We start from the raw sequence: 57,671 nt of genomic DNA on the forward strand, positions 1-57,671 counted from the left end.
TCAACTTAGCGCATGATAAGGCCGCACTGCTGATGGTACAAGGGGTGAGCAACTTGAACAACGGTGCGGCCATCAGCACTTTTCAAATTCCAGAACAGAACAAAGAGTAGTTTATGACTTCAACACCAAAAATTGTGCCATTAAATAAAGAACAGCACGCAGCAACAAAAATTAATAATAACAATGCCTTTTCTCATATCGACGGTGAGCACTTAGTGCCGGTTGTAGTGCACGAGTTTGTCGTAGCAGGTGCAGAGTTTCCTATTGTATTTGTAAAGAACAACGATAATTTTCAACCGGTTGCGATGCTCGGTTTAGCTGTAAAACAAAACCTGTTCCTGCAGGACAATCAATGGCAAGCCCTTTATGTGCCGCGTGCCGTTCGCAACTATCCGTTGATGCTGGTACAGGAAAAGCAAGACAGCGAGCGTTTGCTGTTAGCTCTGGACGAGAATTCAGAGCGCGTGGGTGAAAACGAGGGCCATGCGCTGTTTAATGAAGATGGCAGTGAAAGTGAGTTTTTAGCGCATCGCAAAAAACTGATGTCTGAATATGTTGATATGGGCGTAATTACCCGTAACTTCATTGCTAAGTTGCAAAGCCTGGATTTAATCACCGAGCAAACGTTGACCTTGAATATTAACGGTGAAGAGCGCCGGATTAACGGTATTCACCTGATTGATGAGAAAAAGCTTAATGAGCTAAGTGATGAAGTGTTTCTAGACCTGCGTAAGAGTGGTTATTTGACTGCTATCTATGCTCAGCTGATGTCATTGCAGCACACGCAAAAGCTGGTCAAAAAAGTAGCTGAAGCCAGTTAATCACTGAGCAACATGGTAACGGTTATCTGCCGTTACCATGTTCATTTCCCATCTCCTGCCAGAAAAATTTCATAATTCAGTTGATTTGATTAAAAAATGTTCATAGTATAGAAAATGACAACGTTGTCATGATGACGTTGTGCGGTTTTCATGTGACCGCCGGGATGCAGGCTCTGGCTGATGTCTGCGGATATCTCCCTATTTCAGGCCGCAGGGTAGTTGTTGTGGCCTGAAGCAGTCGACAAGGATGTTGCTTTTATTTGCCAATCTTTAGGGTGTTTTGCCAGCTAACCCCGGTTAGCTGGCTTTTTTGTCTCAAGGCGTTAACGGCAGTTTGACCGTACGGCTGACGGTATTGCCTTGGCGGCTTCGCGCCAAAAAGCTTTGTTCTGCAAGCTTTGCAGTGTTACAGGCATGCCAGCTATTACCGTTGTCTGTTGAACATTCAATGGTCAAATGCGGCAAGGCTGTATTAAATTGCCAGCCAGCTTTGCCAAGTTGCGCACCCGGCGGTGGCAGGTAGAAGCTGCTACCTGCGTCATTTAGCCGGGCTAATTCAACATTACTTAACCGGGCAGCAAAGCTTTGCCAGTCTCTGAGTTTCCCGGCGTTATCGCCGGTATCTTCCCAGGCGGCTTTGTGCCAGGCGCGCTCCGCCAGCGCCAGCATACGCGGGTAAATCATCTGTTCCAGCTGTTGTTCGGTGCGTATGGTTTCACTCCATACCTGGCCCTGAATACCCAGGATATTTTCCGGTTGTGCTAACTCAGGCAAGGCTCTGCCAACCAAAGCGGGTAAATCGGTAATGCTGGTACCACTGCGGGTTGTGTCAGCATTGGCATACAGGTTATCAGGCATAAAGCCAAACACTTTGTCGATGCCAGCATACCGGGTTGCCCAGTAGTAGCCACGTTCTTGCGGATGTGCCTCGTGCGGGTGGTCAAAATAGAGGTGGGTGGCTGGTGACAATACCACCTGATAGCCATTATTCGCCAGGCGGTAAGCTCTGTCTGCAACTCCCCATTCCCAGATATTGTCCCAAGCGTTGGCAATAATCTGTTTGTTTTTCAGTTTTTTACGTTCAAATGTATTTTGCTGATCATACATCAAACCATCTTCCCAGCCCGCTAACACCAACTTATGTTGCTGCGTAAGCTCTGCCAGCCGGCTGACAAAATAAGGCTTTAAATCCGCCACTGTGCTGATATTGTTGCTGCTTTGTGTAAATAACTGCTGACAAGCGGGAGAGCCCTCCCAGGAACCCTTGGCTACCTCGTCACCGCCCATATGGAAGGTGCTTAGCTTAATGTCGGCTTGCTGATACATCTTCTGCAGCTCGGACAATACTTTTTCGATAAAGGCATAAGTTGAAGGCAGGCAAACATTGGCTGAGTTGTCGTTATAGTTCTGCACGCTGAGATAAACCGACGTATCGTCCGGGTCTGACAACAGATACTGTGTTGCTTCTTCGGCATTTCCCTCAGCCATCAGGCGGTTGTAACGGGCTTTCATGGCGATAATAGCCGCTCTAGCGTGGCCTGGCAGGTCTATCTCGGGAATGACTTCTATATGGCGTGCAGTGGCATAACGCAGTATTTCAATAAAGTCTGCTGTAGTGTAATAGCCATTGCCGCTGCCGGTAGCATCAGGCCCGGTGCCAAGCTGCGTCAGTAAACATTTTTGTTCGGACAGATCAAAGCAACGCGTCGCACCTATGTCGGTAAGTTCGGGTAAGCCGGGGATCTGCAAACGCCAGCCTTCATCTTCGGTTAAATGCAGATGCAATTTGTTTAGCTTGTAGCGGGCCATGTTATCAATAAGGCGCAATGTAACAGCTTTGCCATGGAAGTTACGCGCCATATCGTAGTGCATACCACGCCAGCCAGCTCTTGGCTGGTCGGTGATTTTTCCAGCCGGCAGCGTTAGCCCTTTGCTGCTGTTTTGCAGCAACGCGAGCAGGCTTTGAATAGCATAAAAAGTCCCGCTGCTGTCTTTGCCGTTAAGGCTTATCTGCTGCTCGCTGATGGTCAACTGGTAACCTTCTGCAGCAAGCTCAAGCTCGGGTGTTGTACTCAGCCGGATAAGCTGCTTTGCGCTGGCGTCGTGGCTGGCGAGCCTCAGCTGAATACCTTGCTGCTGCAACTGCTGTTGCAGGTAGTTAGCTTCAGGCTTTAAGGCGTCATCAAACTGTATCTGCCAGTCAGTAGTCAACAACACCCGTTGTGGAAGCAATTCAGCATGTAATGGGGCAGGAATGATACGGGCACTGCTATCACTAGTTGTATCGTCTGATAGCAGGCTGGCATTGCGCTTAAACCGGTTTGACGGCGTCACAACGGCAACCTGCTCACCTTCGGCAAAGTTTCGCTGCAACTGCGCCGGTGAAATCAGTGGCTGCACAAAAGCGCTGAAATCCTCAGTATTGGTGTTTGCGAAAATTTCAGGCGTCAGGCCTTTAGCAGTGATAAAAGCCCGCGGCATAAAGTCACTGTAGCTTACCATCCAGGGCGCTGAGCTAAACGGCAACGATAACTGCTGTGCCGGTGTTAAACCCGCGAAACGTTCCGTAGGGCTGATACGATGTAAATCACCCTGCACATGTTCTATTTTAACGCCATGCAGTTCAATGGTATCGATATGCCGGATCAGGTGAAAATAGACCTGCCAGTCTGACTTACCCGCAGGCAACGCAAACTTTGAACCATTGTGCAGCGTAATGGCCGCATTGAACTGCATTGGTGTTGTAGGTTGCTGCTGTGCCACGGCAAAACTCAACGTACTTTGGCTGGCAAATTGTGCTAGCTGCTGTTGGGTAAATGACGTCGCTGCCGACAGTTGTTGGCAGCTCAGTGCCAGCAATCCAAAAATGTATTGTCGCAAATCTTCTCTCCCCATTTTTGCTAAGCTAGTAAGGCTTAGCGGTTATCAGCTCAGAGCTGTTATTCAAGCGGATGATAATAAACATCTTTATAATAAGTTTTTGCTTGTGTCACTAAACTTTTAGCTCGATTTTTAAACAAGACACTTGTTATTTGTCAGATTTATTATATGCTGGATTCTAAAAATGACAACGCTGTCAATTTGTGTCAGTCTAAACAGACTGAAGCAAATATCAGGATGTTGCAAAGTCGCTGGCGTTACGGGTTATATCGTAAAGAGGTTGAAGAATGAATGGGATGCTGAAGGCCGATACGCCTTTGTATTTGGGAATTGATGGCGGTGGCAGCAAGTGTCGCGCTGTCATTGTATCGTCAGATCAGCGAATTCTGGGCGAGGGGTTATCGGGCCCTGCTAACCCGTTACGCGGTATGAAAATTGCCACGGACTCTATTCTGGCGGCAACTCAGCAGGCCCTTACCTGCGCAGGCCTGGCATTTAATGATATGTCACGACTGGTGGCAGGAGCAGGCCTGGCGGGTGTCAATGTACCACAGTATTATCAGCTGTTTTCAGACTGGCAACACCCGTTCAAACAATTGTATTTGACCAGTGATTTGCACATTGCCTGTATGGGTGCTCATCAGGGGCAGGACGGCGCTGTAATCATTGTAGGTACAGGCTCCTGTGGCCTGGCATCGGTAAATGGCCAGCTGGTTGAAGTCGGCGGCCATGGGTTTCCGTATGGTGATAATGGCAGCGGCGCCTGGTTTGGTATGCAACTGGTACATAAAGTTCTGTTAAGTCTTGACCAGTTGGCCCCTGCTACTGCTATGACTGATCTTTTGATGCAGGAGTTGGCAGCACGCGATACGATGGCGCTGGTCTCACATTTTATGCATGCCACCCCAACCACTTATGCTAAGTATGCTCCGTTGGTGTTTACTGCCGCAGAAGCAGGGGACGCGACGGCTCAGGCATTAATTGAACAGGGCGCTGCCTTTATTACATCGATTGCGCAGCGTTTGCTCAAAGCAGGGCCGCCAAGATTATCGTTTATCGGTGGTTTGGCACATAAGTTATTACCTTATTTGCCGTTGAATATTCAGCAACAGGTTACACCGGCCCAACAAACGCCGGAACTCGGAGCGATTTGGTTTGCGTTACAGCGGGACCAATCGCAATCTATCGCACTATCGTTATAGGTAAAGAAGTAATGAGCAACAGTATTATGGCTCTGGAGGCTGCAGAGGCGCCAAAACGTATTGCAGAGCAATTGGCTGCTAATGCCGCCACGGTAGAGCAGGTGGTGGCGCAAATTCGCCAGCGTGCACCTAAATTTGTCTATATGGTTGGCCGTGGTTCATCTGACCATGCAGGTGTGTTTGCCAAATATCTGATTGAAATTGAAATAGGTCTGCCTGTGGCCGCCGCTGCTCCGTCTATTGCCAGTGTGTATAACAAATCACTGCAGCTAAAAGATGCTCTGGTGCTGGTCATTTCGCAATCCGGCCGCAGCCCGGATATTCTGGCACAGGTAGAGATGGCAAAACGCAGTGGCGCTATGGTGGTGGCACTGGTCAATGATACGACGTCACCTTTGGCTGAGCAGGCGCACTATACGCTGCCGCTGCATGTAGGGGCAGAAAAAGCCGTTGCTGCAACGAAGAGTTATCTGGCGACGTTAAGTGCTATTTTACAGTTGGTATCTGTCTGGTCTGGCAATCAGCCACTGCAGCAGGCAGTGCAGCAATTGCCGCAAAGCCTGGAGCAAGCTATCGAATTGCCGCAGCAACTGAATGCAGCAGCGCTGGAAAAAGTTGCGCATCTGGTTGTGTTAGGCCGTGGGCTTGGTTATGCCATTTCTCGTGAAATCGCACTGAAATTAAAAGAGGTCTGTGGTATTCATGCTGAAGCTTTTTCCAGTGCAGAATTTTTGCACGGGCCTGTGACGCTGGTAAAAAATCAGTTCGCCATTGTTGATGTAACAGTTGAGGATGAAAGCCTGGCTGCACATCGTAATCAGATCGAAGACGTTCGCGGCCGCGGTGCGGCAATAGTGCAGTTACATCACAAAGGTGTAGAGGCGCAAGCCAGAGTTCTGCCACTGCTGATTTTGCAGCGCTTTTATCTGGATGTAGAGGTGGTTGCGCGTAGCCGCGGCATAAACCCGGATGCGCCTCCCGGCCTGAATAAAGTGACAAAAACGGTTTAATGCAATTATACGGTAATAGCAAATGCAGCAGTTAAGTGTCAGCCGGTTATTTGACGGTGAACAATGGTTTGAAAATGTCAGCGTGAGCATAAACAATGGTGTTGTGCACGCCGTCGCTCCAGCCAGCGGTAAGGTGCAGCCTGGGCTGTTAGTGCCTGGTTTTATTGACGTTCAGGTAAATGGTGGCGGTGGGGCGTTATTTAACACCGCACCGAACCGGCAATCGCTACGCACTATGATGCAGGCCCACGCCCGCTTTGGTACCACCGCAATGCTGCCTACTGTGATCACTGACAGCGTCAGTGTGATGCAGCAGGCTGCCGACGCCATAGCGTCAGCCATTGCAGAGAAAGAGCCGGGCATTATTGGTGTGCATTTTGAAGGCCCTCATTTGTCTGTGCCGAAAAAAGGCGTGCATCCACAACAGCACATCCGCGGTTTGAGTGCGGCCGAAATGGCTATTTATGGCCGCGCTGATCTGGGTATTAAGCTGATTACCGTCGCGCCGGAAAATATTACGCCGGCCCAGATCCGTGAATTAACGGCACTTAATGTCATCGTTTGCCTTGGCCATTCTAATGCTGATGCCGCGACAGTGCAGGCGGCTCTGGCTGCGGGCGCCACGGGCTTTACACATTTATACAATGCGATGTCTGCGCTTACATCACGTGAGCCTGGCATGGTTGGGGTAGCACTTAGCGACCCAGACAGTTGGTGTGGCGTTATCTTTGATGGTCATCATATGCACCCGGTTGCGGCAAAAGTGGCGCTGGCAGCTAAACCACGCGGCAAACTGATGATAGTGACAGATGCGATGTCACCGGTAGGAACTGATGACACAGAATTTGATTTCTTTACCGGCAAAGTAATACGTGAAGGCAGTAAGCTGACTAACGAGGCCGGCTCCCTGGCCGGTTCGGTGTTAGATATGGCTGCTGCAGTAAAGTACGCGGTGCAGGTATTGGCCGTTAGTCCGGCTGAAGCGTTGCGGATGGCGTCTTTATATCCGGCGCAATTTCTGTCTTGTCGTAATGGTGGCCGTATTGTCGCCGGTGCGCAGGCTGACTTAGTGCTGCTAGATGATAACTGGCAGGTCCGGCAAAGCTGGATAAAGGGTGAGCCTGTCTTTAACGCAAAATAACAATGATAAAAACAAACGGGGAAGGAAAATGGAAATGACAGCTGAACAAGCCAAAAGTCGCAGCAGTGTGATACCTATGGCAATAGTGGCGATATTGTTTTTCGTGCTGGGTTTTGCCACCTGGCTGAACGGTTCGCTTATGCCGTATTTAAAGCAGATGCTTATGCTGACACCTTTTCAGGCGTCGTTAGTGGTATTTTCCTTCTACATTGCCGTCACCTTTACCGCGCTACCATCGGCATGGATTATCCGTAAAGTGGGTTATAAAAGTGGCATGGCGCTGGGTATGGCAACCATGATGCTGGCTGGTCTGTTGTATATTCCGGCGGCACAAACGCAAACTTTTGCCCTGTTTTTACTGGCTCAACTGGTGATCGGTACCGGCCAGACATTGCTGCAAACAGCGGTTAACCCTTATGTGGTTAAAATTGGCCCGGAAGAAACGGCAGCTGTGCGTATCAGTATCATGGGTATTTTAAACAAAACTGCAGGTGTGGTTGCACCTGTGGTATTTACGGCGCTAATGGCCAATAGCTTTGTTGCTTCGCCGGATACCGCTTTGACGGGAGCACAGATAGATGAAATGGCATCTGCTTTAGTGGTGCCTTATCTGGGGCTGGCAGCGTTTTTAGGGCTGTTGGCACTGGCGGTCAAGTTTTCGCCGTTACCAGAGCTGGAAAAAGAAAGCGCAGACAATAACAATGCAATGCAGATAAAAGCAGCACTGGCAAGACCAAGTCTGGCTTTGGGTGTACTGGCACTATTTGTTTACGTAGCAGTAGAAGTGATCGCTGGCGATACTATAGGTTTATTTGCGTTATCGCTGGGCGTTGAACGTTATACCGTTATGACCTCTTACACTATGGGCTGTATGGTGCTGGGTTATGTACTGGGCATAGTTTTAATTCCGCGGGTACTGTCGCAGCAAACTGCGCTGGCGGTATCTGCCGTGTTAGGTGTAGTGCTGGTGCTGGCAATAGTACTGGGAGATACTTCATCTTATGCTCTGGCAAACAGCCTGCTTGTGCCTTTTGGTGGCACTGCTTTGCCTGACACCTTACTGTACATCGCTGTACTTGGATTAGCTAATGCCATTGTCTGGCCTGCGGTGTGGCCTTTGGCGTTGTCCGGTTTAGGTGCATTAACCAGCACCGGTTCAGCACTGCTCATCATGGGGATTGCCGGCGGTGCTTTTGGGCCCTTGTTCTGGGGGCTGGCCAGTGGCACGGGACTGGGGCAGCAGGGCGCTTATATCGTTATGTTGCCATGTTATCTGTTTATTCTGTTTTATGCGCTTAAAGGCCATAAGATGACAAGCTGGAAATAATGGCAAGCAGCTCACGTTTTTATGCATTAGATGCACTGCGTGGGTTGGCTATAGCGCTGATGATCCTGGTGAATACGCCGGGATCCTGGCAGCACGTTTATAGCCCGCTGCTGCACGCTTCCTGGGATGGTTTCACCTTTGCCGATATTGTCTTTCCGGCATTTCTATTCGTCGTCGGCGCGGCGATGTTTTATGCTCTGCGCCATGCCAGCCTGACACCGGCTACCGTGCAGCGTATTGTTAAGCGCGGCCTGCTACTGGTGGCCATCGGCATTTTGCTGAACTGGTTTCCTTTTACCAAACCGCTTGCTGAACTGCGACTGCCGGGTGTACTGCAGCGTATAGGCTTGTGTTATACGCTGGCAGCGCCGCTGGTGCTGTTGATTAAGGTGCGTTATATACCGCTTCTTAGCATAGCGCTGCTTGTGCTGTACTGGATGTTATTGCTTATTTTTGGCAGCGGGCAGCCTTTTAGTCTGGCGGGTAATGCTGTGTTAAAGCTGGATATGCTGCTGTTTGGGCCGAACCATCTTTATCAGGGTTTTGGTATCTCTTTTGACCCGGAAGGGTTACTCAGCACTTTGCCAGCGGTTGTCTCAGTATTGGTGGGGTACTATGTCGCGACTAACCTTGTTCAGCACAGTGCCAAAGCTGGTGCGCTGTGGCTGGTTAAGTGTGCTACGGTGTTGTTCATTGCCGCCTGGTTATGCAGTATGTTCTGGCCGGTGAATAAAGCCTTATGGAGCGGCAGCTACGTACTGCTTTCCAGCGCTATTATGTTGCTGATACTGGCCGTACTGGTATGGGTTTCAGATGTGCTGGCAAAACGTGCGCTGGTACAGCCGCTTATTACTTACGGCACCAATCCTCTATTTATCTATATTTTGTCGTGGCTGTGGGCGGTCTGTCTGTCACTTATCCCGGCAGGCGATAGCAATTTATACCAGTACAGTTTTGAGCTACTTACTACCGTACTGGCACCAAAGCAGGCTTCGTTATTGTTTGCCGTGCTGCATGTACTGTGGTTTTGGTGGTTATCGCGTGTGCTATATCAGCGTAATATTATTATCCGCCTGTAGTCTGCAGGCAGATAATAATATTTAACGTGTCAGAAACGGTATTCCCAGGTAGCGGCTATGCTACCGCGTTTTATTTCCAGCTCGGGCTGCGGTGATTTATCAAATACCCGGCCTTCAATACTGAGTAAACCGTTGAAAAACGGCTGCCGGTATTCCAGCCGTAACTGCCAGTTCTTTAACGCTGAACTGGCGGCCAGGAACTCACCGCGCAGTACACTGACAGCCCAGCTGTAGCCTTCAAATGTCTGGTACCGGTAACCGGCTGACAATACACGTGCATCGCTGCCATAACCACTGCCTATTACTCTGCCGTAGCGCCGGTAGCCCTGGGGGTAAATATCGCCCTCGTAGGCACAGTGGCCGGCAGTCAATGCATCTTCGCAGCGGATATAAGTATCAGACCATTCAAGATTTAACGTGTGAACAGCGCTGGAGTGACCAAAAAATGTTCTTACGCCATATAACTGCAGCGGTTTGCTCAGGTTGCCGCCGTTGTTATCGTCTGCCAGTTCGGTGTAAAAACTGAACGGGCGATCAAACAAGCTGGTATGAAATGTCAGATCAACCGCTGCCATATTGTCTGAGTTCATCTTGTCGTCAAGCAGCAGCATGTCGGTAAAAGCATCTAAGCCGTTGTCCAATGTATCACCGCCCCACTGGCTGATACGGGACAACCCAAGCTCCAGCTGGGGGTGCGGACGGGCACTGAAGCGGGCACCGAAATACTTGATTTGCCGCGGCAGGCTGTTGTGTTCACCCTGACCAATGAACGTGGTAAAACTCCAGGGCCCTAGCCAGCTGAATAGAGCGCTTTCACTGGGCTGCCAGCTGTGTCGGCTTAGTCTTATTGATGGAATAGGGCGGGCGTTATTACTTACCAGCAAAGCGGTTTGCTGCCCCGGGCCCCACCACATAGGTTGCTGATCCAGCGCCAGCACCCAGTTACCGGTGAGCAGTGCTAAATAGCTGCCGTCGTAAGTCAAATCCTGTTCAGTGCTGCCATTTTCTGTTTGGCGGTAATTAACCTGAGTTTTTGCGGCCCAACCATCACCAAGATACTCTTTGAACAAACTGACAGCACTTTTTTCAACATAGGTTTCGCCAAAGCTTTGAAACAATGACGGATCACTGCTGCCCCTTACCTTCATGCCCGCAATATAATTTTTCTGACTGGCGTTTAGTGCAGAACGTACATGCGCCAGCGCAAATTCTAACTCTGGTGTTGGCTGCTCCTGGGCGGATGCTAAATCTGCGACAATGTTTTTCCACATCAGCGGGTAGGTATTCACCGGGCCGGATATTACGCCGGCATGCGCCAGAGTCTGCAGTGACTGGCGCAAGTAGTTGTCTGTGGTATCAACCCAGGGCGCAGCCGCAGCTGGCACCGTGCAGAGCAAGGCTGCAGCCATTGAAAGTTTTTTTGTCATACGTTCAGTCTGGTTTTAAGCGCTGTTTCTACGTGGACCGGGACAAAGCTGGAAACATCACCACCGTGACGGCAAACCTCTTTGACCAGAGTGGAAGAGATAAAGGTATTTTTTTCTGACGGCGTCATAAAAATGCTGTCCAGCGCGGGGTTAAGTTGCCGGTTCATGCTGGCAAGCTGGAATTCGTACTCAAAATCAGCCACCGCCCTGACACCGCGGATAAGCACCTGGGCGGCGTTATCCTCGGCAAATTTTGCCAATAGGCCGGAAAAACCAATCACGCTAACATTACTGATGCCGGTAAATGCCTGTTGTGCCAGCGCGACGCGCTCTTCCAGCGTAAACAGCGGTTGTTTGCTCGGGTTGGCGGCAACACCCACTATTACGGTGTCAAACATACGGGCGGCGCGCTGCACCAAATCGGCATGGCCGTTGGTCAGTGGGTCAAAAGTGCCTGGGTAAATTGCTTTTATTTTCATTATGTTGTCGGCATTCCTGGGTAAGGGCAAAAGCCTGGTACAAGCTGTGACTAGAGTTTTTAGTCAATTTGGCGTTACTATAGCAAATTAAATTCGCTAACCATAAGCCTGTTTCGCAGATGGAAAAGAAGTTAAGAACCAAAGATAAAATTCTGCAAGCCAGCATAGAATTGTTCAATCAGGTCGGTGAACGTCAGGTTACCACTAACCATATCGCTGCTCATTTAGGCATCAGTCCGGGTAATTTGTATTACCACTTTCGTAATAAAGAAGACATCGTACGGCAGATTTTTAAAGAGTACGCCAAGTTACTGGAAACTAAAATTAAGCCGCCGTCTGATAAAGCAGAGGCTTTGGATACGTTGGCAAATTATCTGGATGCCGTGTTTGAGCTGATGTGGCGGTTTCATTTCTTCTACGCCAATTTGCCGGATATTTTATCGCGGGACCCGGCATTACAGCAGGACTATCAACAGGTACAGCAAGGCGTGCTAATGCGTGTTACTGCAGTGCTTAAAGCCCTGAAACAATCTGATATTATTGATATTGATGACGAAGATATTACTGACCTGGCTCATAGCATTAAGTTGCTGGTTACGTTTTGGATCAGTTATCTGAAAACCCAGGCACCGGATAAAGATATTGATCAGGCCAGTGTTTATAAGGGGGTTTTAAAAGTACTGCTACTGTTCAAACCATACGCCACGGTGCAGGCAAAACCGCGTATTACCCGGCTGCAACAACATTATGAGGCGCTCGCCGGCGACGTTCAGCTGTTGTAGGCTAAACTTGACAGCAGCAGGTCTGAGCAGCGGCGCCAATTGAGCAAAACCCCTGCACAGCACCGATATTAGCTATACAATAGCGCCGTTTTTTCTGTTCTCTCTACCCCGTAACAGGAGGCTTTATGCGCAGCAGCGCTTTTCTGCAACACCTACAACAACAAATAGATGATGTTAAAGCAGAAGGTTTATACAAAGCAGAACGTATTATTACGTCGCAGCAGCAAGCCAGTGTCGATGTTGGCGGCGAGCAGGTACTGAATTTCTGCGCCAATAACTACCTGGGGTTAGCAAACCATGCTGATCTTATCGCCGCCGCGAAACACGGCCTGGACAGCCATGGTTTTGGTGTGGCGTCAGTGCGTTTTATCTGTGGTACTCAGGATATTCACAAGCAGCTGGAGCAGAGCATCAGCGAGTTTCTTGGCACAGAAGATACTATTTTATATTCCTCTTGTTTTGATGCGAACGGCGGCTTATTTGAAACGCTGCTTGGTGCTGAAGACGCCATTATTTCCGATGCATTAAACCATGCGTCCATTATCGATGGCGTGCGGTTGTGCAAAGCAAAACGTTACCGCTATGCCAATAATGATATGGCCGAGCTTGAAGCTCAGCTAAAACAGGCTGAAGCCGATGGTGCACGCTTTAAGCTGATTGCGACCGACGGTGTGTTCTCAATGGACGGTGTTATTGCTGATTTAAAAGCCGTATGCGATTTGGCTGATAAATATGGCGCCATGGTGATGGTAGATGACAGCCACGCAGTCGGCTTTGTCGGTAAACACGGCCGCGGCACACATGAATACTGTGGTGTGATGGACAGAGTGGACATTATTACCGGTACTTTGGGTAAAGCGCTGGGTGGCGCATCAGGCGGTTATACCTCTGGTAAGAAAGAAGTGATTGAATGGCTGCGCCAACGCTCACGGCCTTATTTGTTCTCAAACTCGCTGGCACCGTCGATAGCATCGGCGTCGATCAAAGTACTTCAGATGTTAAAGCAAGGCGACGACTTAAGAGCAAAGTTATGGCAGAACGCCGATTACTTCCGCGAGAAAATGTCAGCCGCCGGTTTTACTCTGACAGGGAAAGACCATGCCATTATCCCGGTGATGCTGGGCGACGCCAAAGTCGCTGCCGAGATGGCCAAACGTATGTTGGCAGAGGGAATTTATGTGGTCGGTTTCTCTTTCCCGGTGGTGCCTAAAGGCCAGGCCCGGATCCGTACCCAGATTTCTGCAGCGCACAGTAAAGAGCAACTGGACAAGGCAATTGATGCCTTTATCCGTATAGGTAAAGACATGGGCGTGATCGCATAAGGGCGGGGCGTAAAGATGAAAGCATTAGCAAAATTAAAAGCAGAACCCGGCATCTGGCAAACCGAAGTCGATAAGCCGGAAGTCGGGCCAAACGATGTGCTTATCCGCATCAGAAAAACCGCTATTTGTGGTACCGATGTGCACATTTATAAATGGGACGAATGGGCACAAAATACTATTCCTCACGGCATGGTAGTAGGCCACGAATATGTCGGTGTGGTCGAGGGTATGGGTTCTGAGGTGCGCGGCTTTAAAGTGGGTGACCGCGTGTCAGGCGAAGGCCATATTACCTGTGGTTACTGCCGCAACTGCCGCGCAGGTCGTGTGCATTTATGCCGCAACACCACCGGGGTTGGTGTTAACCGCCCGGGCGCTTTTGCCGAATATCTGGTGATCCCGGCCTACAATGCGTTTAAATTGCCGGACAATATTCCGGACAACATCGCAGCTATTTTCGACCCCTTCGGTAACGCGGTGCATACTGCGTTGTCGTTCGATTTAGTTGGTGAAGATGTGCTGATAACCGGTGCCGGTCCTATCGGTATTATGGCAGCAGCAGTAGCGCGGCATGTTGGTGCCCGCCATGTGGTTATTACCGACGTAAACCCGTACCGCTTAGAGCTGGCGCTGAAAATGGGGGCCACCCGTGCCGTGGATGTCAGCAAGCAAAACCTTAAAGATGTCATGAAAGAGCTGGGCATGACCGAAGGCTTTGATGTTGGCCTGGAAATGTCAGGCGTACCGGCAGCGTTTCGCAGTATGCTCGACACCATGAACCATGGCGGTAAAATTGCCATGCTCGGCATTCCACCCTCTGATATGGCAATTGACTGGAACAAGGTTATTTTCAAAGGCCTTATCATTAAAGGCATTTACGGCCGTGAAATGTTTGAAACCTGGTACAAAATGGCCAGTTTGATTCAGTCCGGACTTGATTTGTCCCCAATGATCACGCACGAAATGCCAGTGTCACGTTTTCAGGAAGGCTTTGACATTATGTGCTCAGGGCAGTCTGGTAAAGTGGTACTAAACTGGTACTGACAATTAAAACCGCACACTACACCGATGATAAAAAGGCGAACTGAGGTTCGCTTTTTTATTGTCGGTTTTTTTTTCAATCAAGATTGGGCTCTAACACAGGACCCGAACTGAATTGGCCTAATATGCTGATATAAAGCTGAATTTTTTGTTGGATTGGTTTATGCATTACAGATGTTGCAAGTTTTTGCAAAAACACAATCTATAACAATATTCAGAGGTATATCCATGTTGAAGTCCATACTATTTGCTGTTGCGACAGTAGTGTTAAGCAGTTTTGCTTTACCTCAAACCGCACAGGCCACACCTATTATTACGCAAGATTTTCTGTTTGAAGACGGTTCACTGTTGGGCACCTTGTCGGTAGATATTAATAATATTGACGAAGAAGGGAATGTGCTTGAGTGGGAGGTTTTCCAGTTGTTTGGTGTTGATATAGCCTTCGCAGCACTCTTCGTTGCTGAGTTTGACCCGTCAGATTTATTTGCAGGCTTTAGTTTCCTGACCTTTGACGTTTCAGATGTAGGTAACATATTGGCTTTCCAAGGTTTCTGGGATACTGACTTTGGTTATATGGATGTCTTTACTACAGCTGGTGACTTCGTTGTTGACACAAACTTTGTGCTAAGCGCTGCGTCAGTCAATGTACCAGAACCAGGCACTATGTTTTTACTGTTAGCCAGTGTTGGTGGCTTATTACTGCGTCGCCGTGTTTAAGCTGTTAACTCTGTTAAGCGCTAAAGTGTCAGCTTTTTTATCAATAACATTACAGCTGTAAATATTTGTTATCTGTATGCTGTGGTCGTTAAAGCTGGGCTTTGGTCTGGGATAGTTAAAAGAAGGTGTCTGATTTTTATACAGTGACGTAAAAACATACTGCCACTCTTTAGCATTAACCCGGCTGTTATGCTGCTTTGCAGGCAAAAAATACGTGTTGCGAAAGATAAAAATAAACGGAGAACGAGCATGCAACTTACCAAAATTATGACCAGAACCGCCCTTGCGGTAGCGGTCGCAGCGGGCGTAGCGCACGCCCAGCAAATGAATAACCCTTATGAAGTTCAGATAAACCCGGCATTATTAAAACAAGAAGCTGTTGATGCCGGAGTCGCCCCGTATATTGTGCAGGTAAAAGGTAAAACCGGCATCGAAAAAGCACAGGAGTTAGGCGAACTGATGCCAGCGCGTCAGTCTGTTACCCGGGCGCTGAACCGCTATAACTCATCATCGTCAAGGCTGCAAACCTATACCAAAAGCCTGAAGGCGTTACATCAGAATCTGGCGGCGCAAAGCGGTGCTGATAAACTGATCTATTCTTACACCCACACTTTTAACGGCTTTTCAGCCAAGATGACAGCTGCTCAGGCAGAAGCGTTGCGTAATCACCCGAATGTTGCGGGTGTATGGCGTGACGAAGCGCAGCAGATGACGACGTCCAATACGCCAGCGTTTTTAGGCTTAACCAGCTCACCTGATGGCCTGCACACACTGGGTGTTAAAGGTGAAGATGTGGTTATCGGTGTTGTCGATAGCGGTATCTGGCCAGAGCATCCAAGCTTTGCTGATGATGGCTCTTACGCGCCGCTGGCCGGTTGGAACGGCACCTGTGACGTGGGTGAAGACCCGGAATTTAGCTGTAATAACAAATTGATCGGTGCGCGCTATTTCAAGAGCACTTTTGAAAGTGTGTATGAAATTCAGCCTGGTGAATTTATTTCACCCCGTGACGCGGATAACCATGGTACTCACGTATCCTCGACTGCTGGTGGTAATGAAGGCGTTACAGCGGTATTTAATGGCACACCTGTGGCTACTGTATCCGGTATAGCTCCACGCGCGCGTATCGCTATGTATAAGGCCTGTTGGAACAGTGATTACGTAAGCCCTGAAGGCGTAAACGAGCGTGGCTGTTTCTACGGCGACACTATGGCGGCGATTGATCAGGCAGTGGCTGATGGCGTAGACGTCATTAACTATTCGATCGGTGGTGACAGAACCAACCTGACGACTGTATCAGCTGCGGCTAAATTACGTGCTGCTCAGGCAGGTGTATTTGTGTCAGTGTCTGCAGGTAACGATGGCCCGACAGCAAGCACCATCGGTACGCCAGCACCCTGGGTAACTACGGTAGCAGCATCAACTTATGATGGTTTGAGCATCGCTAACGGTATCGAAGTGACTGCTGGCCCACTGCAGGGAACCTATATTGCAGTAGAGGGTGTAACGTCAACTCCTCTTAACCAGACAGGTGATATCAGTGCCGATGTTGTTGTTGCAGAACCATTGCTGGCATGTGCTGAGCTAACAAATGCTGCTGAAATTGCAGGCAAATTTGCGTTAATTCAACGCGGTACCTGTAGTTTTGATATCAAAATTGCAGCAGCAGAAGCAGCTGGCGCGGCTGGCGTGATTGTGTATAACAACTCTGCCGTTGCGCCTATTCCTATGGGCGGAACCGGTAGCTTTGGCATTCCGGCAGTGATGACAACTTTGGCAGCAGGCAGTGCCTTTAATGCTGAAATCACTGGTGGCGGTGTGGTCAATGTTAAAATGAGCCCATCAGTATTCGTTGATGATGTGGTTGAAGTGGGTAATATTATGGCGGGCTTCTCGTCACGCGGCCCCAACCTGTCCACTTTTGACGTGATCAAGCCTGATATCACCGCACCTGGTGTGAAAATTCTGGCGGGTGCGTCTTCTCAGCCTATGTTAGCTCCGCCAGGTAATAGCTTTACCTACCTGCAGGGTACATCAATGTCTAGCCCGCATATTGCAGGTATGGCAGCGTTGGTAAAAGAAGTGCATCCAGACTGGTCTGCAGCTATGGTGAAATCAGCGCTGATGACTACAGCGCGGCAAAATGTCACCAAGGAAAACGGCGTTACGCCGGCCGATCCGTTTGATTTTGGTGCTGGTCATGCAGTGCCTAATAAGGCTACGCAACCAGGTCTGACCTACGATATTGCCAACAACGACTACTTTGCGTTCCTGTGCGGTATCGGCAACAGTAGCTTTGTCGTTAATACCACAGGCTCTACCTGTGCCCAGTTTGAAGCCGCCGGCTACGACACTGACCCAAGCCAGCTGAACCTGCCATCTATGGCGATAGCTGAGTTAACCGGTGCCGAAACGCTGACCCGTGTGGTAACAGATGTTAGTGGCTCTGGCTCGGTATATACCGCAACTGTTGAAGCGCCTGCCGGTGTTGATGTTGAAGTTATTACCAACGACGGTGCTAATCAGATGACGGTGGCTGCCAATGCATCAGTGGCTTATGGTGTGAAATTTACACCTAACGCTAATGCAACCATCGGCCAGTGGGTATTTGGTGCTATTACCTGGTCTAACGGTGTGCATAGTGTACGCAGCCCTATTGCTATTAAAGTAGAATCGCCGCAACTCATAGTGGCACCTGCTGTAATTGGCGGTGAGGTTAAAGCGAAATCTGGTCGTTTAAGCTTCCAGGTTGATATGCGCTACAGTGGCACTACCAGCGCTTCGGTGGTAGGTGTCAGTGCACCGTTTGGTTCAACCCGCACTGTGACTCAAGACCCGGATCGGACCTTTAGTTTTAATGAACCTGGTTTAGGCTTCCATGCCTTCCTGGTGCCTGAAGGGACCCGGGTAGCCCGTTTCAGTTTGAATGAAGCTTTGGCTTCTGTACCGGGTGCTGACCTTGACCTGTATGTTTACCGCTGCATAGCGCTGTCGTGTTCAGCAGTAGGTTCTTCTGCAGCGTCAGGTGGTAATGAGGTAGTGACGCTACGCGACCCTGCTCCGGCAGCAAATGACGCAGCGGGTGACTTCTATCTGGTGTTTGTACATGCGTATGACTTGCTGGGTGCGACAGAGGCTGAATACACTATGCCACTGTGGATTGTTGATGCTCAGGAAAGCACTACCCGCATTGTTGCCAGCCCACGGGCTATTATGGGCCGGTCAAACATTGTTACGGTGATGACGTCTAACCTGACAGCCAGTCCATTGCCTTACCTGGGTGTGGCATCATTTAAAGATGCGGATGGTATTGAACATTCATCAACGTTGATTGAAGTGTTTGCTAATCAGTAACTGATGATATGAAGAAAGCTGTGTGATGCTGCACAGTATGTAAAAAAAATCCGGTGGTTAACCACCGGATTTTTTATTTTCTGCTATCAGGGCTGATAAGTCGCCGTTAATGTTAAGCCACTTACCGCGCTGTAGCCATATACAGAGATATACCAGGTTGCGGCCTGAGGGTTGGTGAAACTGCAGCTTTCAGTATTGCCTGTATTATAAGGCCGGCAATCATAGCTGGTGGTTGTCGGCTGGCTGCCACGTTTTACATATAAGTCAGCATCACCGCTGCCGCCAGACGTATTAACGGTTAGGCTGCTCATGCCTGCCGGCACTGTAACTGTGTAGTGTTTCCAGCTGCGGCGCGCAATGCTGACGTTTGATTCTGTCATTGTTGCCCCCTGGTTAGTACCGCCACCGCTTGCAGCAGTGTAATCAGCCAGTAGTGACACACCGGAATAGGCACTGTAACCGTTTAGCATAATGTAGTAAGTGCCGGCCTGAGGCGCTGTGAAGCTGCAACTTTCATTATTGCCGCTTTTATAAGGCCGGCAATCATAGACTGAGCTGGTTGGCTGACTGCCAGACTTAATATACATGTCGGCATCGCCGCTGCCACCGGACATGGTAATAGTCAGGTTAGAGGCACCTGAAGGAACGGTAAAGGTATAAAGCGTACTGCTACCTGCGGCACCACTGATGCCAGTAGTGGCAACGCCTTTTACCAACTCATTTCCTGCAGGTGGTTGTGGCTCGCTGCCATTGCCGTCACAACCATTCTGAGCAATATAATCGTAAGCCGCTTTAGTGCGAACCAGACCATAACCATATGAGTTGTCGCGTCCTGCCGTGCCTAAATCTTCTGCTGTTGTGGCCAGCACATTTCGGATTTGGGCGTTAGTACACTGTGGATAATGGCTCCACAGTAAGGCAGCTACACCTGCAACGTGCGGAGAAGCCATAGAGGTGCCGCTCATCAGGCCGTAGTTACTGGCACCTGAATTCAGGCTGGCAGTTTGGTTAAGTTTAGTCATTAATGCCTGACCAACAGCCTGAGTTACAGCCAACGCCGGAATGGTGGTACCAGGGTTATCACCCAAAGTGCCGCCGAAATCGCCCGCTTCGTTGTTGTAGATAATTGCTGCCAGGCCACCGCCGGCTTCACAAGACTGTACTTTCTGCACGAAACTGACGTTACCACGCTCGATCAGGCAAATCTTATTGCTGACGCCGGAGCAGGTGCTTTCTGCTAAACCACAACTGGCCAGAGGGGCATTGGCGCTGCCATCTGACGAGTTGGTCATAGGGCTGCTGTCGTAGCTGCTACTACCTACACTTAACGTGGCTTCAAGGCCGGTTCCCTCGGGATATGTCGAGCGTATGTCTACTCCCGGGCCAGACAGCTCTACCTGACTATTACGCTGCGAGAAATCAGCCAGCTGCTTATTTTTGTCAATTGCAGCAACGGATATGACAGAGTTGTAAGATGCAGGATACGACAGAGCAGTGTTACCGTCGTTGCCTGCTGCAGCAATCAGCAATACGCCGGCATCAAAGGCTGCCTGCATCGCATTGGATTCTGTGGTGCTGGAGCCTTCGCCACCCAAACTCATGTTAATTACCGTGGCGCCATTGCTGACACAGGTATTAACAGCATTAGATAGGGTAGAGCTATAACCCCAGCCATCGTCGTTAAACACTTTGATAATATGCAGTTTCACATTGGCGTTAGGCATAACACCGAGCATACCGGTGGCATTGTTAAGTGCCGCTATGGTGCCGGCAACATGAGTACCGTGCGGGCCACCGTTATCATACCAATTACCTGTACCAGAGTTATTGGTACCGGTGATGTTCGCGTTCAGAAAATCTTCATGTGGTAAGTCCAGGCCGGAATCAATCACACATACTTTTTGATTGGATGCAAAATCATCACTGACCTGATTCGCCTGTACCATGGTATAGCCGTATGGTATCTGCTGTGCCATCGGGTAGCGCTTATAGTCCTCTTCAATCAGCTCAATAGCGCTGTCGTGCGCCAAAGTGGCAAGCTCCGCTGCTGATAATTCAACGGCCAAAGCTGATTGGGCGGCAAGCACTTCTTTTACGCTGTTGCCACGTAATTCAAACTGCGCTTTGTAGTGTTGCAGGTTGTTTAATCTGCGCTGCGTCGCGCTGGTGTTAAATGTCCCCGGGCTGGCAAGCTCAAGTTGTTGTTGCTTATATTTCACGATGTAGCGCTTGGCTTCGGCTGTAGCAGCTTGCTGACTTTTAGCCGCAGTAATGACCGGGCTGGCATAACGGCTGGCCTGATCTGCAGCTTGTGCAGTTGCCGTAACAGTCAGTAAAGTCGCTGGCAGGCAAAGTAATGCCAGCTTATTAAGGGTGAACTGAGGTTTTTTCATCTGTTTCTCGAATTATTTATTGTTGTATGTTTCCTGGATGATGACGGCTTACTGCAACCTTGCGGTAACATCTATGACCCTTTTAACTAAATTGTAACTTTGTGTAAATCTGTGAAATGGTGACATTTGTTACAACTTCAGCACAGCAGTCGGTCTTGTCTGGAAAAAAGGTCTTTTTACGATTCGCCAGGACGGAGACATGGCAGCGAAAATAAGCGTTGTCCTGAGGTTATGAAATGCGTACCTGCTTTCTGATATGTCAATTAGGTATAAATTATAATAATTGCTGCTAAGCGGTCGGCGATTGCATCCGCCTGCAGAGTCGCCGACAATAGCGAACTTTGAGTGTCAGCGGGTAGAGCCCTAATGCAGCAGTGGGATGTAATTGTGGTCGGCGCCGGTGCAGCCGGGCTTATGTGTGCAATAGAAGCCGGCAAACGCGGTCGGCGTGTATTGGTGTTGGATAATGGTAAGCGGGTCGGGCGCAAAATTCTGATGTCCGGTGGTGGCCGTTGCAATTTCACTAACATGTATGCCGGGCCGGAAAATTTTCTGTCGCAAAATAAGCACTTCTGTAAGTCTGCCTTGAGCCGCTATACGCAGTGGGATTTTATTGCGTTGGTGCAAAAGCACAGTATTGCGTATCACGAAAAATCACTGGGGCAGCTATTTTGTGACGATAGCGCGAAAGATATCGTCGATATGCTGTTAAAAGAAGCGAAAGATGCCAATGTGCAACTCGCTTTGCAGCAAAATATTACCGCTGTCAGTTTTGCTGACGGCCAGTATACGGTTAGCACACCAGAGCTCAGCCAACAGTGCCAAAGCCTGGTGATCGCCAGTGGCGGCCTGAGTTTGCCTAATTTAGGCGCCACTGCTTTTGGTTTTCAGCTGGCCGAACAGTTTGGCTTAAAGGTACTGCCACTGCGCGCTGCACTGGTGCCTTTAACCTGGCAGCCGGCAGACAAGGCAGTGTTTGAGGAAATAAGCGGCGTATCGCTGCCGGTAACGGCAGAGGCCAATGGCACCGTGTTCCCGGAAGATATGCTTTTTACCCACCGCGGTTTAAGCGGGCCAGCCATATTGCAAATATCCAGTTATTGGCAGCCAGGCGAGGACGTTACAGTGAATATGTCACCGCAAACTGACATCACTGAATTCTTGGCCGCGCAACAGCAAGCTCATCCGGAGCAGGAATTAAAAACCGCGCTGGCTAAGCTGTTACCGAAGCGGTTGGTTGAAAAGCTAATCGACATCAAGGCGGTTAATAATCAACCGCTGAAAACCCTGCACAGTAAAAGTATGCGCCAGATAGCTGATACACTGCATAGCTACGTGTTTAAACCTAATGGTACCGAAGGCTACCGCACTGCGGAAGTAACCATCGGTGGGGTGGATACTGATGGCTTATCTTCAAAAACTATGGAAGCAAAACATCAACCTGGTTTGTATTTTATCGGTGAAGTAGTCGACGTAACCGGCTGGTTAGGGGGCTACAACTTCCAGTGGGCCTGGGCCAGTGGCTGGGTAGCTGGCCAGTATTGTTAGTGTGGGGTTGCAATGAAAAAACTTTCTAAAGTACAACTAAAGCAACAAGCAGCGGTGCTGGAGGCTGTAACAGCGCTGGAGCAACAAGCGCTCGAAGCGTTGCCAGGCACTGTGCAGTGTTGGTTTAGTATGGAGTATGAGGCTTTCCCTGGCTCCTTACTGGTGCGGCTGCAGTTTAGCAGCCGGCCTTATCTGGATGACGCCCAGCCCCAACTGTTGCTGTGGCAAAAGAAGCTCAGTGCTTTGCTGCTGAAAAAGGGCGTAGTGCTAAAAGATATGCGTAAGCATCTGGTATTTACATTAAGTGGGCCGGACGACTAACTGCGTTCAGCACAGATTCTGCCACAGGATAAAACTAGCAATGAAATACTATATTGGCGCCTATGCCGCCTCGCCTAATCAAACAGGTTGGAACCCGCAACTGGAAACTGCGTATTACGATGAGCTTAAGCAACTGCCTAACATTAAAGGGTTGGAACATCCATTTCTGGGCAAGTTACATGGCCATGATGACAACTGGTTCTTAGCCAATATCGCACCGCAGTGGGACTATGTGTTTACCTGCATTCCCGGCATTATGAATGCCCTTGGGCGCAATCCGCAGTTTGGTTTGGCATCCTGTAACACAGCGGGTAGACAACAAGCACTGGACTTTATGCAACAAGCCTGCAATGCGGTTGCCAAACTCAATAGCCATCTTGGCCGCCAGGCCGTTAAGGCCGTGATGTTGCAGACAGCGCCTGCGCGCGATCAGGCCGCTGCGTCAGCAGATGCACTTTATCAGTCACTGAGCACCATGCAGCAGTGGGACTGGCAGGGTGCGCAACTGTTAATCGAGCATTGCGATGCCTATGTGCCAGCGCACGTGCCCTCTAAAGGGTTTCTGTCGCTGAGCGATGAGATAGCTGTGCTGAACAGACTCAATACGGTGTCAGACCAGGCGCATAAAATGGGTATTGTCATCAACTGGGGCCGTTCGGTGTTTGAAACGAGGCGGCCGGACGGGGCGCTGGAGCACATTATGGCTGTTCAGGCTGCGGGCTTGTTGAGTGGGCTGATGTTTTCTGGGGTGTCTGATCAAGATACTGAGTATGGTGCCTGGCGCGACAGCCATCAGCCACCGCAAAGCAGTGAGCTGGTACAACACGGCGAGCCTGGCAGCTGGATGACTGAGCAGGCAATACATCAATGCCTCGCTGCTGTTGAGGATCTGAGCCGGCTGTCGGTGCTCGGGGCTAAAATTGGTATCCGCCCTCATCAGGCATCAGTCGAACTGCGTATTGCTTATATTCGCGATATGCTCGCTATTTTAGACCGGTACTGTTAGCGCCTACACAAAAGGCGCAAAGCCGCCTTTGGTGTCAATCTGAGAGACATCGACATACATTCTGCCGCGTAGAGCCGTATGCACCGGCACAGGCGAGCGCAGTCCGGTAATGTTGAAGCGGTACAGTACCGACTCGTCAGCCAGCCCGGTTAAAAAATGGATATTGTCTTTTTCGTCATGGTTGGTGGTATAGCCACCTGCAGCCAGGTCTTTGTCGACTGTTTTATGGCAGATCACGCCATCTTGCTGGTATTCCGACACATCATAATGGCGGATATTGACCAGACCTTTCAGTACTAAAAAGCCTGATAGTACACCTCTGTGGGCATGCGCAGGAATGCTATCGCCTTTTTTCAGTAACAAAACATCAATTCTGATGCGGGCATGGCGTAACAGATAAAGCCTTTTTTTCCACAGCGAAAAAGGCCTGAACAATAAAGATGGTGACTGTGTCGGGATATCCAGAATATCTGTCTTATAGCCATGCTGTTTTAGTCTGGGGTAGACGTTATCAAAGTTAATCTCGTTCAGAAGCTGCGGTATATCCACATGCTGATAATACCGGTTTAGCTCAGCGTCTAAATGATAGGTGTCTGTTTTGTTGAGATACAGCTTAGACGCTTGCCCCAGCAGCACATCCGTCGGATTGCTGCTTTTACATAGCGCCGGCTGCATAAACCGGATCAGAAGCGATTTAACAAATCCTGTTGTTAACATATTGTGCATGATATTGACTCTTCAGGGGCCAAAAAATGACACAGCTTATCCGGTTCGTCAAATTTCTGAGCGCAATTAATTGCCAAATAGCCCGCTGCTTTTATATGGCGGAAGCGACCGTTGCCTTTTCTGCCGGTTTGACCGCTTTTCACCGTTTCGCATTACATCTTTATAAAATCTTTATACGCATGGCGTAAATCTTTAGAAAAGCTTTACAACACAACAGCCGCGAAAGGGGTAGGCTTTGCGGCATCTGAAACAGGGTTTGTGTTGTAATGTCTGATTACTCCTTTGTCCTCAATGTTAGTGTTGTCAATAACAAGCGTTTTTTTTACCGGGTGATTGGTTATTTGCTGGCGTGCCTTGCTGTAGCGCAGCTTGCTACTATGGCCGTCAGTTTTATGTTGCACGACAAGGCATTCTGGAACTTTCTGTTGTCTGCGTTAGTGACTGCCTGTGCTGGCGTGGCATTGCTAATGCGGTCAAACGGCGCTACAGAACTGAAAAAACGCTATTTGTTTTTACTTACCACACTATGCTGGTTGTCGGTGTGCGCTTTTGCGGCTTTGCCGCTGTATCTGAGTTTGCCGCAACTGAGTATAACGGACGCCTGGTTTGAAGCGGTGTCCGCTATTACTACGACAGGCTCTACCGTGCTTAGCGGGCTGGATACTATGCCCAAAGCCGTGTTGCTTTGGCGTGCTATTTTGCAATGGATTGGTGGCATTGGCATTATTGTGATGGCAATCGCGATATTGCCGGCGTTGAAAATTGGTGGCATGAAGCTGTTTAAAACAGAAAGTTCGGATATTTCGGAGAAAATACTGCCGCGCAGCAGCCATTTGTCCGGTTCTATTTTATTGGTTTATCTGGCCATAAGTGCTGGCGCCACGCTAAGTTACTATATTGGCGGCATGTCATGGTTTGATGCATTGACGCATGCCATGACATCGGCCGCGACCGGCGGTTTTGCAAACTATGATGCCTCTTTTGGCTATTTTAATGACAAACCCTGGCTATTGTGGCTAAGCAGTGTCTGGATGGCGCTGGCCGCTTTGCCATTTGTGCTGTTTGTGGGTATGGCACGTGGTGATAAATGGGCGCTGTTGCGCGACCCTCAGGTTAAAGCTTTTATTGCAATTGTGTTGGTTGCCGCCATACTGCTGGCGTTATACCAGATAGCGCATAATGGTCGGGATTGGTTTTCAGCATTAACCCACAGTGTGTTTAATGTGGTGTCCGTCATTACCACTTGTGGATACGCCTCTGAGGACTATACGAAGTGGGGGGCGTTTGCGGTTGTGCTGTTCTTTTACCTGACATTTAGTGGTGGTTGCTCTGGCTCAACCTCGGGTGGGTTGAAGATTTTCCGAACTCAGCTGGCGGGGTATTTATTGCTGAAACAGCTGAATTTACTTATTCACCCCAACGCAGTATGGACGCGCAAATACGGTAGCAAAAAGCTCGATGATAGTTTGCTGGGCGCGGTATTAGCGTTTGGCTTTATCTATTTTGCCACTGTGGCCGCTTTAGCACTGATTTTGTCGATGTATAATCTGGACTTTGTAACCGCACTGACAGGTGCTGCCACCGCGGTGGGAAATGTTGGTCCCGGGCTGGGTGACATCATCGGCCCGGCCGGTAATTTCTCAACCCTGCCCGATGGTGCCAAGTGGTGGTTAACGCTGGGTATGTTGCTTGGCCGGCTGGAGATCCTGACAATGTTGTTATTATTTACGCCAATGTACTGGCGCTACTGAGGTGGCTATCAGATGAAACTTACACCGGCCAGACATTATGCAGTATGGCAGCTGATGCTATTAGCCCTGCTTGTGCCGGTACTGATTGCATTGCTGCTGTTGCCGGGGCGTGATTTATTAACCACCACCGATGTTGCCATGTTACAGCTGCTATGGGTAACCTGGATGGCACAGCAAGCCGGACAGCGCTGGGCAGTTATTACCACGGTAAGCAGTGTCTTACTGCTCGACTGGTTTTTTGTTGAACCCTATAACACCTTATATGTGCACCAGATTGACTATCTGATTACCTTTATTGTGATGTTACTGCTGGGGAGCTTTATTGGCCGCTTGTCCGGGCGCTTACGCATTGAACTGGCGCGGGCCAAAAAACATATGCGCCAGCGCCAGCTATTAGCCAATAAAACCCGCCAGGTTCGTTTTCAGGCGGAGCTGGAGCACAGCCGCGCTATGCTGCTTAGGTCTATCTCACATGATTTACGCACACCGCTGGCAACGATTATGGGTGCATCAAGCATGCTGGCTGACAAAGAGCTGACATTGAGCCGTGAAGTGATAAAGCAGCAAGCTGAGAATATTTTTCAGCAAAGCAGTTTACTCAGTCAGCACTTTGACAAAGTGATGGAATTAAGCCGGGTGCAACAGCCGCAGCAAACGCTGGCCCTCGTTGAGCTGGATGTTGCCGACATTGTCTCTGCCGCGATAAGCCGGCGGGCACAGCTGTTAAACGGCTTGCCACTACAGACAGAGCTGACGGGCTCAAGGTGTATTGCAGATAGCACTTTGTTAGAAATCGCGCTGGCTAATATGCTGGAAAATGCGGTGCGCCATGGTGCTGCGCCGGTGATTGTCAGCTTTGCACAGAATAATGGCTACTATAGTTTGCAGGTCAGTAATGCGCTGGCGCCGCGACACCACAGTCAGCGTGATAGTGGCACCGGGCTGGGTGCCGCCATTTGCAAAGCGGTAATGCAATTACATGATGGTCAATTCATTCTACAAGTACCTTCGGGCAACGGTGTATTAGCGCAACTGCGCTGGCCTCTGCCTGCTAACGTGGCCAAGGAGTCGTAATATGGCTGATACGATATTGGTACTGGAAGATGATCCGGCTATGCAAAGCTTCCTGACCACTTTGCTAAATAGTCAGCAATATCAGGTGCTGAGCTTTAGCGCAGGTCTGCCGGCATTACAGAGCCTGGTCTCGCAGCCGGCAGCACTTATTTTACTGGACTTGGGACTCTCTGATATGGATGGCCAGCTCTGGCTGCAGCAATTACGTAGCTGGTGTGATATACCTGTGATTGTGATCTCAGCCCGCCATAGTGAGCAGGATAAAGTTCAGGCGCTGGATAATGGCGCCAATGATTATGTCACTAAGCCGTTCAGTGCTGCAGAGCTAATGGCCAGGGTGCGTGCGAACCTGCGCAAAGTGGCGCCCGGCCAGCAGTTGTTTGTGTTCGGTGATGTGCAGCTGGATCCGATAAGCCGTACGGTGCAGCGCGCTGGGCAACAGGTTCATCTGACTAAAACCGAATATGACATTTTATTACTACTGATGCGGCACTGCGACAAGGTACTGACACATAACCAGATTTTGACTCAGGTTTGGGGTAAAGCTTATGTTGACCGGCCGGAATATGTGCGGGTGCACGTGGCGCAGTTGCGGCAAAAGCTTGAGGCTAATCCGGCAGCGCCAATGTATCTTAAAACAGAACCCGGCGTTGGCTACCGCCTGGCAGCCAACATACCGGGTTAAATAACTAGTTGGTCTTTTCTGCTGGTGTGCGGTACTTCTCGAACCACGCCAGCATATATTCTACTTTTTCAATCATCCGGCTTGGCCGGTTAGAAATACCATGTGGCGAGCCAGGAATACGCACCATCGCCGTATCAATACGCCGAAGTTTCAGCGCCTGATAAAACTGCTCTGATTCCGAGATCGGCGTACGCCTGTCGCTTTCACCGGTGATCAGAATCGTTGGTGTCGTGACATTGCCGACCAGGCTCAGCGGTGAGCGCTGCCAGTAATGCTCAACATTTTCCCAAGGTACACCCGGAAACTGATGAAAAGTCTGGTAGGTATAAGAGTCGCCGGTCAGCACTTTGCTTAGCCAGTTGATAATAGGTTTAACAACTGCTGCCGCTTTATATCTGTTGGTCAGGCCAATGGCATAGGCGGTCGCGATACCACCGGCAGAACCACCGCCGATAAACAGATTATTTTCATCGATAAAACCGAGTTTAAGCATCGCGTTTACGCCGCTGTCGTGATCGGCATAGTCTTCCGGTGAGCTGTATTTATTATGTAGCAACATCGCAAACCGTTCGCCATAAGATGAGCTGCCGCGGTGATTGTCGTAAAACACCACATAACCTTCTTTGGCATAGCGCTGCATTTCGGCGCTCCATTGCGGGCCGTAGGCTAAATGCGGGCCGCCGTGAATTTCCAGCAGTAACGGATATTTTTTCGCCGGGTCGAAATCCGGAGGTGTCATATACCAGCCCTGGATCTCTTCGCCGTCAAATGAAGATTTATAGGTAATTTCATGCACCTGAGCCAGTTTCTTGTGGTCTAACAAATCTTCGTTAAGGGCAGTCAGCACTGTGCTTTTGCCTTTTTGCAGCACTGCAACATCACTTGGACGCTGGCTGGTGCCATGGGTGTAGGCTATTACGCCATTGTCCGACACACTGTACTGGCCGCTCAAATAAGGTTGTGGCTGGCTGACACCGCCTAAACTGGCCGTCAGGTCGGTCAGTTTGCCTTTACTGGTTAAGCTGGCCAGTTTGCGCTGACCGCGATCATCGTACTGCACGACAAAGCTGGAGTTACTCAGCCAGTTCGGGCTATCAATACTGCGGTCAAAGTCTGGTGCGATATCAGTGATAGTATTATTACCCAGCGTAAGTACTTTCAACTTGCTGTTGCTATAAGGCACCAGGTCATTGCTTTGCCACAGGAAAGCCAGTTGCTTGCCATCAGGCGAGAACACCGGAGATGACTCATCGCCCGTGATTGTGGTTAGTGCTGTCAGTTGCTCTGTGGCTAAATCCAGTCGGTACAGGTTGCTGTCGCGTGGCTGAAACTCCCACTCAGCATCCAGATTGGCTGAGAACACCAGTGCTTTACTGTCAGGTGTGAACTGTAAATCGCTGCCATAGTGGAAATCGCCTTTGGTCAGCTGGCGCTCGGTGCCACCACTGGCTGGCAGAATAAAGATCTGCCTGAACTCGGGTTTAAGAAACCCCTGACCATCTGCCTGATAACGCACTCTGTCCAGTACGACTGCCGAATCAGACCATTTTGCCCCTGCAGGCTTTTTCACCTTCTTAACCCGTTGTTTTACGTTGGCCTCGCTGGCCATCACATTCATCGTAAACGCCAGCTGCTTGCCGTCCGGTGACCAGGTCAGGTTGGACGGGCTGTTTTGCAGCGTTGATAACTGTGCAGTTTTATTCTCCGCCAGCCAGTGCAGGTGAATTTGGCGCTTGCCGCTAACATCCGAGATAAACGCCAGTTGCTTACCGTCGGCAGACCAACGCGGTTGGCTATAGTTAAACTTATCAGCAAACAATGGGAGCTGTTTACCGGTTTTGACATCCAGCAGCCACAAGGTTGTGTGCGTGCTGTCTGTCATGATGTCGTTGCTGGCGCGAACATAAACGATTTTGCTGCCATCGGGGGATATTTGCACATCACTGGCATATTCCAGCGCAAATATATCTTCTGCTTCAAAGTAACGGCTGCTGGCGCTGGTTGGCGTCTGGCTTACAGTATCAGCCTGCAACACACTGCTGCCCAGGCTCAGACTGGCGGTAATAGCCAGCGCTGAGCGGGTAAAAGTAGACATAAATCCCCCGGATATTATTAATTTTGTCGTTTGTGCCGTTAAGCTATCCTGATCTGTTTGCCGTTACAAACCTGTTAGCGGCAAATTGAAGGTTTTAAGCGGCATAGTCCTAAACCCCATTGCTCTTTCAGTATCAGGGTGTGATTAATATTTGTACAGATTTGACGCTGATTGCCTATACTTAATGCCCTGTTGTTTATCTGTGTGGAGGATGGCGACATGTTAAGGCATTACTTTATCAGCAACGACTTAACCGATTTTGTCAAAATAGAATATGAACTGCAGCGTCACGGTATAGACGCTCCGCAAATTCATGTACTGAGCGATAATGATGCGGCGATAGAATTGCACCGCCTGCATGAAGTGGCACCTGTGCTGAAAAGCGACGTTGTGCATGCCACAGAAGTTGGCGCCGTCATCGGCGCAATAGCGGCGTTGTTCATTCTGGCTCTGGCATACATGATGGAGTGGACCGAAACAACCGCTGGTTGGATCCCGTTTATTTTCCTGGCTGTCGTGGTGCTGGGGTTTTGTACCTGGGAAGGCGGCTTTATTGGTATTCAACAGCCCAATACCCACTTCAAGCGCTTTCAGGCAGAACTGCAGCAGGGGCAACATGTGTTGTTTATTGACATTGAGCCAAAGCAAGAAGCGCTGCTTAATGCAGTGATAAAGCAGTATCCGAAGCTGAAAAGTGTCGGTCAGGGTGAGGCAACCCCGGCCTGGGTTGTGCGCAGTCAGCAGCTATTTCGTCGTTTTGTAAAAGTGATGCCCTAAAAGCATCAGCTTTGAGCATTGAATAAACAGGCTGGCTACTACTGCCAGCCTGTTTTGTCTAACGATTAGGCGCTCAGGCTGTCGAAGATATGCAGGAAAGTTGGCGTCTGCTGAATATGCAGATTTACTTTCAGCCGACGGGCAATGTCTTGTGCGCTTATCACGCCGCGGATCTGATGGCTTTCGCGGTCGATGACGACACAGTGTTGCTCGCCACTGGATTGCAGCGTATTAACGACATCAGCAATACTGCATTGCTTTAACTGTTGGTACGCCAGAGCTTTGATGCGTTCGCGCGGACGCATCAGGTCAGCAACCAGAATATCATCACGGCTATCACCGAAGGCGACGCGACGCATAATAGCCTGATCTGACAGCTGTTCCAGATGCAGTAAGCCGACCATTTCACCGTCGTTATCTACGACCAGTTTTAATTTACTCTGTTCTTGTTGCATCATTTCAAGTGCATCACTGGCAGAGCTGGTTGCACTGATCATATTCGGCAGGCTGTGCTTAAAGTCGGTGACAACCGACAGCGCCGGTGAACTCAGAGTTGTATCGTCAAAATCAGCTGGTTGCACTAAATGATCAATAGCTTCAACAGCATATAAGGCTAGTGTTTTCATGGTATTCCTCACAAACCGGCACGCAGAGACCATGCCGGAAAAATAATTTATTGGTAAATAAACAGCCTGGCTGTTCAGAACTAAACAAATTGTGAGAAAAATACCGGTGGCGCGCGCGCCTGATGCAGTGTCAGGCTGGCTGTACGGCTGCCAGATGTCTGTTGCTCAACGGCGTGATTGTGGTTATGGGGGAGTTGCTTGTTGCCTGCAACAGGTAAAACAGGTTGTGGCTCATCTGCGCCGTCCTGAGTTATGTCAGAGGTACATTGTGGTATTTCAGGTGTAACAGCATGAAATTGTGTATCGGCCAGTGGTGACAGCCGTGCATCGTGCACTGCAAAGGCTTGTGGTGTACACAACAAGCTCAGATACAGCATTAAGGCAAAACTACTTAGCCAGCGCACAACGAATAACCTTTTTCAACCCACATTGATCTAAATCAAATATGCTGGCTGTTTACAAATTATGCAAGGCCGACAGGCAGACAATTGCGACAAAGTGCATAAATTTACTGTTAAGAGGTTAAGCTATTACGTTGTCTCTTGTGAGAAGCCATTACGACCGCGCTGTTTGGTCAGGTAAAGCTGCTTATCAGCACGCTCGGTGATACCTGCTTCATAACCCAAACGAGGATCCGCTACTGCAATGCCAATACTGACGCTGATAACGCCATATTGAGACGCCGGATGAGGAATGGCTAGCGCTGTAATGGCGGTCAGAATTTTCTCAGCCACAAAACGAGCGCCCTCGGCAGTGGTATCGGGTAATACCGCGACAAACTCTTCACCACCATAACGGGCAATTAAATCGTTCGGGCGCAGACAGCAGGCTTTCATCGCTGCAGCAACCCGGCGCAGCGCATCATCTCCGGCCAAATGCCCAAGATGGTCGTTATAAAGTTTAAAATGATCAATATCAATCAGCAGCACTGCCAGCGGCATTTGGTGTCGCTTACAGGCAGCCAGCTGCTTTTGCAGGAATTGATCGAAGTAGCGTCGGTTATAGACATGGGTCAGACCATCGATAAACGCCAGTGAGCGTAGCAGATCTGACTGTTTTTTCAGCGTAAGATGCGCATTGACGCGGTGATGCAATGTATTGGCATTGACTGGCTTTTGAATAAAGTCGACTGCTCCTGCCTGCCAGCAGGCATCTTCTTCTTCCTGTTGTTGTGCGGCGGTGACAAAAATAACCGGAATATCTGCTATGGTTTCCTGCGCTTTCATCTGGCGGCAGGTTTCCAGGCCATCCTGCTCGGGCATCAGTACATCCATCAACACCAAATCTGGCAAACTGTCGGTGCAGACTTTAATTGCCTGGGCACCTGAAGTTGCCATCAAAATTTTATAGCTGCCGCCAAGTATCTGGTAAATAACCTGAATATTGATTGGCTGGTCATCAACTACCAGAATAACTGCCTGCTCAGAAAAAGCCGGGAAATCTGACAGTTGAATATCTGACATAGCGTTATTCTGCTCGTTCATGTATCAGTGCCTGAAGTATCGCAGCTGCTTGATCAAATGCCAAGGCTGAGATGGTGTTGTCCAATTGCTCTGCAAGTTGAGGCGTCTTATGCTGTAAAGCAGGTAGCAAAGCTCTAAAGGTTGCCAATGCCTGCATATTGGCTGAAGTCAGATATTTCATTAACAGGTCCAACTGCTGTTGTAACTCAATCTCCGTTAGCTCGATGGTGTCTTGCTCTGTAGCTTTGTGTGCCTGAAGAAGCTGCAGTAACTCTGTTACCTGGCTGTGGCTTTCGTCCAGCAATTTAAGCATTAGCGGGAAGTCTGCTGACGGTTGTTTCTCTTCAGCGGTAAATCTTGCCTCTTCTACTGCCGCTTGCTGTGCCAAAGCACTGAAACCGACGGTGGCGGCTGAACCTTTAAGACTGTGGAACAAGATTCTGGCATCGGCTTTCGCTAACGTATCCTGACGTAAAGTTGTCATGGCCTGCTGCACATCTTTACTGAACTGCTTTAATACCCTCAGGTATAAATCGGCTGAGTTACCCAACCTGGCACAGGCTTGCTCCAGTTCTATCTGATGCTGCTGACAAAATGCCAAAGCAGCGCTGTCGAAGCTGGCAGACGGGCGCTCGGGTAGCTCAGTACTTTGCTGCAAGCTGCAGTAGTGCAGGGTTTTTTGCACCACCTCAGCGACAGAAAATGGTTTTGCGATATGATCCTGCATGCCAGCAGCAAAGCAGGCTGCTTTATCGGTTGGCAGGGCGTTGGCTGTCATTGCAACTATAGGCAAAGTGGTTAGCTGTAAGTGCTGGCGGATAAGCTCGGTGGTTTGGTAGCCATCCATCTCGGGCATCTGAATATCCATCAAGACCAAATCATAACGGTCTGGCTGTTCCTGTAGCATCGTTAATGCCTGCGGGCCACTGCCTGCAATATCAATTATTGCCCCTTGCTGTCGCAGCAATTCTGTCGCTACCAGTTGGTTAGTTACGTTGTCTTCAACCAGCAGTAATGTTAGCCCCGATAACGGTTTAGTGTTTATGTGTTCCGGATTGTCAGCCGGTAAAACAGAATCTCCGCTGAGGATTGCCTGCACCGTATTTAACATGACATCGTGGGTGACGGGTTTCATCAGAAAACCATCCAATAGTTGCTGATAACTGGCCGCGTGCTTGGTCAGCACCTCTTTACCATAAGCTGTTATCATGACAACCAGCGGCGGCGTTTGTACCTGATTATCGTGCTTAAGAAAGCGCGCAAATTCCAATCCATCCATCCCCGGCATACGCCAGTCGACAAACAAAATGGCATAGGGCTCACCGGATGCACAGGCCTGATCCAGCAGGGGAAGCGCCTGTTGCGTGTCCTTGGCGGTATCAGCAAGCCAGCCAAATGACTCCGTCATTTCGCGTAGGATCAGCCTGGCATTGTCATTATCATCCACTATCAGTACTTTCAGGGCAGAGGGCAACGTATTCAGGGCAGGGTGCTGCGCCATTGCGCTGTCTTCAGCTTGCTGCACCAGAATGTCAAATTCAAAAGTACTGCCATGGCCTGGCTCGCTTTGCACTCTGATATTACCGCCCATCAGATTAACCAGTCGCTTACTGATAGCCAGGCCAAGGCCTGTGCCACCATAACGACGGCTTATTGATGATTCGGCCTGATGAAAGCCACTGAAAATAGCTTGCTGCTGCTCTGCCGTCATACCAATGCCAGTGTCTGAAACCGCGCAGCGCAAGGTGAGCATACCGTCCTGTTCCGCTCTGGCACTAATGCTGATAATGACTTCGCCAACTTCGGTGAATTTAATGGCATTACCCGCCAGATTAAGCAATACCTGTTTAATCCGCAGGCTGTCACCAACAATATGTTGGGGTACATCAGGAGCGATATGAAATAACACTTCCAGTTCTTTATCGCAGGAGCCTGATGACAGAATAATACCGATGTCCTGCATCAACGTCGGCAAACTGAAGGTATGTGGATCGAGCTCTAGCTTGCCAGCTTCTACTTTAGAAAAATCCAGAATGTCGTTCAGTAGTAGCAGTAGTGACTTGGCTGCGCGCTGAGTTCTGTCTATGTAGTCACTCTGGCGTTTATCCAGATTAGTATTGGCGACCAACTGCAGTAACCCCAGTATCGCGTTCATCGGGGTGCGGATTTCATGGCTCATGTTCGCCAGAAAATCAGATTTAGCCTTGCTGGCAATTTCGGCTTGCTCTTTAGCTGCTGCCAGCTCTGTTTCGCGTTTAAGTTGCTCAGTTAAATCAAAAGCAATGCCGAGAAAGCCGGTCAGACTGCCATTTTCGTCCATTAGTGCACTGACGTTCAGCCTAACCTGCACTTGCTCCCCTGTTTTGGTGACATAGGTCCAGCGGTTGATGTCCTGCAGGCCAAGGCGTGCTTTTGCCACAAAGGTTTCAAAACCCTCTGGTACTACCCGTCCGAGCTCGCTGCTGAGTACAGCCGCCCGTTTTGCCACTTCGTCAGGCAGGTGAAAAATGCCCGGAGTTTGCGCATTAACCACTTCAACCGCCTGATACCCAAGCAGACGTTCTGCAGCCGGGTTAAATGCGGTAATCACACCCTTGGTGTCCGTTGCAATAATGGCATAGCCCGCACCTTTTAAAATGCTGCGCTGTAACGTGCTGACGCGTGAGATCTCTGCAGTACGCAGGGCAACTTGTTGTTCGAGTTCTGCATTGGCTTGCTTTAGCAGTTTTTCTTCTACCCGTGCCAGCTCCATTTTGTGTTTTGCCAGCTGGCGGCGGCGTAACAGCAGCAGCTGCGCCAGAAAAACAATCAGCATCAGCAGCACGGTCATGGCAAGAATTTCGCGGAATAAGGCGCTGCCAGATGGCAGCCGCAGCGCATTGATAAATGCCGGCGTTGGTACTAATGCCAGTTGCCATTGCCGGCCAAACAATTTCAGCTCCTGTTGCTGCTGATAAATAACCTGTTGCTCTGGTGCCTGGCCATACTGAAAGAACGTTAATTGCTGATGTTCAGTACTGTCGGTAATTTGCAGCATTACATCATCGCGCAAACCGCTGACGGTGCTAAGCACTTCATCGATCAGAATAGGGGCGTAGCTCCAACCATAGAGCTGGCGTAAGCGCTGTTCGGGATCGGATGCCGGGGTAGCTGACAGATATACCGGCATCAGAATTAAAAACCCTTGCTGGGTTTTCTGATTAGCCTGCACTAAGGTGATGGGAGCAGTCAGGCGGATTTCATTATTTAGGGCAGCGTCAAGAGCGGCCTTACGTCGCATGGGTTCTGACCCTATATCCAGCCCCACGGCTTCGCTGTTACGTGCTTCTGGTTCTATATACTGAATTACAAACAAACTGTGTTGGTGAGGTTGTAATTGCTTAATGTTAAAGCTGTAATCCGGCCTTTCCTGCGCCATTCTCTGCAGGAAGCTCTGTTTTTGCTCGGGTGTAACATGGCGGATAAGACCAAAGCCCCTAGCTCCGGGAAACTCAAGTTTATAGTCACGGCTTCGGGTGTATGTTTGCATATCCTGGTAGCTGAACCGTTCAGGAGAAAGGGTCATAATAGCGCCACGCGTGCCCCGTAAGCCATACTGGTACAAGGTCACTTTTTCGCGCACTCCGTCTGTTATCAGCTGTAGACGTTGCATCACCGCTTGCTGAATTCGCTGCTGCTGATCGGCTTTTTGCTGTGTGGTGTAGTGTAACGCAGCGATGTAGCCGGCAACGAAAATAGCCAGTGGCAGCCACAGCGACAGCAGCAGGCTGCGCAGATTTAAGGTACTGCGAATGGCAGTTTGCATCATGTATTGATTGACCTTTGCTCAGGAGGCAAAAACGGCTGCAATATTTCTGCTGCCGCAGAAAAGTTTAATGCAAAAACATGTTGGCTAAAACTGTCAGCCACTGCTTTAGTGAGTAACTGTTTCAATTGTTCCTGGTTGTTTTCTACCAGGTCACAGGCCTGCATATTGTGCTGGCGCAGCAAATAATACAATTGAATTATGTCCAGTTCCGCCTGCCCTGACCCAATATCAGCTTGAAGTTTAGCTATTTCTTGCTGTAATGCGACGCAGCTTTGGCGGTAAATAGAAATAAACTCAGCCAAATCGGTTTCAGACAACGGCAGCTGCTGTTCCAGGGACAGTTCCAGCGTTTTACTGGCGTGTGCCAAATCTTCCGCCCCCAGAGTCGCGTAACCGCCACGGATCTTATGCAGGGTTTGCTGTAACTCTTGCCGTTGCTGCGCTTTAGCATAGCTTTGTATCTGGCTGATATTTTTTTCAGCATCAGCCAGCAATGTACTGATCATGCGAATAAGCTGTGGTTGATGTTGTTGCGACATAGACAGCACAGCCTGGAGTCTGGTGTGGTTAATCAGTGCCATTGTTGTAATCCTGTTACGGGCGTCATTAACAGTTAAGCCATTATTGGCATTTTTATCATACTTCGTCAGCGATTTATTTAATTTTCGTATAGTTTTTCTGCTACGCCTGCACTATAACCAAAATCGGTAAGTATGCAGGATGCAAATATATGGCAGTAAACGACGCTGGACGGCAAGTGATTTTGATAGTTGATGACCAAGCAGGCAATATAGCGTTGCTCAGTGACATTCTGAGTGACCTGGGAGATATCTATTTTGTTGTAGACAGTACACAGGCATACGATAAAGCCTTGGAGTTACAGCCGGATGTCATTTTGCTGGACATCGAGATGCCACAACTTAATGGTTTTGAGGTCTGTCAGCAGTTAAAAAACAGCCCTTTGACCTGCGATATTTCTGTTATTTTTATTTCAGCCCTGACAGAGGCTGAGTTTGAATTCAATTCACTCTCTTACGGTGCGGTAGACTTTATCGCTCGGCCATTCAACCGTGAAATATGCCGCTTACGGGTGCATAACCATTTAATACTGCAACAACAAGCCAGAGCATTAAAACTCAGCCAGCAGCAAATATATGCCGAAAAGCAGCAACTGCAGGTGACATTGAATTCTATCGGTGATGCGGTGATCGCGACAGATGTTGATGGTTGTATCACCTTTATGAACCCGATTGCTGAGCGGATGGCCGGTTGGCGGGCATCGGAAGCGGCAGGCAAACATATCACTGACGTAATGCAATTGCGGGATGCAGACAGTAAGCAGGCCAGCACCAACCCGATAATGCTGGCATTGTCAGAAAAACGCATCGTAGCAATGGCGCTGAATTGCGAGTTAGTCAATCGCAATTCTGCTGAAGCTATACCGGTGGAAGATTCTGCCGCACCTATTTTTGATATTAATGGCGATATGCTTGGCGCCATTATCGTGTTTCATGACGTCGGGCAAGCCAGAGCCCTGGCGACCAAAATGAGCTTTCTGGCCAATCATGATCAGCTGACTGGCTTGCCAAACCGAGTTTTGCTCAATGATCGCATTCATCAGGCGTGTCGCCTTGCTGCGATGATTGATCGCCAGGTTGGTATCATTCTGCTTGATATTGATCAGTTCAAGTATCTGAATGACTCGTTAGGTCATCAGCTTGGTGATGCACTGCTGCTGATGTTGACGAAACGATTGCAGACAGTACTGGAACCCGAACTTACCCTGGCGCGCATTGGTGGCGACGAATTTGTGCTGATTTATCCTGATATAGCGCATATAGAGCAGATCAGTATTCTGGCGCAGAACATTTTACGCGTAATGCGTCAACCTTTTGATATTGAGGGTAAAAAGTACAATATGTCGCTCAGCATGGGTATTAGCCTGTTTCCGACCGATTCAGCAAGTGAAGAAGAGCTGATGCGCCACGCCGACGTCGCACTGTTTAAAGCTAAACAGGAAGGCCGCAACCGGTACTGTTTTTTCTCTGAAGAGCTTGGCCAACGTATGCTGCAGCGTCACCAGCAGGAACAGCATTTACGCAGCGCAATAGAGCACAATAGGCTTGAGGTTTATTTTCAGCCTAAAGTTGCGCTGGGTAGCGGGAATGTAGTTGGCGCCGAAGCATTGGTTCGTATCCGCTCTGAAGATGGCAACATCATATCGCCTGCTGAGTTTATTCCGTTAGCGGAGGAGACTGGCCTGATTGTACCGCTTGGTAAAGTCGTGTTGATAAAATCCTGCCAACAGGCAGCCCTTTGGAAAAATGCAGGCAGTATCTTACCCGTGTCGGTAAATATTGCTGCGGCCCAGTTCACGGACCCCGGGCTGATGGGGCTGATTGAGCAGTTACTGATGGAATGTCAGCTATCACCGGATTTATTAGAACTGGAAGTAACAGAAACTGCGCTGATCCAGGACCCTGAGCGCACTGCGGAGATCCTGAAAAAATTCCGCGCTTTGGGCATTCGTATCGCGATAGATGATTTTGGCACCGGCTATTCCAGTTTGTCTTACTTAAAGCGTTTTAAGGTCGATGTGCTGAAAATAGACATGTCTTTTGTCAAAGACATGCTACAGGACAAAAGCGATTATGAAATTGTCAAAACGATAATCTCGCTTGGACAGTCGATGAACATAGAGTTGATTGCCGAAGGCATAGAAACCGCTGCGCATCAGGCGAGCCTGCAGGAGTTAGGCTGTCTGTACGGCCAGGGCTACTATTACAGTAAGCCCTTGCCGCCAGAACAGTTTATTCAGTACTTACAGGTTGGGAAACACTGACGCTGTTACAGCAGGCTCATGGCAGCTTTTAACATACCGGCTAAGACTGTCAGGGCCGAAATACCACCCAGATACAGAGCCACAAACCACAGCAATTGACTGGCTTTTTTAGTTTCAGCCATTAGTAGCCCTCCTCATAATCTTCTATCTTGCCGCGGAAGATATGATAACCCCACAGCGTATACGCCAGGATTAACGGCAGGAAAATCATAACACCGGGTAACATAAAGCCCAGGCTGCTGTCTGGTGCAGCCGCAGCATAAAAGCTAAGCTGCTGAGGCAACAAGTACGGGTATAGCCCAACCACCAGGCCAGCAAACGCCAGCAGGAATAAACTTGCTGACAGCCAGAATGGCCGGCTTTCATGGCGGTTATTGATAGCCTGCTCGGCGCCGAATTGGCGCTGTACCCGGGCCAAATCGCGAAACAGCAAACGCGCAGCCAATACCGCCAACAGTGGTAACACCATCAATGCCAGACTATAAACCCCACCAAACCAACGGCTGCGGATATCCGGTTGCTGATAAAGTGTCCACAGACTCACCAGCAACATTGCCAGCATGACAAAAATCAGCAGTCTCTGACCGTAACGGGCCGCTTTTTGCTGTATGGCACCGCGACTTTTCATGGTCAGATAAGTGCATGCCAGTAAGGCGTAGCCTGCCATAACCGCCAGAGCAGTGAATAGGCTAAACGGCGTCAGCCATTGCAGACTGGACTGGGTCAGGCTACTGCCATCAACACCTTGTACAATCACGCCCAGCATTAACCCCTGGCAAAAGGCTGCCAGGCTGGACCCTGCCGCGAAAGCACGGTTCCACCAGACCTTAGAGGTATGTGATTTGAAACGGTATTCAAAGGCTACGCCGCGGAAAATGAGGCCAATCAGCATCAACATAATTGGCAGGTACAACAAGCTGGCAATACTGGCATACGCCAATGGGAAGGCACCAAACAAAATTACCCCGCCAAATACCAGCCAGGTTTCATTACCATCCCAGACATGGGAGATAGATCGCATTAAATGATCATGCTCGGCATCGGTATTGAACCAGGGATACAAAATGCCCATTCCCAGATCAAAACCGTCCAGCAATACATACATTAAGATGGCAAAGCCAAGCAGCAGAAAATAAAACAGTGGTAAACCCAGTTGCAATTCCATTATTTTTGCTCCTGTGCCGGGGTAAGTTGTTTGGCCAACGCGACAGCATAACCTGATGCTTTGACGCCTATCAGTTGTTGATGCAACTGCTCTAGTGGCGGCGGCCCCTTGCGGATGAGCTTACGCATAAAATACAGATAAACACCGAACAGCAGGCTGTAAGTCAGCACGAACAATGTCAGCGAGAACAGCACGCGTTCAGCGGGCAGAGGTGTCACAACATCCACAGTGCGTAGCAAGCCATAGACAATCCAGGGCTGGCGGCCAACTTCAACCACATACCAACCGGCAAGCACAGCAATAATGCCGCTGGGGGCCAGATAGCTGCAGAACGTCAGAAACCAGCGGCTGTGATACAAGGTGCCACGCCAGCGCAGGTAGGCACCAAATAGCGCGACCAGGATCATCAACACACCAATACCTACCATCACACGGAACGAAAAGAACACCACCGGCACATTAGGCCTGTCTGCTGCCGGTACAGACTTTAAGCCAGCCAGCTCACCGTCGGCGTCATGGGTCAGGATCAGACTGGCCAGTTTAGGGATGGCCAGTTCAAAGTGATTTTTTTCCGCAACTTTATCCGGCACAGCAAACAACAGCAGTGGCACACCGGCTTCGCGCTCGGGCCAGATCCCTTCCATTGCCGCCAGTTTTACCGGCTGGTGCTGTTTGACATTCAGGCCGTGCAGGTCACCGACAAAGGCTTGTAGCGGCGTCAGCAGCAACGCCAGCCATAGTGTCATTGACAACCCTTTACGTGCCATGGCTTTGTGTTCACTGTGACGCAGTTGCCAGGCACTGGTCGCCAGCACGACAAAGGTCGCGGTGATAAATGCTGCCAGCAGCATATGGCTGAAGCGGTATGGCATTGAAGGGTTAAAAATCACCTGCCACCAGCTGTCTACCTGAAATATGCCGTCCACAATGCGGTGTCCGGCCGGCGTTTGCATCCAGGAGTTAGCCGCAATAATCCAAAATGCAGAAATCCAGGTTCCTACTGCCACCACTACAGTGGAGAGGAAGTGTAGCTTAGGCCCAACCCGCTGCCAGCCGAATAGCATAATGCCAAGAAAGCCGGCTTCGAGAAAAAACGCCGTCAGCACTTCATATGCCATTAAGGGGCCGAGAACCGCCCCGGTAATACGCGAAAACTCGGAGAAATTAGTACCGAACTCGTATGACAACACTATGCCAGAGACCACCCCCATCCCAAAGGTAATGGCGAAAGGTTTAATCCAGAATTTGGCCAGTTGCAGATAAACCGGATTGGCCGTTTTTAGCCATAGCCCTTCCCATATCGCAATAAGCGTTGCTAAGCCTATGGTAATAGACGGAAAAATAATATGGAAACTGATAGTAAAAGCAAACTGTAAGCGGGATAACAGCGCAGCATCCAGTTCCATATCAGTTATCCTTACGCCGGAGAGTGGCAAACACTGCGGGTATCAGCGCAACGCTGACCATCAGTAACAGAGCTAACATTTCAGTCACCAGCAAACTACTATTCATCTTGAGTTCCCGTATCAATTACTACAGACAGTTAAGCTACAGCAAGATACTGACCACTATTTTATAAATAAGTTTTAATTATTGAATTTTATAGAGAATTTTATTTAGATTGCTCTTGTTGTAAACGGAGTTTACACTTTTGGTGATACGGTTCCGTAAACGAGGTTTACAGTGTCTTTAACGCTTGTATTTGAAATCAGCATGATGCTGACCAGCGGCTGCGCGGTATTGTTAGCCGGCTGGCTGTTACTGCAGGGGCAGCGCCAGCGGGCGATGCCCGCATTGGCCGGGTTCGCTGCGATGATGGCGCTGTGGTGTGCCGGGCACATTGCTATAGTGCAACACTGGCATTCGGTGGGTGTGGTACTGGTGTTAGCAAACCCGCTGATGCCAATGTTTTTTCTGCACTTTGCACTGCAGTTTGTCTCGCCAACTGCTGAAATACGACCGCGCTGGCGTCGTCTGCTACCGGCGCTGTATGGCATCAGCCTGCTGGTAATTGTGACCAGCTGGTTTGGCGCCGGCGGTGCAATTACTGCAACGGCAGGTTTTGATGCATTCTTTATTTTTGCCGGTATCGGCTGGTTAAACCTGTTTTATACTGTATTGCTCGGTGTAGCCGCGCATGCGGTACTTTGGCATGGCTGGCGCATTCACAGCGGCAATAAACGCCGCTCTATCGTTGCAATGTTCCTTGCCGGTGGCTGGGGCCTGTTGCTGGCAACCAGTTTTGTGTTTCCGTCTTTGGGCCTTAACTGGTATCCCTATCCGATGCTGTTGTTGCCAAGCTATCTGCTGTTTTTGGTTTATGGCGTGGTGCGCTATCAGGTACTGGCGATTAATGCGTTCGCCAATAAAGCGCTACTGTGGCTCGGCATGCTGTTACTGGTACTGGCGCTGATGGCTTTGGTTAGCGCCTTGCTGGGTCAGCTTGGCATGCAGGCACTTGCTGCTGTGCCAGCCAGTCAGCTCTGGCTGTATTCTGCGTTATTGCTGTTATTGTCGGCTGCGTGTTACCGGCCTATAGCAGCATTAGCTCGTCGCCTGATTTATCCCGGAGGCCAGTTAAGTGAGCCTTTGCTTGCGCATTGGCGCTCACAGCTGCAGCAATGTGATAGCTGGCAGGCGCTGGCGGAGCTGGCCGCTGCTTTACTGTCTGCCCAGCTGAGACAGAAAGTTACGGTGCGCTTGCCTGAGGCCGGTCAGCAGGGCAGCGACCTGCATATTCAGTGTTTACGCACTGAGCAGGGCTGGCTTTATCAACTGACCGGCTGGGACGATGTTACACCCGGCTATCGGCTACAGGGCGAGGTGTTTGCTGCTTTATTGCTGAGTAACTGCCGTATTCTCGAGCAATCCCTGAAACTGGCAGAGGCTGAACGTAAAAGGCTGGATCAGCAACATCTGGTTGAACTTGGTGCTTTATCTGCAGCCATGGCGCATGAACTACGTAACCCGCTGAATATCATTTCTATGGCAGCAGCTACAACTCTGCCGGATACGCGTCAGCATATTCAGCAGCAGCTAAAACGGGCAGACCGCCTAATCGCCGACTTGCTAAGCTACGCTGGTCAGTTGCAACTGCAGTGCAGCCTGGTGCCGGTAAAAGCCATGCTGCAAAGCGTGATGAGCCAGCAAGACTGGCAGGGAGTTGAATGCCAGCTCGATGTTCCTGATGAGCTATTGCTATGGGCCGACAGTTACCGCTTGCAGCAGGTTTTCGTCAACTTGCTCGACAACGCTCTGGCATTTTGCCGCAATCAGAGCGATGCAAAAATAAAGCTTTGTGCAAAGGTCGGGCAAAATAAGGTGCAACTGTTTGTGCATAACAACGGCCCGGCTATTCCCACCGCACAACTGCCAGGCCTGTTTCAGCCTTTTGTCAGTAAACGCGCCGGAGGCAGTGGTCTCGGGCTTGCGATAGTGCGGCGCATTATGCAGGCTCATGGTGCAAAGGTACAACACAGGTCTGATTTAGGCTGGCCTGTGAGTTTTGTACTGCAGTTTTTTAATCAACAACAGGGTACAGAAAATGAGTAATGGCAAGATCCTGCTGGTAGATGATGAACCGGCTTTTCGCCAGCTGGCACAAAGCTGGCTGAATCAGAGCGGGTATCAGGTAGAAACCGCAGCCGATCTGAGCAATGCCCGCAGCAAGCTTGCTAGCTTTGATGCTGATTTGATTTTGCTTGATTTGTCATTGCCGCCCCAGTTTGACCCGCAGCACACTTTAGAGGCGTTGGCTGATTTTACCAGCCGGCCGGTAATCATTCTAACCGGCCATGCAGAGCGGCAGTTAGCGCTTGATGCGATAGCCCGTGGCGCCTGGGATTTTATTGCTAAGCCGGTCGACCCGGATTTGCTGGCGGTAGTGATTAAGCGTGCTCTGAATAAACATCAGCTTGACAATGAACTAAAACAGTTAAAGCAACGGGTCAGTGCGGGTGGCACCGGACGGCTGATTGGTGTGTCTGCGGCAATGGATGCAATGCGTACTCTGATCCAGCGTATAGCACCAACCGATGTCAGGGTGTTGGTTACCGGACCGTCCGGCACCGGCAAAGAGGTGATATCCCGAGCGTTACATGAACTTAGTCAGCGCTCTGATAAACCTTTTGTGTCAGTGCACTGCGGCGCTATACCGGCCGACCTGCTGGAAAGTGAGTTGTTTGGCTATGTTAAAGGTGCTTTTACCGGTGCAGATAAAGACAGGCCGGGATTATTGAAACTGGCTGATAGCGGCACTTTGTTTTTGGATGAAATTGGCGAGATGCCTCTGCCGATGCAGGTCAAGTTGCTACGGGTGTTACAGGAAGGCACCTATTTCCCGGTTGGGGGCCGTGAGCAGCATAAAATTGATATCAGACTGATTTCGGCGACTAATGCAAATTTACCTGATTTGGTTAAGAAAGGTTTGTTTCGCGAAGATTTGTATTACCGTATTAAGGGTATTACGCTTGAAACCCAGGCATTAAGTGAGCGCAGCCAGGATATTCCGTTGTTGTTACAGTTTTTTCTGGAGCAGCTGTCAAAACAACATGGTCAGGCTGTGCGGTTGGACAGTATGGCATTGAGCTGGTTTTTGCAGCGGGACTGGCCTGGCAATATCCGCGAGCTGAAAAATACGCTGGAAAGCGTGGCTGCTGTGGCGCAGGACGGCGTGATCAGTATGGCCGATATCAGTCTGTTGCATCCGGACGCGTCAGCCGCGCAACTGCAGAACCTACAGCCGCAGCAGGGAGACAGCCTGCTACTGGATGAAGCAGTACAGGCGCTTGAAATCAGATTAATTAAACAGGCTATGCAGCAAAGCAGTGGCAATAAAAGCAAGGCGGCGCGTTTGCTGGGGTTATCGCGGCAGGGCTTACTTAAGAAAATTGACCGCTATCAGCTTGCCGTATAAGGTGGGCGAAAAATCAGGGAGACACCAATGAAAGCAGTAGGTTATCAGCAGTCGTTGCCAGCAACAGATGACAAAGCATTGCAGGATATTGAGTTACCCCAGCCAGTTGCCAGTGGACGGGATATCTTAGTGCGGGTAGAGGCGGTTTCGGTCAATCCGGTAGACACTAAGGTGCGCCTGCGGGTAGAGCCTGAAGCCGGTCAGTATAAAGTATTAGGTTGGGATGCCGCGGGCGAAGTGGTGGCAGTGGGTGAAGATGTCAGCCAGTTTAAACCGGGTGATAAAGTATTTTATGCCGGTTCACTGACGCGTCCGGGCAGTAACAGCGAGTATCAGCTGGTCGACGAGCGGATTGTTGCGCTGATGCCAGAATGCCTGAGTTACGCAGAAGCGGCGGCGTTACCGCTAACCGCCATTACCGCATGGGAGTTGCTGTTTGACCGGCTGGAAATTCAGCAACCCAGTTTAAAGCATCCGCGCCCGGTATTACTCATCACCGGTGCGGCAGGTGGTGTTGGCTCAGTGTTAATTCAACTGGCCAGGCAGCTAACAACAGCAACCATTATCGCTACGGCATCAAGGCCAGAATCCAAGCAGTGGGTCACCGATCTGGGTGCCCATTATGTGTTGGATCACAGCCAGTCTTTAACCGCTCAGTTAAAAGAGCTGGATTTGGATTGCGTGAGCCATGTTGCCAGTTTAACGCACACTGATCAGCATTATGCAGAGCTGGTGCAGTTACTGGCGCCACAAGGCAAACTGGCGCTTATTGATGACCCGACAGGTGGCATTGATATTATGCCGCTGAAGCAAAAAAGTATCTCTTTGCATTGGGAGTTTATGTTCACCCGCGCCATGTTTGCTACGCCGGATATGATTGCTCAACATCAGTTATTAACGGATCTGAGCCGGCTGGTGCAGCAGGGGCAGGTTAAAACCACACTGAATCAGGTAGCTGGTACAATCAATGCAGCGAACCTGCGCAAAGCGCATCAGTTACTGGAAAGCGGCAAAGCTATTGGTAAAGTTGTGCTGGCAGGCTGGAAATAATAGGCTGACTATCCAGCCACCTTCGACGGTGGCTGGGAAGATACATCAGGCGATTTGCTGATCGTCGTTAAAGCCGCTGTACCAGGCTTTAAACAATACTTTTTCTAATGCCTGTTTTAATGCTTCATTAATGGGCAGATGTTGTTTGCCCAGTTCATAGTCCAACTCATTTACCTGCTCTTTCGCCATGATCATCATCGGCGGCGGGTCAGATTGCATCGCGATCAGCGTGTCCTGATAAGGTTGTGGCCGGTCTGCTTTTATCACCTTACATACCGATAGCGACGTTTTTCCCTGTTTGTCACGATAGCCTGCCGCACCGAACAGCCGGCAGATACTTGGCCGCTGCTGGTAAACGCTGCACTGGCCCTGTTTGCCGTCAAATGACAGCTTCTGGTAAAAAAAACAGCCCTGGGGCTCTGTTAACTCTTCGAGTTGTGTCAGTGTTTGTTCCGCTTTACCTTGATCGAACAAGTGTAACGCCAGCGGGATCATTTCCAGCACCGTTGCTTCTATCGTCGGTTGCAAACAGCATTCACCGCATCCAGAACGGCAATTCAGGCCGTACTGTTGTTGGTAAGCTGAAAATGTTTCCGCTATTTCGCCATACACAGCCTCAACACGACGCGATAACTCACGCAGCCGTTGCATAAAGACTCCGAACGAAATAACTATTAATTTAGGTTTGCCTGTTTAGAAACGGCGAGATGCCGCTGTGGCATTTTACTGAGTTGATTAATCTGTCAGCAATAGGGCAGTGAAAATATATTTTTAATCCATCATATTTGCCAGCGGAGAGGGCCGGGCTATGGCATAGCCCTGGGCATAGTCGATACCGACCATCTTCAACGCCAGCAAAATATCATTGCTCTCGGCAAACTTGGCAATAGACTGCAAGCCCATCGCCCGGGCGACTTCGTGTATCGACTTCACTATTGCTTTGTCATAGTGATCATCAAGCAGATCGCGGACAAAGTGGCCATCAATTTTAATAAAGTCGGCCGGAAACTGTTTCAGATAGCTATATGATGAAAAGCCACTGCCAAAATCATCCAGCGCAATCAGGCAGCCCCGGCTGCGAAAATGCTCAATAAATGCCAGCGTGCTTTGCAGATTCACCAGTGCCACACTTTCACTTATCTCGAAACAGATACGGTTAAACGGAATGGCGAAGTGTTCAAACATTTGCTGCACATCCTGCATAAATACCGGGTCAAGCAAAGAGCTGCCAGACAAATTAATATGGCACAGTTGCAGGTTATCCAGATGAGCGCTGTGTTGTTGCAACCAGCGGAAATAATGCCGGATCACCCAGCGGTCAATTTGTGGCATCAGGCCATATCTCTCGGCAGAGGCGATAAAGCTGGCCGGAGGCGTCAGATTATCGGTATCGTCTTGCAGGCGCAGTAACAGCTCGTAATGTAAGCCCGCTGCTGGTTGCGTCAATGCCTGTATCGGTTGCTGATAAATGACAAAACGGTCTTCCTGTATTGCCTGGCGCAGTTGCGTTACCCAGCTGACTTCTGCCTGGTGTCGCTGTGTATCCTGATCGGTGCTGTCAAATAACTGTATGCGGTTTTCGCCTTTGTCTTTGGCGATATTGCAGGCAGTTTCTGCCTTTTTCAGAATGATTTCTGCGGAGCTATCTGTTGGTTGGATCTCTGCAATACCGATACAAACACTGATGCTGTGAATACTATCCTGCCAGATAAAGCGGAATTCACGTACAGCATCCAGCAGGCGGTAAGCCAGCGAAAACGCTTCGTTAGCATTTTTACCTGCCAGTAAAATACCAAATTCATCGCTGTCGAGCCGTGCCAACGGGCCATTGTGATGAGCGGCCTGTTTCAGCACTTCGCTCAGTTGTTTTAGCAGCGCATCTGCTGCACTGTGGCTGTAATTGCTGTTAATCAGGCGGAATTTGTCTACATCGATATAGAGCACACAGCCTTTGCCAACCCCGGGCTGTTCGCACAGGCTTTGTAACTGCTGCTCAAAATAATAGCGGTTGTACAGCGCAGTCAGGGCATCATGATTTGCCAGATACGCCAGCTGTTCGTGCACCAGTTTTTGCTCGGTAATATCAATCACAGAACCGTGAATAAAGGCTTTTCTGTCCTGCTCAGACTGTGTCAGGCACACAGACATCAGTGCCCAGAAAGGGCTGTTATCAGCGCGTAAGCCGTGTATTTCAAAGCGCTTGCGACTGCCCATTTCTAACTGTTGCAGCACGTGTTGATACTGGCCGGGGTCGGCGTAAAAGCGTGCCATACCATCGCCTGCTATGGCCTGCTTTAATTGTTCTTCGTTCTGATAGCCGAGAATATGCAGCAAGGCACTGTTTGCACTGAGCAGGCGACCATCAATTGTCGTGATGAACATGCCTTCAACCGCATTGTGGAAAATATCGTGATAGTTCTGCAGCTCAGCCAGTGTGGCTGATGATGCCACAGGTTTTAACTGAAATTTGTGCAGGTTAAAGCTGGTCAGTGCCAGACACAGCAAGACCAGAGAGAACAGGATATATGACCAGTTAAAATCGGCGTGTAGATAACCCGCCTGGCTCAGCGTCAGCAACAGCGCACATATAATAATAAAGACGCAGGCCCAAACAAAACTTCGCGCTTGTGGATGCCCCTGTAAGCTTAAACGAAATGCCAGCAGCAGGTTGCTGCCAAGCACCCAGCATATCGCAAAAAACAGCAGATACAGCCTGAGCTGGCCGCCGGCAAACAGCGGACTAAACAATAGCAACAGCGCAACAAAATTACTGATATGGTTGCTCAGGTGCCACCAGCTGCCAGACAGCGTCTGCACCGCATAACGTACAAAAAGGTTCAGGCACAGCAGGTTAACCCCAACCACTATATATAAAATAGCCTGATTGATCTCCGGGTAGCCGGGCCACAACAGCGCAAACGCCATGCCGTTAAGTACTGCAATTGTCAGCGCAAAGCTGACAAAAAAACCGGCGAAATACAGATAGTGCCGTGCTCCGGTTTGTGCCAGCAGTATCAGGTTGTACAGTGCAAGCAACAGCAAAAAACCTTGTAGCAAGCCATCAACCATGGCCTGGCGCTGTTTCGCTGCGCTGAAGTGGTCTGCCTGCCATAACCGGAGCTCGCTGGGTATTACTGCTGCATCCTGAATTTTGAAGAAGATGTCTGCTTCTTCATCCGGCGCCAGTGTGATGGCGGCAGCAAAGCTGCGATAAGGCAGGGCGCGCTCACTGAACGGATAGTCATTGCCGGTACGGCTTAACAGCCTGACATCCTGATGTTCACGGTCTACCTGATAAATTTCAATTTTATCGGCCAGCGGAAACTCATACTCCAGCACAGTGTGCAATGGTCTGTTGCCGCTGTTCTTTAATCGCGCAAATAACCATACTGCCTGATGTTCGCTGAACAACAGGCGCTGAGCAGGTGTCAATATCTGAAAGCTGTGGTGATACAGTGGGTCGGCCAGCAGGTCGTCTATCGTCTTGTCAGCGGGAATTACCTGAAAATAAACCTGATGCAGAGACTGGCGCCCGAATGGCTTATCCGCCAGATGGTTTACCTGCGCATGAAAAGCAAACACATTGCAACTGAGCAACCATAACAGCAGTAAAACTCCATGCTTGGCTACTCTCACGCGCTATACTCCCTGAAACACATTGAATTGTTAATGAATTGCTGGCTAAACAGTAACATACAGCCCGTTAAGGTGTCAGTAGAAAAAACTGCTCATTTTCACTGTCGGCTGCAAATAAGCGGTAGGGTATTTATCCTGTATGCGGGATCAGTAACTTAGGGTATAACTAGAATAAACGACATTTATAACACACTACATTTTACGGGGAGTTGATATGAAAAGTCTGATACTGGGATTAAGTGTGCTGTTGCTGTCTGGCGCAGCAACTGCTGCAGATGTAGATGCCGGCAAAGCTAAAGCCGCTGTATGCGCAGCCTGTCATGGTGCCAATGGTATTTCTGTTATTCCTGACTACCCGAATCTGGCAGGCCAGAAAGTCAAATATCTGCAAAGTGCTATTAAAGCGTACCGGGATGGTGAACGGAAGAACCCCATTATGTCGCCAATGGCCGCCGGCCTGACCGATACCGACGTGGAGAATATCGCCGCCTATTTTGCCAGCTTACCGGCTGGTGGCTGATTATCCGCCGCCAGATAATCACTTATTTCTGCAATAAAATCTGCGCCGTAGCGTGCCAGCTTGGTCTGGCCGACACCGGAGATCGCCAGCAGGCTGCGGTTGTCTGTCGGTAACTGCTGACTCATCTCTATCAGGCTGGCGTCACTGAACACGACAAATGGCGGTACGTCATCGCGCTGGGCAATGTGCTTGCGCAGGGCTTTTAGCCTTGCAAACAATGCCCGGTCGTACTGTTGCTTAGTCAACCGCTCCGGTTCACGTTTGACACTCTGTAACCGTGGTACCGCGAGTGACAGAGTATTTTCACCACGTAGTACTGCCCGGGCCGCTGGCTGCAACTTTAGTACTGAATGCGCGGTAATGTCCTGCTGCAGTAGACCGCAGTGAATAAGCTGGCGCAGTATGCTGAGCCAGTAATCGTGACTTAACTCTTTGCCAATGCCCCAGGTTGATAGTTTGTCGTGCTTAAGCTCAGTAATTTTCTGGCTCAGGCCGCCACGCAATACCTCTATTACATGGTGCATACCAAAACTCTGGCCTACCCGATAAACACAGGACAAGGCTTTTTGCGCCAGTTCTGTGCCATTAAACTGCTGTGGTGGCTGCAGGCAGGTATCACAGTTACCGCAGGGGGTTTGGCGGGGCTCACCGAAGTAATTCAGCAGCACCAGCCGCCGGCATGTCTGGGCCTCAGCAAAGGCCGCCATCGCCAGAAAGCGCTGCCAGGTTACTTCGGCCCGTTGCATATCTTCTTCTGCATCAAGCAGGCGTTTCATCCTGCCGATATCAGCCGGGTCAAACAGCAGCAACGCTTCTGCGGCAACGCCATCACGGCCGGCTCTGCCGGTTTCCTGATAGTAAGCTTCTATGGTGCGCGGTAGCTCAAAGTGCACGACAAAGCGGATGTTGGATTTATTGACACCCATGCCAAAGGCCACGGTTGCCACGATGAACTGGTAATCATCGCGTTTAAAAGCGTCCTGTACCGCACCGCGCTCATCACTGCTCATGCCAGCGTGATAAGCTGCCGCATTAAAACCACGTTGTTTTAGCTGCTCTGTCAGCTCATCCACTTTGCGTCTTGAACCGCAGTAAATAATGCCGCTGGCACCTTCCTGCTGCTGCAGGTAGCTGACAAGTTGCTCTAGCGGGCGGAACTTTTCCTGCACGGTATAGCGGATATTGGGCCGGTCAAAGCTGCCCTGGTAAATGTAAGGTTGCTGCAAATTAAGCTGCTGTACAATGTCCTGCCGGGTTGCGCTGTCGGCTGTAGCGGTAAGCGCCATAACAGGTACATGGGGAAAACGTTGCTTCAACAGTGCCAGCGCCATGTAGTCGGGCCGGAAATCATGCCCCCACTGCGAGATACAATGGGCTTCGTCAATCGCAAACAGACTGACGCCAACATCTTGCAGCCGTTCAAGAAACTGAGGTTGCAACAGGCGCTCTGGTGCTACATACAGTAATTTGAGCTCGCCGCGTCGTAATCTGGCAAATACCTGCAGCACCTGCTCACGGCTTTGGCTGCTATTGACAAATTCGGCGGCGATACCGTTTGCCTGCAGTGAGTCAACCTGATCTTTCATCAGCGACATTAGCGGCGAAACTACAATGGTTACCTGAGGCAGCATCAGTGCAGGTAACTGGTAACATAATGATTTACCACCCCCTGTCGGCATTAATACAAAGCTGTCCTGTCCCTGCAGCGCAACGCGGATGATCTCAGGCTGGCCATCGCGAAACTCACTATAACCGAAGGCTTGTTTTAGCAGGGGCAGTAAATCGTCTGTCACGTAAAACCAGTTGTCAGAAAAAATAAGCCGCCATTCTAAAGGGAAACGCAAGGTACAGAAACAACAAATTGGCGTAAATACTTGCCTGTGACGAAGCGTGCGGTAGACTGAAGCAGTCCGACTAAAGGTCTTACCAGTGAGAATTCCATGCATAACAGCCCGTTACTACCAATGATTACCCAGGCTTTTGACCAAATGCCGTTTAACCGTCTGCTCGGATTAAAAGTGACCCGTTTCGCAGAAGAAGGGGTCGAAGTGTGCTTTGACTGGTCTGAGCAACTGATAGGTAATCCGCTGCAAAAAATTCTGCACGGCGGCGTGATTGCCTCTGTACTAGATGTTGCAGGTGGCATAATGGCAGTGTCCAGCGCGCTGGGACGCTTAGCGGATGTTGCACCGGCAGAGCTTGCCGAGCGGCTTGGTAAAATGAGTACCATAGATATCCGCACCGACTATTTACGTCCGGGGCGGGGAGAGCGGTTTATTGCTACCGCCCGTGTTATCAGGGCAGGCAACAAAGTGGCAGTATGCAGGATGGAGCTACACAACGAGCAAGGCATGCACATTGCGCTGGGCACCGGCACTTATTTAGTTGGCTGACACTTTTTTACCGTTAAGTGCGCTGCACAGTTAATAGCATCAAGCGTATAATGGCTTCTCGTTTACCGGAGCCTGCCCGATGTCATTAAGCCGCGAACAAAAACTCGGTGGTATTTTTGCTGCCAGCGCCTATAGCCTGTGGGGCTTGGCCCCGTTGTATTTTAAACAGATCGATTTTATTCCGGCGACAGAAATACTGCTGCACCGTATTGTCTGGTCTTTCGTATTGCTGTTGCTCCTGATCCTGGCCTTAAAGCAGTCAGCAAAACTGATGGCGGTGGTCAGGCAGCCTAAAATGCTGGCCTGGCTGCTGCTTTGCGCTTTGCTACTCGGTGGTAACTGGGGGCTGTTTATCTGGGCGGTGAATAGTAACCATATGCTGGATGCCAGCCTGGGTTACTACATAAACCCCCTGCTGAATGTCCTGCTTGGCATGCTGTTTTTAAATGAACGCCTGCGCAAATTGCAATGGGCTGCCGTTGCTCTTGCGCTAAGCGGTGTGCTTATCCAGCTGATCACTTTTGGCTCTTTACCCTGGATAGCGCTGACTCTGGCGGGCTCTTTTGCCATTTATGGCCTGATGCGCAAGAAGTTGGCTGTTGATGCCATCAGTGGCTTATTTCTGGAGTCTTTACTGCTACTGCCGCTGGCATTATGGTTCTGGAGTCAGCATGCTGACAGTAGCGCAGCAAATTTATTACATAACAGCTGGCAGTTAAATGTTTATCTGGTCGCGGCTGGCCTGGTAACCACAGTACCACTATTGTGTTTTATTGCAGGCGCACGGCGATTACAGTTATCTACCATGGGGTTCTTTCAGTACATTGGCCCAAGCTGTATGTTTGTATTTGGCGTTTGGTTATACCACGAACCTTTCGCGTCAGAGCGTTTGCTGACATTTGCGCTGATCTGGCTGGCGCTGTTTTTCTACACGCTGGATGCCTGGCAGTTCAATCGTTTCAGCCGGCGTCAGGCGCTGGCCAGAAGCGGGTAGTGGGTCGCGGAAACAGAAGGAAGTGACGGTGAGCTTAATTGATTTAATTGCAGTGATCTGGTTTTTCAGCCTCTGGGTAGGCTATACGCTGTTTGCCAAGCAAAGGGCCAAGGTGGTCAGTTGCTTATCATTTGAACTCAGACGCAAGCGTAATGACTGGATGCAGCGCATGTTGCAGCGCGACAACAAAATGGCCGATGTCGGGCTTATTTCTACGCTTGAGCGTAATGTAACGTTTTTTGCATCCAGCACCCTGTTGATACTGGCAGGCTTACTGACCGCGATGACCTCATCCGAAAAGCTCAGCCTGATGTTATCCAATCTGGTGCCGTGGGCAACCTATACCGAAGGCCTGGTGCAGATAAAATTACTGTTGCTGGCGTTTGTGTTTGTGTTCGCCTTTTTTCAGTTCACCTGGTCGCTACGCCAGTATGGTTTTTGCGGGGTATTAATCGGCGCTGCGCCTGACGGGCGTGACATGGCCACCGAAGAGCAGCAACTGTATGCAAACCGCGCATCCAAGGTGATAGATCAGGCCGGCCACTCGTTCAATTATGGTTTGCGTTCAATCTATTTTTCGTTATCAGCGTTGGCGTGGTTTATCGATCCGATTTTATTTATGGTGGCCGCGGTTGTCGTGATGCTGGTAATGAAGCAGCGCGAATTTCACTCTAAAGTGCTGAAAGCCCTACAGGAGTGCTGATAATAACTGCAAAGAAAACCGCAGCCAGTGTTAAGCGGCTGCGTTGTTGTAGTCAGTAACGCCTTGCTCAGTTAGTTGCTGCGGATCTCAAAGGCTTTAATCACCCGCGATACGCCTTCAACATGGCGGGTTATGTCAACTGCCTTAGCGGCTTCCTGTTCGCTGACGATGCCCATTAAAAACACTTCAGCGTTTTCTGTGATCACTTTGATATTCAGGCCGCTAACTTGCTCATCGGCCAGCAACTGACTTTTCACTTTGGTAGATATCCAGCCGTCACGGGTGCGGGTGGTCATGGCGGTGTTGTTACCCAGCCGGATCTGGTTTTGCACATCACGCACACCATCAATACCGCTGACTAATGCCTGAGCCTGCTGGCGGATTTGCTCGCTGGCGGTCTGGCCGGTCAGCAATAGTACGCCGTTATAGCTGGTGACATTAATATTACTACCCTCTGCTGTTGCTGGATGATCAGCCAGCGCGCGTTGCGCTTTTAACACGACGTTTTTGTCGTCAATCTGGGCACCCAGTGTGCGGCGGTCGTTCGCAGCGGTCACCGCCGTAGCGCCGCCAGCAACCACTGCTGCGGCGCAGCCTTGCAACAGTGCCAGCAGTGTGCAGGCGCAAATAAATTTTACTGTGTTCATAAGTCTTCCTGTTGTGGAAATAATGTCATATCAATCAGTTCGCACAAACTGTGCAGTAAAAAGGTGTAGCACTCGAAAATACGTGACTGGCGGTGCGCGGGCACTTTCAGCTCAACATCCTGCTGATTCAGCAAGCCCGACAGCTCACCACTGCCATCAACGGTCAGGGCAATAATTTTCATATCGTTGGTCAGTGCTGCTTCGACCGCTTTAATCAGCTCAGGTTCGCTGCCAGTTAATGAGATCACCAGTAAAACGTCATTGCTTTGGCCCAGCGCCTTAATCTGCCTGGCCAGATAATCCTGTTGATGGCTGTGTTGCAGGCTGTGATTATGGCTTTGCAACGCGACTGCCGGTAAGCACGGGCGCTCTGTTTCAAACTGGTCAAGTAACAATTGTGAGAAGTGCTGCGCCAACGCGTCGGTGGCGCCATTGCCACAACAGATGACTTTGCCGCCACTGACCAGGTTATTGACAATAACAAAGGCGGCATTTTCCAGTGGCGACGCCAGACTCTCGCCTGCCGCGATCATGGTTTGGATATTTTCACTAAAAAGCTGACGGATATGCTCTTGCATCAGACTGTCCTGCGGGTTGTTCTACTGGGTAATGGCATTTTTTATCCATTGGTACTGATAGGGTGGCTGGCCTTCAATGGCCAGAACATCAAGCCGGCAGGCTTGTTCGGTCAGCCGGTGCTGCTGCAGATACCAGCGGCTGGTACGTAGCAGCTTCTGCTGCTTGCTAAAGGTTACTGCGGCTGCAGCGCCACCAAATGCACTGTTGGCCCGGTATTTAACTTCGACAAACACCAAACAGGTGCCATCTTGCATCACCAGATCAATTTCACCGGCCTTGCACTGAAAGTTTTGTTGTATCAGCCGCAGCCCCTGACGCTGCAGATATTGCAGTGCCAGTTGTTCATACTGCTGCCCAAGGTTATTCATGCCGGCTTTAGGGTTCCTGAACCGGTCTCAACCGGTTGTTGCGATAGCTGGCCCAGCTTAGCTGACGCACTATGCTGCCACCCGGGGTCAGCCTTAACTGCCCGGTTAGCCCCGGAAACACGGTAGCGGGCAACTGCTGTTGCTGGCGCAGGCTGCCCACCAGCTGATAGGCATCATACCCCATTGCAAACAGACGCTGCAGCGTTTCGTCCTGATCAGCAAATAATTGCTGATACTGCTGACGTAGTTCAACGCTGCCTTGCTCTGCCAGCATCCATGGCATTTCGGTAAAGGTTAAACCGTTTAAATCGCGCAGATCGGTGCTATCCAGGCTGGTGCTGTGGCTGCGCGAGCTGGCATAAACCGGCAGCCTGGGGGCTGTCTGGCTGACTGAAACGTCGACAAAAGGCTTAAACAGCCGGGTTTGTACCGGATCAGCAATCAGGTAAATGGCATCGATATCAAGCCGGCTGTGCGGGTCGGCTTCCAGCTTTTGCGGCAGCAGCGCACTGATTTGCTTTACCCTGTCGCGACTGCGGTCGGTTTCCAGCAGGCTGTTAATCAGGGTTTCCAGCTCTTCCTTGCTATTGAACTGATGCATTTCCGGTGCGTCATTGCCAAGCTTGTGCCACTCGGCGGCAAAGTGCTGCTGCATGCGTACGCTGACATTGTTGGCAGAACTTATCACAACCGGGCGGCGGTAATTTTTCTGGGCAAACAGCTGAGCCATCTGACTGGCTTCGTCTTCCATGCTCAGCGCAAAGTAGAATTGCTCAGCCTTGGTAATATTGTTGTCTTTACTGTTTAAAAACAGCGTTGGCCATGGCCAGTTATCGACTTTGCTAACGCTGTCTACCTGATCTTTTAACAGTGGCCCAATAACAAACTCGGCCTGAGCCTGCTCAACCTGTTGCTGCATGGCTTCTGGTGACTGCTGGCTGTCGATAAATACCAGTGATGTTGCCTGTTTACTACTTGCCGCTGCCAGAATGCCATACTGAATGGCC

At 49.9% G+C, this 57,671-nt stretch carries 46 protein-coding genes (1 of these 46 cut by a window edge); 26 read left to right on the forward strand and 20 right to left on the reverse strand.

The genetic code is table 11. The annotated features are described in order from the left end of the window. Positions 1-113: 113 nt before the first annotated feature. Positions 114-821, forward strand: coding sequence for a SapC family protein (locus tag LHL18_RS08305; protein ID WP_134052392.1), 708 nt, complete (start codon positions 114-116; stop codon positions 819-821). A 315-nt stretch (positions 822-1,136) separates the two neighbouring features. On the opposite strand, the gene LHL18_RS08310 is transcribed toward LHL18_RS08305, so the two are convergent. After that, on the reverse strand, positions 1,137-3,701 hold the full coding sequence (locus tag LHL18_RS08310; protein ID WP_226766566.1) for a family 20 glycosylhydrolase: 2,565 nt from the start codon (positions 3,699-3,701) through the stop codon (positions 1,137-1,139). Between the two features lie 287 nt (positions 3,702-3,988). Between LHL18_RS08310 and nagK the strand changes: the two genes are divergently transcribed. The 5 genes from nagK to LHL18_RS08335 are packed head-to-tail and all read left to right on the forward strand — an operon-like array spanning position 3,989 to position 9,460. Then, entirely contained in the window at positions 3,989-4,903 is a 915-nt protein-coding gene (gene nagK / locus LHL18_RS08315) for an N-acetylglucosamine kinase (protein ID WP_226766567.1), read from the forward strand. An 11-nt stretch (positions 4,904-4,914) separates the two neighbouring features. Continuing rightward, a complete protein-coding gene (nagB-II, locus tag LHL18_RS08320; RefSeq protein WP_134052386.1) occupies positions 4,915-5,913 on the forward strand; it encodes a glucosamine-6-phosphate deaminase NagB-II in 999 nt (332 codons plus the stop codon). Positions 5,914-5,935: 22 nt separating this feature from the next. Then, positions 5,936-7,054: an N-acetylglucosamine-6-phosphate deacetylase gene (gene nagA, locus LHL18_RS08325; protein ID WP_226766568.1), complete on the forward strand. Its 1,119-nt coding sequence runs from the start codon at positions 5,936-5,938 to the stop codon at positions 7,052-7,054. Positions 7,055-7,088: 34 nt separating this feature from the next. After that, positions 7,089-8,381 carry an N-acetylglucosamine MFS transporter NagP gene (gene nagP, locus LHL18_RS08330; protein ID WP_134052381.1) on the forward strand — a complete coding sequence of 431 codons (1,293 nt, stop codon included), beginning with the start codon at positions 7,089-7,091 and terminating at the stop codon, positions 8,379-8,381. Continuing rightward, the gene (locus tag LHL18_RS08335) at positions 8,381-9,460 is read left to right on the forward strand and encodes an acyltransferase family protein (RefSeq protein WP_226766570.1); all 1,080 of its coding nucleotides are present in this window, start codon (positions 8,381-8,383) and stop codon (positions 9,458-9,460) included. Before nagP ends, LHL18_RS08335 begins: the two co-directional genes overlap by 1 nt. 29 nt (positions 9,461-9,489) lie before the next feature. Here the strand turns inward: LHL18_RS08335 and LHL18_RS08340 are convergent, their stop codons facing one another. Both LHL18_RS08340 and coaD read right to left on the reverse strand, forming a co-directional pair. Further along, positions 9,490-10,887: a capsule assembly Wzi family protein gene (locus LHL18_RS08340; RefSeq protein ID WP_226766572.1), complete on the reverse strand. Its 1,398-nt coding sequence runs from the start codon at positions 10,885-10,887 to the stop codon at positions 9,490-9,492. Then, on the reverse strand, positions 10,884-11,366 hold the full coding sequence (coaD, locus tag LHL18_RS08345; protein WP_264190108.1) for a pantetheine-phosphate adenylyltransferase: 483 nt from the start codon (positions 11,364-11,366) through the stop codon (positions 10,884-10,886). Before coaD ends, LHL18_RS08340 begins: the two co-directional genes overlap by 4 nt. 119 nt (positions 11,367-11,485) lie before the next feature. Between coaD and LHL18_RS08350 the strand changes: the two genes are divergently transcribed. From LHL18_RS08350 to LHL18_RS19780, 5 genes are all read left to right on the forward strand, one after another. After that, entirely contained in the window at positions 11,486-12,148 is a 663-nt protein-coding gene (locus LHL18_RS08350) for a TetR/AcrR family transcriptional regulator (RefSeq protein WP_134052373.1), read from the forward strand. A gap of 125 nt (positions 12,149-12,273) precedes the next feature. Continuing rightward, positions 12,274-13,470: a glycine C-acetyltransferase gene (locus LHL18_RS08355; RefSeq protein ID WP_226766574.1), complete on the forward strand. Its 1,197-nt coding sequence runs from the start codon at positions 12,274-12,276 to the stop codon at positions 13,468-13,470. A gap of 15 nt (positions 13,471-13,485) precedes the next feature. Further along, positions 13,486-14,511 carry an L-threonine 3-dehydrogenase gene (gene tdh / locus LHL18_RS08360; protein ID WP_226766576.1) on the forward strand — a complete coding sequence of 342 codons (1,026 nt, stop codon included), beginning with the start codon at positions 13,486-13,488 and terminating at the stop codon, positions 14,509-14,511. A gap of 225 nt (positions 14,512-14,736) precedes the next feature. Further along, complete coding sequence (locus LHL18_RS08365; RefSeq protein ID WP_226766577.1) at positions 14,737-15,225, forward strand: PEP-CTERM sorting domain-containing protein; 489 nt, start codon at positions 14,737-14,739, stop codon at positions 15,223-15,225. A gap of 249 nt (positions 15,226-15,474) precedes the next feature. Further along, positions 15,475-18,579 (forward strand): S8 family serine peptidase, encoded by a 3,105-nt coding sequence (locus LHL18_RS19780; protein ID WP_319004167.1) that lies wholly within the window; start codon positions 15,475-15,477, stop codon positions 18,577-18,579. A gap of 86 nt (positions 18,580-18,665) precedes the next feature. Here LHL18_RS19780 and LHL18_RS19785 read toward each other — a convergent pair whose 3' ends face one another. Next, positions 18,666-20,972 carry a S8 family serine peptidase gene (locus LHL18_RS19785; protein ID WP_319004168.1) on the reverse strand — a complete coding sequence of 769 codons (2,307 nt, stop codon included), beginning with the start codon at positions 20,970-20,972 and terminating at the stop codon, positions 18,666-18,668. Positions 20,973-21,338: 366 nt separating this feature from the next. Between LHL18_RS19785 and LHL18_RS08400 the strand changes: the two genes are divergently transcribed. Genes LHL18_RS08400 through LHL18_RS08410 form a run of 3 tightly spaced genes read left to right on the forward strand, consistent with a single transcriptional unit; the run spans position 21,339 to position 23,847 of the window. Then, positions 21,339-22,520, forward strand: a complete 1,182-nt coding sequence (locus LHL18_RS08400) for a BaiN/RdsA family NAD(P)/FAD-dependent oxidoreductase (RefSeq protein ID WP_226766579.1) — start codon at positions 21,339-21,341, stop codon at positions 22,518-22,520. 12 nt (positions 22,521-22,532) lie between these two features. After that, positions 22,533-22,841, forward strand: a complete 309-nt coding sequence (locus tag LHL18_RS08405) for a hypothetical protein (protein ID WP_226766581.1) — start codon at positions 22,533-22,535, stop codon at positions 22,839-22,841. A gap of 40 nt (positions 22,842-22,881) precedes the next feature. Beyond that, positions 22,882-23,847, forward strand: coding sequence for a DUF4862 family protein (locus tag LHL18_RS08410; protein WP_226766583.1), 966 nt, complete (start codon positions 22,882-22,884; stop codon positions 23,845-23,847). Between the two features lie 3 nt (positions 23,848-23,850). Here the strand turns inward: LHL18_RS08410 and LHL18_RS08415 are convergent, their stop codons facing one another. Further along, positions 23,851-24,573, reverse strand: coding sequence for a hypothetical protein (locus LHL18_RS08415; protein WP_226766584.1), 723 nt, complete (start codon positions 24,571-24,573; stop codon positions 23,851-23,853). Positions 24,574-24,839: 266 nt separating this feature from the next. On the opposite strand from LHL18_RS08415, the gene LHL18_RS08420 reads away from it, so the two are divergent. From LHL18_RS08420 to LHL18_RS08430, 3 genes are read left to right on the forward strand one after another with little or no spacing between them, the layout of a single operon-like run. Further along, on the forward strand, positions 24,840-26,324 hold the full coding sequence (locus LHL18_RS08420; RefSeq protein WP_134052353.1) for a TrkH family potassium uptake protein: 1,485 nt from the start codon (positions 24,840-24,842) through the stop codon (positions 26,322-26,324). A gap of 12 nt (positions 26,325-26,336) precedes the next feature. Next, positions 26,337-27,398, forward strand: a complete 1,062-nt coding sequence (locus LHL18_RS08425) for a sensor histidine kinase (RefSeq protein WP_226766586.1) — start codon at positions 26,337-26,339, stop codon at positions 27,396-27,398. Position 27,399: 1 nt separating this feature from the next. After that, a complete protein-coding gene (locus LHL18_RS08430; RefSeq protein ID WP_226766588.1) occupies positions 27,400-28,083 on the forward strand; it encodes a response regulator transcription factor in 684 nt (227 codons plus the stop codon). A 4-nt stretch (positions 28,084-28,087) separates the two neighbouring features. Here LHL18_RS08430 and LHL18_RS08435 read toward each other — a convergent pair whose 3' ends face one another. Then, positions 28,088-30,178, reverse strand: a complete 2,091-nt coding sequence (locus LHL18_RS08435) for a S9 family peptidase (protein ID WP_226766590.1) — start codon at positions 30,176-30,178, stop codon at positions 28,088-28,090. 219 nt (positions 30,179-30,397) lie between these two features. Here LHL18_RS08435 and LHL18_RS08440 point away from each other — a divergent pair, with 219 nt between their 5' ends. Next, on the forward strand, positions 30,398-30,955 hold the full coding sequence (locus tag LHL18_RS08440; protein WP_134052345.1) for an NAD/FAD-utilizing enzyme: 558 nt from the start codon (positions 30,398-30,400) through the stop codon (positions 30,953-30,955). A 65-nt stretch (positions 30,956-31,020) separates the two neighbouring features. On the opposite strand, the gene LHL18_RS08445 is transcribed toward LHL18_RS08440, so the two are convergent. The 5 genes from LHL18_RS08445 to LHL18_RS08465 all read right to left on the reverse strand — a co-directional run bounded on the left by LHL18_RS08445 (position 31,021) and on the right by LHL18_RS08465 (position 37,433). After that, positions 31,021-31,581 (reverse strand): CBS domain-containing protein, encoded by a 561-nt coding sequence (locus LHL18_RS08445; RefSeq protein WP_134052343.1) that lies wholly within the window; start codon positions 31,579-31,581, stop codon positions 31,021-31,023. A gap of 80 nt (positions 31,582-31,661) precedes the next feature. Next, positions 31,662-31,985, reverse strand: a complete 324-nt coding sequence (locus LHL18_RS08450; RefSeq protein WP_226766592.1) for a hypothetical protein — start codon at positions 31,983-31,985, stop codon at positions 31,662-31,664. Positions 31,986-32,111: 126 nt separating this feature from the next. Continuing rightward, the gene (locus tag LHL18_RS08455) at positions 32,112-33,065 is read right to left on the reverse strand and encodes a diguanylate cyclase (protein WP_226766594.1); all 954 of its coding nucleotides are present in this window, start codon (positions 33,063-33,065) and stop codon (positions 32,112-32,114) included. Beyond that, complete coding sequence (locus LHL18_RS08460; RefSeq protein WP_226766596.1) at positions 33,049-36,852, reverse strand: CHASE domain-containing protein; 3,804 nt, start codon at positions 36,850-36,852, stop codon at positions 33,049-33,051. Before LHL18_RS08460 ends, LHL18_RS08455 begins: the two co-directional genes overlap by 17 nt. Further along, a complete protein-coding gene (locus LHL18_RS08465; RefSeq protein ID WP_226766598.1) occupies positions 36,849-37,433 on the reverse strand; it encodes an Hpt domain-containing protein in 585 nt (194 codons plus the stop codon). Before LHL18_RS08465 ends, LHL18_RS08460 begins: the two co-directional genes overlap by 4 nt. A gap of 149 nt (positions 37,434-37,582) precedes the next feature. On the opposite strand from LHL18_RS08465, the gene LHL18_RS08470 reads away from it, so the two are divergent. Continuing rightward, complete coding sequence (locus tag LHL18_RS08470) at positions 37,583-39,694, forward strand: GGDEF/EAL domain-containing response regulator (RefSeq protein ID WP_226766599.1); 2,112 nt, start codon at positions 37,583-37,585, stop codon at positions 39,692-39,694. A gap of 121 nt (positions 39,695-39,815) precedes the next feature. Here LHL18_RS08470 and cydB read toward each other — a convergent pair whose 3' ends face one another. Both cydB and LHL18_RS08480 read right to left on the reverse strand, forming a co-directional pair. Continuing rightward, positions 39,816-40,859 (reverse strand): cytochrome d ubiquinol oxidase subunit II, encoded by a 1,044-nt coding sequence (cydB, locus tag LHL18_RS08475; RefSeq protein ID WP_134052335.1) that lies wholly within the window; start codon positions 40,857-40,859, stop codon positions 39,816-39,818. Beyond that, entirely contained in the window at positions 40,859-42,265 is a 1,407-nt protein-coding gene (locus LHL18_RS08480) for a cytochrome ubiquinol oxidase subunit I (RefSeq protein WP_226766600.1), read from the reverse strand. The genes cydB and LHL18_RS08480 overlap by 1 nt, the downstream gene beginning before the upstream one ends. A 277-nt stretch (positions 42,266-42,542) precedes the next feature. Here LHL18_RS08480 and LHL18_RS08485 point away from each other — a divergent pair, with 277 nt between their 5' ends. The 3 genes from LHL18_RS08485 to LHL18_RS08495 are packed head-to-tail and all read left to right on the forward strand — an operon-like array spanning position 42,543 to position 46,824. Continuing rightward, positions 42,543-44,411, forward strand: a complete 1,869-nt coding sequence (locus LHL18_RS08485) for an ATP-binding protein (RefSeq protein ID WP_226766602.1) — start codon at positions 42,543-42,545, stop codon at positions 44,409-44,411. Beyond that, entirely contained in the window at positions 44,404-45,774 is a 1,371-nt protein-coding gene (locus LHL18_RS08490) for a sigma-54-dependent transcriptional regulator (RefSeq protein WP_226766604.1), read from the forward strand. Before LHL18_RS08485 ends, LHL18_RS08490 begins: the two co-directional genes overlap by 8 nt. A gap of 27 nt (positions 45,775-45,801) precedes the next feature. Beyond that, the gene (locus LHL18_RS08495; RefSeq protein WP_226766606.1) at positions 45,802-46,824 is read left to right on the forward strand and encodes a zinc-binding alcohol dehydrogenase family protein; all 1,023 of its coding nucleotides are present in this window, start codon (positions 45,802-45,804) and stop codon (positions 46,822-46,824) included. Between the two features lie 45 nt (positions 46,825-46,869). On the opposite strand, the gene LHL18_RS08500 is transcribed toward LHL18_RS08495, so the two are convergent. Next, a complete protein-coding gene (locus tag LHL18_RS08500; RefSeq protein WP_134052326.1) occupies positions 46,870-47,475 on the reverse strand; it encodes a YkgJ family cysteine cluster protein in 606 nt (201 codons plus the stop codon). Positions 47,476-47,595: 120 nt separating this feature from the next. After that, a complete protein-coding gene (locus tag LHL18_RS08505) occupies positions 47,596-50,460 on the reverse strand; it encodes an EAL domain-containing protein (protein WP_226766608.1) in 2,865 nt (954 codons plus the stop codon). Between the two features lie 214 nt (positions 50,461-50,674). Between LHL18_RS08505 and LHL18_RS08510 the strand changes: the two genes are divergently transcribed. Next, entirely contained in the window at positions 50,675-50,980 is a 306-nt protein-coding gene (locus LHL18_RS08510; RefSeq protein ID WP_134052322.1) for a c-type cytochrome, read from the forward strand. Here LHL18_RS08510 and recQ read toward each other — a convergent pair. Beyond that, complete coding sequence (gene recQ, locus LHL18_RS08515) at positions 50,950-52,773, reverse strand: DNA helicase RecQ (RefSeq protein WP_226766610.1); 1,824 nt, start codon at positions 52,771-52,773, stop codon at positions 50,950-50,952. The two genes, LHL18_RS08510 and recQ, sit on opposite strands and share 31 nt — an antisense overlap. A gap of 147 nt (positions 52,774-52,920) precedes the next feature. Between recQ and LHL18_RS08520 the strand changes: the two genes are divergently transcribed. The 3 genes from LHL18_RS08520 to LHL18_RS08530 all read left to right on the forward strand — a co-directional run bounded on the left by LHL18_RS08520 (position 52,921) and on the right by LHL18_RS08530 (position 55,070). Next, a complete protein-coding gene (locus LHL18_RS08520; protein WP_226766611.1) occupies positions 52,921-53,373 on the forward strand; it encodes a thioesterase family protein in 453 nt (150 codons plus the stop codon). Positions 53,374-53,452: 79 nt separating this feature from the next. Next, positions 53,453-54,367 carry an EamA family transporter RarD gene (gene rarD / locus LHL18_RS08525; protein WP_226766612.1) on the forward strand — a complete coding sequence of 305 codons (915 nt, stop codon included), beginning with the start codon at positions 53,453-53,455 and terminating at the stop codon, positions 54,365-54,367. A 28-nt stretch (positions 54,368-54,395) separates the two neighbouring features. Beyond that, complete coding sequence (locus tag LHL18_RS08530) at positions 54,396-55,070, forward strand: DUF599 domain-containing protein (RefSeq protein WP_226766613.1); 675 nt, start codon at positions 54,396-54,398, stop codon at positions 55,068-55,070. Positions 55,071-55,141: 71 nt separating this feature from the next. On the opposite strand, the gene dolP is transcribed toward LHL18_RS08530, so the two are convergent. The 4 genes in view from dolP to LHL18_RS08550 are tightly spaced (at most 21 nt apart) and all read right to left on the reverse strand, a layout consistent with a single transcriptional unit that may run on beyond the window. Continuing rightward, positions 55,142-55,717: a division/outer membrane stress-associated lipid-binding lipoprotein gene (dolP, locus tag LHL18_RS08535; protein ID WP_134052312.1), complete on the reverse strand. Its 576-nt coding sequence runs from the start codon at positions 55,715-55,717 to the stop codon at positions 55,142-55,144. Next, positions 55,714-56,295, reverse strand: coding sequence for an SIS domain-containing protein (locus tag LHL18_RS08540; protein WP_134052310.1), 582 nt, complete (start codon positions 56,293-56,295; stop codon positions 55,714-55,716). The genes dolP and LHL18_RS08540 overlap by 4 nt, the downstream gene beginning before the upstream one ends. 21 nt (positions 56,296-56,316) lie before the next feature. Next, positions 56,317-56,664, reverse strand: coding sequence for a YraN family protein (locus LHL18_RS08545; RefSeq protein WP_134052308.1), 348 nt, complete (start codon positions 56,662-56,664; stop codon positions 56,317-56,319). A gap of 7 nt (positions 56,665-56,671) precedes the next feature. After that, positions 56,672-57,671 carry the 3' portion of a penicillin-binding protein activator gene (locus tag LHL18_RS08550; RefSeq protein WP_226766614.1) on the reverse strand. The gene runs 827 nt beyond the window's last position, so the window shows 1,000 of its 1,827 coding nt (coding positions 828-1,827); its start codon lies beyond the right edge, outside the window; it ends in the stop codon at positions 56,672-56,674.

Source organism: Rheinheimera aquimaris, from assembly GCF_020531985.1.
GTDB classification, from domain to species: Bacteria; Pseudomonadota; Gammaproteobacteria; order Enterobacterales; family Alteromonadaceae; genus Alishewanella; species Alishewanella aquimaris.

What these genes read in the sequence shown, in the direction of transcription:
- LHL18_RS08305 (WP_134052392.1), top strand. Translation starts at nt 114, where the DNA reads ATGACTTCAACACCAAAAATTGTGCCATTAAATAAAGAACAGCACGCA.
- LHL18_RS08400 (WP_226766579.1), top strand. Translation starts at nt 21,339, where the DNA reads ATGCAGCAGTGGGATGTAATTGTGGTCGGCGCCGGTGCAGCCGGGCTT.
- nagK (WP_226766567.1), top strand. Translation starts at nt 3,989, where the DNA reads ATGAATGGGATGCTGAAGGCCGATACGCCTTTGTATTTGGGAATTGAT.
- nagA (WP_226766568.1), top strand. Translation starts at nt 5,936, where the DNA reads ATGCAGCAGTTAAGTGTCAGCCGGTTATTTGACGGTGAACAATGGTTT.
- LHL18_RS08365 (WP_226766577.1), top strand. Translation starts at nt 14,737, where the DNA reads ATGTTGAAGTCCATACTATTTGCTGTTGCGACAGTAGTGTTAAGCAGT.
- LHL18_RS08355 (WP_226766574.1), top strand. Translation starts at nt 12,274, where the DNA reads ATGCGCAGCAGCGCTTTTCTGCAACACCTACAACAACAAATAGATGAT.
- LHL18_RS08340 (WP_226766572.1), bottom strand. Translation starts at nt 10,887, where the DNA reads ATGACAAAAAAACTTTCAATGGCTGCAGCCTTGCTCTGCACGGTGCCA.
- dolP (WP_134052312.1), bottom strand. Translation starts at nt 55,717, where the DNA reads ATGAACACAGTAAAATTTATTTGCGCCTGCACACTGCTGGCACTGTTG.
- LHL18_RS08545 (WP_134052308.1), bottom strand. Translation starts at nt 56,664, where the DNA reads ATGAATAACCTTGGGCAGCAGTATGAACAACTGGCACTGCAATATCTG.
- nagB-II (WP_134052386.1), top strand. Translation starts at nt 4,915, where the DNA reads ATGAGCAACAGTATTATGGCTCTGGAGGCTGCAGAGGCGCCAAAACGT.
- LHL18_RS08435 (WP_226766590.1), bottom strand. Translation starts at nt 30,178, where the DNA reads ATGTCTACTTTTACCCGCTCAGCGCTGGCTATTACCGCCAGTCTGAGC.
- coaD (WP_264190108.1), bottom strand. Translation starts at nt 11,366, where the DNA reads ATGAAAATAAAAGCAATTTACCCAGGCACTTTTGACCCACTGACCAAC.
- LHL18_RS08425 (WP_226766586.1), top strand. Translation starts at nt 26,337, where the DNA reads ATGAAACTTACACCGGCCAGACATTATGCAGTATGGCAGCTGATGCTA.
- LHL18_RS08350 (WP_134052373.1), top strand. Translation starts at nt 11,486, where the DNA reads ATGGAAAAGAAGTTAAGAACCAAAGATAAAATTCTGCAAGCCAGCATA.
- LHL18_RS08455 (WP_226766594.1), bottom strand. Translation starts at nt 33,065, where the DNA reads ATGAACGAGCAGAATAACGCTATGTCAGATATTCAACTGTCAGATTTC.
- LHL18_RS08470 (WP_226766599.1), top strand. Translation starts at nt 37,583, where the DNA reads ATGGCAGTAAACGACGCTGGACGGCAAGTGATTTTGATAGTTGATGAC.
- rarD (WP_226766612.1), top strand. Translation starts at nt 53,453, where the DNA reads ATGTCATTAAGCCGCGAACAAAAACTCGGTGGTATTTTTGCTGCCAGC.
- LHL18_RS08540 (WP_134052310.1), bottom strand. Translation starts at nt 56,295, where the DNA reads ATGCAAGAGCATATCCGTCAGCTTTTTAGTGAAAATATCCAAACCATG.
- LHL18_RS08410 (WP_226766583.1), top strand. Translation starts at nt 22,882, where the DNA reads ATGAAATACTATATTGGCGCCTATGCCGCCTCGCCTAATCAAACAGGT.
- LHL18_RS08430 (WP_226766588.1), top strand. Translation starts at nt 27,400, where the DNA reads ATGGCTGATACGATATTGGTACTGGAAGATGATCCGGCTATGCAAAGC.
- tdh (WP_226766576.1), top strand. Translation starts at nt 13,486, where the DNA reads ATGAAAGCATTAGCAAAATTAAAAGCAGAACCCGGCATCTGGCAAACC.
- LHL18_RS08495 (WP_226766606.1), top strand. Translation starts at nt 45,802, where the DNA reads ATGAAAGCAGTAGGTTATCAGCAGTCGTTGCCAGCAACAGATGACAAA.
- LHL18_RS08460 (WP_226766596.1), bottom strand. Translation starts at nt 36,852, where the DNA reads ATGATGCAAACTGCCATTCGCAGTACCTTAAATCTGCGCAGCCTGCTG.
- cydB (WP_134052335.1), bottom strand. Translation starts at nt 40,859, where the DNA reads ATGGAATTGCAACTGGGTTTACCACTGTTTTATTTTCTGCTGCTTGGC.
- LHL18_RS08415 (WP_226766584.1), bottom strand. Translation starts at nt 24,573, where the DNA reads ATGCACAATATGTTAACAACAGGATTTGTTAAATCGCTTCTGATCCGG.
- nagP (WP_134052381.1), top strand. Translation starts at nt 7,089, where the DNA reads ATGACAGCTGAACAAGCCAAAAGTCGCAGCAGTGTGATACCTATGGCA.
- LHL18_RS08490 (WP_226766604.1), top strand. Translation starts at nt 44,404, where the DNA reads ATGAGTAATGGCAAGATCCTGCTGGTAGATGATGAACCGGCTTTTCGC.
- LHL18_RS19780 (WP_319004167.1), top strand. Translation starts at nt 15,475, where the DNA reads ATGCAACTTACCAAAATTATGACCAGAACCGCCCTTGCGGTAGCGGTC.
- LHL18_RS08500 (WP_134052326.1), bottom strand. Translation starts at nt 47,475, where the DNA reads ATGCAACGGCTGCGTGAGTTATCGCGTCGTGTTGAGGCTGTGTATGGC.
- LHL18_RS08405 (WP_226766581.1), top strand. Translation starts at nt 22,533, where the DNA reads ATGAAAAAACTTTCTAAAGTACAACTAAAGCAACAAGCAGCGGTGCTG.
- LHL18_RS08465 (WP_226766598.1), bottom strand. Translation starts at nt 37,433, where the DNA reads ATGGCACTGATTAACCACACCAGACTCCAGGCTGTGCTGTCTATGTCG.
- LHL18_RS19785 (WP_319004168.1), bottom strand. Translation starts at nt 20,972, where the DNA reads ATGAAAAAACCTCAGTTCACCCTTAATAAGCTGGCATTACTTTGCCTG.
- LHL18_RS08510 (WP_134052322.1), top strand. Translation starts at nt 50,675, where the DNA reads ATGAAAAGTCTGATACTGGGATTAAGTGTGCTGTTGCTGTCTGGCGCA.
- LHL18_RS08420 (WP_134052353.1), top strand. Translation starts at nt 24,840, where the DNA reads ATGTCTGATTACTCCTTTGTCCTCAATGTTAGTGTTGTCAATAACAAG.
- LHL18_RS08520 (WP_226766611.1), top strand. Translation starts at nt 52,921, where the DNA reads ATGCATAACAGCCCGTTACTACCAATGATTACCCAGGCTTTTGACCAA.
- LHL18_RS08440 (WP_134052345.1), top strand. Translation starts at nt 30,398, where the DNA reads ATGTTAAGGCATTACTTTATCAGCAACGACTTAACCGATTTTGTCAAA.
- LHL18_RS08445 (WP_134052343.1), bottom strand. Translation starts at nt 31,581, where the DNA reads ATGAAAACACTAGCCTTATATGCTGTTGAAGCTATTGATCATTTAGTG.
- LHL18_RS08335 (WP_226766570.1), top strand. Translation starts at nt 8,381, where the DNA reads ATGGCAAGCAGCTCACGTTTTTATGCATTAGATGCACTGCGTGGGTTG.
- LHL18_RS08480 (WP_226766600.1), bottom strand. Translation starts at nt 42,265, where the DNA reads ATGGAACTGGATGCTGCGCTGTTATCCCGCTTACAGTTTGCTTTTACT.